The organism is Pseudomonas sp. PAMC 25886 (assembly GCF_000242655.1).
GTDB lineage: Bacteria > Pseudomonadota > Gammaproteobacteria > Pseudomonadales > Pseudomonadaceae > Aquipseudomonas.
In genome coordinates this window covers 280,182-320,708 of sequence record NZ_AHHC01000084.1, presented here as the reverse complement: position 1 = coordinate 320,708, position 40,527 = coordinate 280,182, and the positions used below count along the sequence as shown (strand labels likewise).

General features: G+C 62.0%; 42 protein-coding genes (1 of these 42 cut by a window edge). 25 read left to right on the top strand and 17 right to left on the bottom strand.

Features of this window, described 5'->3' with window-relative positions:
* Positions 1-360: 360 nt before the first annotated feature.
* The 8 genes from MUM_RS0129765 (at position 361) to MUM_RS0129730 (ending at position 8,707) form a co-directional block, all read left to right on the top strand.
* A complete protein-coding gene (locus MUM_RS0129765) occupies positions 361-1,440 on the top strand; it encodes a serine hydrolase domain-containing protein (RefSeq protein ID WP_010176656.1) in 1,080 nt (359 codons plus the stop codon).
* Positions 1,437-1,751 (top strand): hypothetical protein, encoded by a 315-nt coding sequence (locus tag MUM_RS0129760; protein ID WP_010176655.1) that lies wholly within the window; start codon positions 1,437-1,439, stop codon positions 1,749-1,751. Before MUM_RS0129765 ends, MUM_RS0129760 begins: the two co-directional genes overlap by 4 nt.
* Positions 1,752-1,990: 239 nt before the next feature.
* Positions 1,991-3,166 (top strand): M20 aminoacylase family protein, encoded by a 1,176-nt coding sequence (locus MUM_RS0129755; protein ID WP_010176654.1) that lies wholly within the window; start codon positions 1,991-1,993, stop codon positions 3,164-3,166.
* Between the two features lie 56 nt (positions 3,167-3,222).
* Positions 3,223-4,533 (top strand): citrate-proton symporter, encoded by a 1,311-nt coding sequence (locus MUM_RS0129750; RefSeq protein ID WP_010176653.1) that lies wholly within the window; start codon positions 3,223-3,225, stop codon positions 4,531-4,533.
* Positions 4,530-5,972: an amidase gene (locus tag MUM_RS0129745; RefSeq protein ID WP_010176652.1), complete on the top strand. Its 1,443-nt coding sequence runs from the start codon at positions 4,530-4,532 to the stop codon at positions 5,970-5,972. The genes MUM_RS0129750 and MUM_RS0129745 overlap by 4 nt, the downstream gene beginning before the upstream one ends.
* A gap of 64 nt (positions 5,973-6,036) precedes the next feature.
* Entirely contained in the window at positions 6,037-6,807 is a 771-nt protein-coding gene (locus tag MUM_RS0129740) for a helix-turn-helix domain-containing protein (protein WP_010176651.1), read from the top strand.
* 159 nt (positions 6,808-6,966) lie between these two features.
* Positions 6,967-7,548 (top strand): YceI family protein, encoded by a 582-nt coding sequence (locus tag MUM_RS0129735; RefSeq protein WP_010176650.1) that lies wholly within the window; start codon positions 6,967-6,969, stop codon positions 7,546-7,548.
* Position 7,549: 1 nt separating this feature from the next.
* A complete protein-coding gene (locus tag MUM_RS0129730; RefSeq protein ID WP_010176649.1) occupies positions 7,550-8,707 on the top strand; it encodes a phospholipase D-like domain-containing protein in 1,158 nt (385 codons plus the stop codon).
* Between the two features lie 162 nt (positions 8,708-8,869).
* On the opposite strand, the gene bglX is transcribed toward MUM_RS0129730, so the two are convergent.
* Positions 8,870-11,161 (bottom strand): beta-glucosidase BglX, encoded by a 2,292-nt coding sequence (gene bglX / locus MUM_RS0129725; protein ID WP_010176648.1) that lies wholly within the window; start codon positions 11,159-11,161, stop codon positions 8,870-8,872.
* Between the two features lie 214 nt (positions 11,162-11,375).
* On the opposite strand from bglX, the gene MUM_RS0129720 reads away from it, so the two are divergent.
* Genes MUM_RS0129720 through MUM_RS0129705 form a run of 4 tightly spaced genes read left to right on the top strand, consistent with a single transcriptional unit; the run spans position 11,376 to position 14,620 of the window.
* Positions 11,376-11,984, top strand: coding sequence for a LemA family protein (locus MUM_RS0129720; protein ID WP_010176647.1), 609 nt, complete (start codon positions 11,376-11,378; stop codon positions 11,982-11,984).
* A complete protein-coding gene (locus tag MUM_RS0129715; RefSeq protein WP_010176646.1) occupies positions 11,984-12,715 on the top strand; it encodes a TPM domain-containing protein in 732 nt (243 codons plus the stop codon). The genes MUM_RS0129720 and MUM_RS0129715 overlap by 1 nt, the downstream gene beginning before the upstream one ends.
* Before the next feature lie 28 nt (positions 12,716-12,743).
* A complete protein-coding gene (locus MUM_RS0129710) occupies positions 12,744-13,361 on the top strand; it encodes a TPM domain-containing protein (protein ID WP_010176645.1) in 618 nt (205 codons plus the stop codon).
* 41 nt (positions 13,362-13,402) lie between these two features.
* Positions 13,403-14,620, top strand: a complete 1,218-nt coding sequence (locus MUM_RS0129705) for a class I SAM-dependent methyltransferase (RefSeq protein ID WP_010176644.1) — start codon at positions 13,403-13,405, stop codon at positions 14,618-14,620.
* Positions 14,621-14,725: 105 nt separating this feature from the next.
* Here MUM_RS0129705 and MUM_RS0129700 read toward each other — a convergent pair whose 3' ends face one another.
* Positions 14,726-15,625, bottom strand: a complete 900-nt coding sequence (locus tag MUM_RS0129700) for a DMT family transporter (RefSeq protein ID WP_010176643.1) — start codon at positions 15,623-15,625, stop codon at positions 14,726-14,728.
* 188 nt (positions 15,626-15,813) lie between these two features.
* On the opposite strand from MUM_RS0129700, the gene MUM_RS0129695 reads away from it, so the two are divergent.
* Together MUM_RS0129695 and MUM_RS0129690 are read left to right on the top strand one after the other, a co-directional pair.
* Positions 15,814-16,395 (top strand): DJ-1/PfpI family protein, encoded by a 582-nt coding sequence (locus tag MUM_RS0129695; protein WP_010176642.1) that lies wholly within the window; start codon positions 15,814-15,816, stop codon positions 16,393-16,395.
* A 16-nt stretch (positions 16,396-16,411) separates the two neighbouring features.
* Complete coding sequence (locus MUM_RS0129690; protein WP_010176641.1) at positions 16,412-16,729, top strand: ribbon-helix-helix domain-containing protein; 318 nt, start codon at positions 16,412-16,414, stop codon at positions 16,727-16,729.
* Positions 16,730-16,888: 159 nt separating this feature from the next.
* On the opposite strand, the gene MUM_RS0129685 is transcribed toward MUM_RS0129690, so the two are convergent.
* From MUM_RS0129685 to MUM_RS0129665, 5 genes are all read right to left on the bottom strand, one after another.
* Positions 16,889-19,447 carry a TonB-dependent receptor gene (locus tag MUM_RS0129685; RefSeq protein WP_010176640.1) on the bottom strand — a complete coding sequence of 853 codons (2,559 nt, stop codon included), beginning with the start codon at positions 19,445-19,447 and terminating at the stop codon, positions 16,889-16,891.
* A gap of 128 nt (positions 19,448-19,575) precedes the next feature.
* Entirely contained in the window at positions 19,576-20,544 is a 969-nt protein-coding gene (locus MUM_RS0129680) for a FecR family protein (RefSeq protein WP_010176639.1), read from the bottom strand.
* Positions 20,541-21,080 carry an RNA polymerase sigma factor gene (locus tag MUM_RS0129675; protein ID WP_010176638.1) on the bottom strand — a complete coding sequence of 180 codons (540 nt, stop codon included), beginning with the start codon at positions 21,078-21,080 and terminating at the stop codon, positions 20,541-20,543. The genes MUM_RS0129680 and MUM_RS0129675 overlap by 4 nt, the downstream gene beginning before the upstream one ends.
* Positions 21,081-21,264: 184 nt before the next feature.
* Positions 21,265-22,152 carry a dihydrodipicolinate synthase family protein gene (locus tag MUM_RS0129670; protein ID WP_010176637.1) on the bottom strand — a complete coding sequence of 296 codons (888 nt, stop codon included), beginning with the start codon at positions 22,150-22,152 and terminating at the stop codon, positions 21,265-21,267.
* Between the two features lie 27 nt (positions 22,153-22,179).
* Positions 22,180-22,962, bottom strand: a complete 783-nt coding sequence (locus tag MUM_RS0129665) for an aldolase (protein ID WP_010176636.1) — start codon at positions 22,960-22,962, stop codon at positions 22,180-22,182.
* A gap of 104 nt (positions 22,963-23,066) precedes the next feature.
* Here MUM_RS0129665 and MUM_RS0129660 point away from each other — a divergent pair, with 104 nt between their 5' ends.
* Positions 23,067-23,609, top strand: a complete 543-nt coding sequence (locus tag MUM_RS0129660) for a helix-turn-helix domain-containing protein (RefSeq protein WP_010176635.1) — start codon at positions 23,067-23,069, stop codon at positions 23,607-23,609.
* Positions 23,610-24,472: 863 nt separating this feature from the next.
* On the opposite strand, the gene MUM_RS0129655 is transcribed toward MUM_RS0129660, so the two are convergent.
* On the bottom strand, positions 24,473-25,489 hold the full coding sequence (locus tag MUM_RS0129655) for a DUF4917 family protein (protein WP_010176634.1): 1,017 nt from the start codon (positions 25,487-25,489) through the stop codon (positions 24,473-24,475).
* 127 nt (positions 25,490-25,616) lie between these two features.
* Between MUM_RS0129655 and yiaY the strand changes: the two genes are divergently transcribed.
* Positions 25,617-26,765 carry an L-threonine dehydrogenase gene (gene yiaY, locus MUM_RS0129650; protein ID WP_010176633.1) on the top strand — a complete coding sequence of 383 codons (1,149 nt, stop codon included), beginning with the start codon at positions 25,617-25,619 and terminating at the stop codon, positions 26,763-26,765.
* Here the strand turns inward: yiaY and MUM_RS0129645 are convergent.
* A complete protein-coding gene (locus MUM_RS0129645; protein WP_010176632.1) occupies positions 26,732-27,919 on the bottom strand; it encodes an MFS transporter in 1,188 nt (395 codons plus the stop codon). The genes yiaY and MUM_RS0129645 overlap by 34 nt on opposite strands.
* A gap of 115 nt (positions 27,920-28,034) precedes the next feature.
* On the opposite strand from MUM_RS0129645, the gene MUM_RS0129640 reads away from it, so the two are divergent.
* The 5 genes from MUM_RS0129640 (at position 28,035) to MUM_RS0129620 (ending at position 33,377) form a co-directional block, all read left to right on the top strand.
* Positions 28,035-28,709 carry an NAD(P)H-binding protein gene (locus MUM_RS0129640; RefSeq protein ID WP_029616152.1) on the top strand — a complete coding sequence of 225 codons (675 nt, stop codon included), beginning with the start codon at positions 28,035-28,037 and terminating at the stop codon, positions 28,707-28,709.
* Entirely contained in the window at positions 28,710-29,621 is a 912-nt protein-coding gene (locus MUM_RS0129635) for a LysR substrate-binding domain-containing protein (RefSeq protein WP_010176630.1), read from the top strand.
* A gap of 236 nt (positions 29,622-29,857) precedes the next feature.
* The gene (locus tag MUM_RS0129630) at positions 29,858-31,051 is read left to right on the top strand and encodes a CaiB/BaiF CoA transferase family protein (RefSeq protein WP_010176629.1); all 1,194 of its coding nucleotides are present in this window, start codon (positions 29,858-29,860) and stop codon (positions 31,049-31,051) included.
* Positions 31,048-31,986, top strand: a complete 939-nt coding sequence (locus tag MUM_RS0129625; protein WP_010176628.1) for a hydroxymethylglutaryl-CoA lyase — start codon at positions 31,048-31,050, stop codon at positions 31,984-31,986. The genes MUM_RS0129630 and MUM_RS0129625 overlap by 4 nt, the downstream gene beginning before the upstream one ends.
* Positions 31,987-32,045: 59 nt before the next feature.
* Entirely contained in the window at positions 32,046-33,377 is a 1,332-nt protein-coding gene (locus tag MUM_RS0129620) for an MFS transporter (RefSeq protein ID WP_010176627.1), read from the top strand.
* Here MUM_RS0129620 and MUM_RS0129615 read toward each other — a convergent pair whose 3' ends face one another.
* On the bottom strand, positions 33,378-33,866 hold the full coding sequence (locus tag MUM_RS0129615; RefSeq protein WP_010176626.1) for a DMT family transporter: 489 nt from the start codon (positions 33,864-33,866) through the stop codon (positions 33,378-33,380).
* Between the two features lie 78 nt (positions 33,867-33,944).
* Here MUM_RS0129615 and MUM_RS0129610 point away from each other — a divergent pair, with 78 nt between their 5' ends.
* Positions 33,945-34,853: a LysR substrate-binding domain-containing protein gene (locus tag MUM_RS0129610; protein WP_010176625.1), complete on the top strand. Its 909-nt coding sequence runs from the start codon at positions 33,945-33,947 to the stop codon at positions 34,851-34,853.
* 6 nt (positions 34,854-34,859) lie between these two features.
* Here MUM_RS0129610 and MUM_RS1000000133685 read toward each other — a convergent pair whose 3' ends face one another.
* Together MUM_RS1000000133685 and MUM_RS0129605 are read right to left on the bottom strand one after the other, a co-directional pair.
* Positions 34,860-35,144 (bottom strand): type II toxin-antitoxin system RelE/ParE family toxin, encoded by a 285-nt coding sequence (locus MUM_RS1000000133685; RefSeq protein ID WP_010176624.1) that lies wholly within the window; start codon positions 35,142-35,144, stop codon positions 34,860-34,862.
* A complete protein-coding gene (locus MUM_RS0129605; protein ID WP_010176623.1) occupies positions 35,134-35,373 on the bottom strand; it encodes a CopG family ribbon-helix-helix protein in 240 nt (79 codons plus the stop codon). The genes MUM_RS1000000133685 and MUM_RS0129605 overlap by 11 nt, the downstream gene beginning before the upstream one ends.
* A gap of 209 nt (positions 35,374-35,582) precedes the next feature.
* Here MUM_RS0129605 and MUM_RS0129600 point away from each other — a divergent pair, with 209 nt between their 5' ends.
* Positions 35,583-36,110: a DUF4142 domain-containing protein gene (locus tag MUM_RS0129600; RefSeq protein ID WP_003212082.1), complete on the top strand. Its 528-nt coding sequence runs from the start codon at positions 35,583-35,585 to the stop codon at positions 36,108-36,110.
* A 55-nt stretch (positions 36,111-36,165) separates the two neighbouring features.
* On the opposite strand, the gene MUM_RS0129595 is transcribed toward MUM_RS0129600, so the two are convergent.
* Positions 36,166-36,579 carry a low affinity iron permease family protein gene (locus MUM_RS0129595; protein WP_010176622.1) on the bottom strand — a complete coding sequence of 138 codons (414 nt, stop codon included), beginning with the start codon at positions 36,577-36,579 and terminating at the stop codon, positions 36,166-36,168.
* 179 nt (positions 36,580-36,758) lie between these two features.
* Between MUM_RS0129595 and MUM_RS0129590 the strand changes: the two genes are divergently transcribed.
* Positions 36,759-37,541 (top strand): GNAT family N-acetyltransferase, encoded by a 783-nt coding sequence (locus tag MUM_RS0129590; RefSeq protein WP_010176621.1) that lies wholly within the window; start codon positions 36,759-36,761, stop codon positions 37,539-37,541.
* Here the strand turns inward: MUM_RS0129590 and MUM_RS0129585 are convergent, their stop codons facing one another.
* The 4 genes from MUM_RS0129585 to MUM_RS0129570 all read right to left on the bottom strand — a co-directional run bounded on the left by MUM_RS0129585 (position 37,542) and on the right by MUM_RS0129570 (position 39,871).
* Entirely contained in the window at positions 37,542-38,042 is a 501-nt protein-coding gene (locus MUM_RS0129585; RefSeq protein ID WP_010176620.1) for a methylated-DNA--[protein]-cysteine S-methyltransferase, read from the bottom strand. It lies immediately after the preceding gene.
* A gap of 132 nt (positions 38,043-38,174) precedes the next feature.
* The gene (locus MUM_RS0129580) at positions 38,175-38,585 is read right to left on the bottom strand and encodes a type II toxin-antitoxin system HicB family antitoxin (RefSeq protein WP_010176619.1); all 411 of its coding nucleotides are present in this window, start codon (positions 38,583-38,585) and stop codon (positions 38,175-38,177) included.
* Positions 38,586-38,608: 23 nt separating this feature from the next.
* Complete coding sequence (locus MUM_RS0129575) at positions 38,609-38,791, bottom strand: type II toxin-antitoxin system HicA family toxin (RefSeq protein ID WP_003189411.1); 183 nt, start codon at positions 38,789-38,791, stop codon at positions 38,609-38,611.
* 171 nt (positions 38,792-38,962) lie between these two features.
* On the bottom strand, positions 38,963-39,871 hold the full coding sequence (locus MUM_RS0129570; RefSeq protein ID WP_010176618.1) for a LysR family transcriptional regulator: 909 nt from the start codon (positions 39,869-39,871) through the stop codon (positions 38,963-38,965).
* Positions 39,872-39,966: 95 nt separating this feature from the next.
* Between MUM_RS0129570 and MUM_RS0129565 the strand changes: the two genes are divergently transcribed.
* Positions 39,967-40,527 carry the 5' end (the start) of an MFS transporter gene (locus MUM_RS0129565; RefSeq protein WP_010176617.1) on the top strand. It continues 603 nt past the right edge of the window, so 561 of the gene's 1,164 nt are visible here — the first part of the coding sequence; its start codon is at positions 39,967-39,969; its stop codon lies beyond the right edge, outside the window.

The following is a 40,527-nucleotide window of genomic DNA, read 5'->3' as shown; positions in this document are numbered from 1 at the left end:
TGATCTGCTTTTGATCTTGATCTTAGGCGCCCCGTTAAACCACGCTGGCCGAACGCAGGTAGTACGGAGCGGGTAAACCGGCAGGACGCCGGTTTAGCCGCGACGGGGCAGGGACGCCCCGTGCGGCGGCCCGCGGAGTAATGCCGGAGTGCGGGCACACCGAGCCCAAGCGAGGTGCCGAGTGGTGGGGCAAGAGCGTTTTGCTTACTTTTGCGCTGTTCAAAAGTGAGCCGCCGTAAGGGCGGAACCCATTTCAGCAACGCCCAAAAAACGGATATGTACTCACCCCCAAGGCCCCGTAACAAAACCGTCATTTCCCTCCGCTAGCCTCGCGGGCTTGAATGCCCGAGTCCCAAGCCCATGTTCAAAGGCCTGCTCTACGCCGCGCTGCTGTTCACCCTGACGGCCCACGCCGAAACCTGGCCGTCCAAAGACTGGACTCAAGGCGAGCAACTCAGCGGTCCCGCCGCCCAGGCCCTGGATGACTACGCTTTCCCGCCCCGCGACGACACCACTCGTAAAGGCATCCGCACCGACGCCTTGGTGGTCATTCGCGACGGCCAAATCATCTACGAACGCTACGCCGCGCCGACCACCGCGAGCACCCCGCACCTGACCTGGTCCATCAGCAAAAGCCTGATGGCCACTGTGCTCGGCGTGGCCTTCGGCGAAAACCGCTTCAAACTCACCGACCCCGCCGCGCGCTTTTACCCGCCGATGAAGCAACACCCCAGCGTAACCATGGCCGACCTGTTGCACTGGGCCTCGGGCCTCGACTGGCAGGAAGACTACGAATACGCCCCGCTGAAATCCTCGGTGGTGGCCATGCTCTACACCCGCGGCCGCCACGACATGGCCGAGTTCACCGCCGACACCGGCACCTTCAGCGCCCCCGGCCAGGCGTTCCGTTATTCCAGCGGCGACAGCAACCTGCTGTCCGCCACCCTAAAGGGCATGCTCGGCCACAAGGCCTACGTCGACTACCCGTGGACCGCCCTGTTCCAGCCTCTGGGCATCCGCAACGCCACTTGGGAAAGCGACGCCGACGAAACCTTCGTTGCCTCCTCATACGCCTATCTCACCGCCCGCGACCTGGCGCGCGTCGGCCTGTTGATGCAGCGCGACGGTCGCTGGGGCGATCAACAGGTGCTGCCCAAGGAGTGGGTCGCGTTCAACCGCCAGCCGTTCGATAAATACAAACCGGGCCAGGACGAAGCCGTTCCGGGCGGCCAATGGTGGCTCAACGGCGAGGTGCAAGGCGCCGTCAGACCCTGGCCGGATGCGCCCGCCGACACCTTCGCGGCCCTGGGTCACTGGGGCCAGGCGCTCTACGTGATGCCCGAGAAACAGCTGGTGATCGTGCGCTACGGCGATGATCGCGACGGCAGCTATCGCCACAATGAACTCCTCAAGCGCGTCCTCGCGGCGGTGCAACCATGATCCGCCGTCGTCCCTTCAGCAGCCTGTTGATTCTGCTGCTGCTCGCGTTGCTCGGCTGGGCCTGGCACGAGCGGGTCAACCTGCAAGCCTTCCCCGACATCATCGCGGCCTACACCGCCAAGGAGTACTGCTCGTGCCGGTACGTGGAGGGCAACCCCGCTGATTATTGCGTGGGGTATGTGAAGCAATACGTGCCCACCAGCGCCTTCGCCGATAACCCGGAAAAACACTCGGTGACCGCCAGCGGCCTGGGCCGCACCCACAGTGCCCAGTGGCTGAGCCAGCGCGAGGGCTGCCGCCTCTTGCCCTAATGCAGTCACACCGAACCTGTGGCGAGGGGGCTTGTCCCCCGTTGGGCTGCGTAGCGGCCCCAAAAAAACGGGAGCGCTACGCACTCCAACGGGGGACAAGCCCCCTCGCCACAAGGATCTCACCGGGCTGAGGTTCCACAGGGTGGAACCACCTTTGATTGTCCTCCTGCGCGCATCGCGGTTATCTGGCGGTGTGCAACGAAAAAGAACGGGAACACCCGCCTGCGAGGAGAATCACCATGAGCCCACACCAGCACATCCTGGATTGGCTGAGCGATGTCGCCAGCGACCTGCACGCCGTGCGTCAGGACATTCACGCCCACCCCGAACTGGGCTTTGAAGAAAACCGCACCTCCGCCCTCGTGGCGCACTCCCTGCGAAACTGGGGCTATGAAGTGCACACCGGCATCGGCCAGACCGGCGTGGTCGGTGTGCTGCGCAATGGCAGCAGTTCACGCAAGCTGGGCATCCGCGCCGACATGGACGCGTTGCCGATCATCGAAAACACTGGCGCCAGCTACAGCAGCCAACACGCCGGCTGTATGCACGCCTGCGGTCACGACGGCCACACCACCATGCTGCTGGGCGCCGCCCGTTACCTGGCCGCGACCCGTCAGTTCGACGGCACCCTGAACCTGATTTTCCAGCCTGCCGAAGAAGGCCAGGGCGGCGCCGAGGCCATGCTCGCCGACGGCCTGCTGGAGCGTTTTCCCTGCGACGCATTGTTCGGCATGCACAATATGCCGGGCCTGCCCGCCGGCCATCTGGGCCTGCGGGTCGGGCCGATGATGGCGTCCCAGGACCTGCTCACCGTGACCCTCGAAGGCGTCGGCGGCCATGGTTCCATGCCGCACCTGACGGTGGACCCGCTGGTGGCTGCCGCCAGTATGGTCATGGCGTTGCAGACCGTGGTGGCGCGCAATATCAATGCCCAGGAAGCCGCCGTAGTCACCGTCGGTGCCCTGCAAGCGGGCCAGGCGGCCAACGTGATTCCCCAGCAGGCGCTGTTGCGCCTGAGCCTGCGCGCCCTGGACGCAAGCGTGCGTGAACTGATGCTGGAGCGGGTCAAGGCGATCATCCTGACCCAGGCCGCGAGTTTCGGGTGCACCGCGCAGATCGAACATCGGCCGGCGTATCCGGTGCTGGTCAACCATCCCGAAGAAACCGAATTCGCCCGCCAGGTCGGTGTCGCCTTGCTCGGTGAAGTTGCCGTCGACGGCAACACCCACAAGCTGATGGGCAGCGAAGACTTCGCCTGGATGCTGCAACGCTGCCCCGGCAGTTACCTGTTTATCGGCAACGGCGTTTCGCGGCCGATGGTCCACAACCCCGCCTATGACTTCAACGACGACATCCTGTTGACCGGCGCCGCCTACTGGGGCGCGCTGGCCGAGAGCTGGCTCAAGCCCGCCTGACGACCTCTTTTTTCTGCCGCTGGACCCTTTCCCAACAGGTTGAATGGAGTGTTCCCATGCAGGCTACAAAACAAGGTGTATCGCGCACCCGCCAGGTGGTGGCGGCCGTGATCGGCAATGCGCTCGAATGGTATGACTTTATCGTCTACGGCTTTCTCGCCAGTATCATCGCCCGGCAGTTTTTCCCCTCTGAGGACGAATATGCCTCGCTGCTGATGGCCTTGGCGACCTTTGGCGTCGGCTTCTTCATGCGCCCGGTGGGCGGGATTCTGCTGGGCATGTATTCGGACCGCAAAGGTCGCAAGGCCGCGATGCAGTTGATCATCCGGCTGATGACCATTTCCATCGCGCTGATCGCGTTTGCTCCCAGCTACGCCGCCATCGGCATGGGCGCGCCGATGCTGATCGTGGTGGCGCGCATGCTCCAGGGCTTTGCCACCGGCGGCGAATATGCCAGCGCCACGGCGTTCCTGGTGGAAAGCGCGCCGGCCCATCGCAAGGGCCTGTACGGTTCCTGGCAGCTGGTGGGGCAGTGCCTGGCGGTGTTTGGCGGCGCGGCGATGGTGGCGTTGGTGACGCACTTCTTCGAACCGCAAACCCTTGAAGTGTGGGGCTGGCGCCTGCCGTTCATCTTCGGCTTGCTGATCGGCCCGGTGGGCTTGTGGATTCGTCGGCACATGGAGGATCCCGAAGAATTTATCGAGGCGCGCAAACAGGCCAAAGGTGCGGCGCCGAGCTTGATGGAGGTGATCCGCGATCACCGCCGCAGCATCCTGGTATCGATGGGCCTGGCCTGCGGGGCGACGGTGTCGTTCTACGTGGTGCTGGTGAACATGCCGACCTTCGCCCACAAGAATCTTGGCCTGCCGCTGGACCAGGTGCTGATGGTGCAGATGTTCGCCGTGGCGCTGATGACCGTGGTGATTCCGCTGTCCGGCCTGCTGTCGGATCGGCTGGGGCGGCGCCCGGTATTGATGGCGTTCACCCTGGCGTTTTTTGTGATGGTGTACCCGCTGTACGTGTGGGTCGCGGCGGCGCCGTCCATCGAGCGTTTGCTGGTGATGCAGGTGATGCTGTGCACCGCTATCGGCGGGTTTTTCGGCCCGGCGCCGACGGCCCTGGCCGAGCAGTTTCCCATCGAAGTACGCTCCACCGGGGTGTCGGTGGCCTACAACGTGGCGGTGATGGTGTTCGGCGGTTTTGCGCCGCTGATCGTCACCTGGCTCAGCAAGGTGCTGGGCACACCGGTGGCACCGGCGTTTTATGTGCTGTTCGCTTGCGTCCTGACGCTGCTGGGCACTTACTGCATGCATGAGGCGCCACGGGCGAAACGACCGGCGCCGTTTTCCAGCGAGGTGCAACCTTGAGTATTGTTGAACTGGATGCCATCGAACTGTCCCGGGCGATCCATGCGCGGCAGGTGTCCTGCCATGAAGTGATGCAGGCGTATCTGGCCCAGGTCGAACGCTTCAACCCGGCGGTGAATGCGCTGGTCTCGTTGCGCTCCGAGGAAGACGTGTTGGCCGAAGCGGTGCAGCGCGACCGGGAGCTGGACCAGGGCCAATCCCGTGGCTGGATGCACGGCATGCCCCAGGCGATCAAGGACCTGGCGGCCACCAAGGGGTTGCGCACCACCCTCGGTTCGCCGTTGTTTGCCGAGCACATGCCTCAATACGATGCGATCAGCGTGGCACGGGTTCGGGACAGCGGCGCGATCATCATCGGCAAGAGCAACGTGCCGGAGTTCGGCCTGGGTTCGCAGACCTATAACAGCGTGTTCGGCACGACTGGCAACGCCTATGACCCGAGCCTGGTGGCCGGTGGCAGCAGCGGCGGGGCGGCAGTCGCGTTGGCTCTGCGCATGCTGCCGGTGGCCGATGGCAGCGACATGATGGGCTCGCTGCGTAACCCGGCGGCGTTCAATAACGTGTTTGGCCTGCGTCCGTCACTGGGCCGTGTGCCTTATGGGCCGGCGCCGGAACTGTTTATCCAGCAACTGGGCACCGAAGGCCCGATGGGCCGCAGTGTGGCGGACGTGGCGCGGCTGCTGAGTGTGCAGGCCGGCTACGACGCTCGGGTGCCGCTGTCGCTCAAGGAGGATCCGGCGGTGTTCGGTGAGCCGTTGCAGCGCGATTTCAAGGGCGCACGGCTTGGCTGGTTGGGGGACTACAACGGTTATCTGCCGATGGAAGACGGCGTGATGAGCCTGTGTGAGTCGGCCCTCAAGGACTTTGCGGCGCTGGGCTGCGAGGTGGAAAACTGCCAGCCGGAATTCTCCTTGGAACGTCTGTGGCAGACCTGGCTGACGCACCGCCATTGGCTGATCCAGGGCTCCCTCGGCGCAGCCTACGCCGACCCGCAAAAACGCGCGCTGCTCAAGCCCGAAGCGCAATGGGAAGTGCAGGGCGGTTTGCAACTGAGCGCGGCCGATGTCTACCAGGCTTCGGTCAGCCGCAGTGACTGGTACCGCGCCCTCGGCAAACTGTTCGAACGTTACGATTTCCTGTTGCTGCCCACCGCCCAAGTGTTCCCTTTCGATGCACAACAACCCTGGCCGCGCGTTGTCGCAGGGCGCGAGATGGACACCTATCACCGCTGGATGGAAGTGGTGATCGGTCCCACACTGGCCGGCCTGCCGAGCATGAATGTGCCGGTGGGTTTCAACCCCCAGGGCTTGCCCATGGGCCTGCAAATCATCGGCCCGGCCCAGGCGGACAGGGCGGTGTTGCAGCTGGCGTACGCCCACGAACAACTGACCCGCTGGGTGCAGCGACGACCGCCCGCGTGCCTCGCCCCGACCGGCTGAGCCGCGACGGGCCTGTATCTTGCTGTGAAATCAGATCATCCATTGGCCTCAAGGAGATCGACACATGGGCAGCGACGCCGAGACGGGAACCGTACGCTCAGTGGGGCGGGCACTGGCGATCATCGAATTGCTCGGCGAGCACCAGGCGCTGGGGCTGGAAGAGTTGCATTACCTGACCCGCCTGCCCAAGGCCACCGTCTCGCGGATGCTGCTGACCTTGCAGGAGCAGGGCTGGATCTATCGCGGCCTGAGCGACCGGCGTTACCGCCTGCGGGCCCGACGCCTGTTTGGCGACACCCAGCAACGCTTCAAGCGCCAGTTGGTGGAAAGTGCTGCGCCCTGGTTGCTGGACCTCAGCGAGCGCACCGGCCTGGTGGTGGACCTGTCGAGCTTCGACGGTGAACGCCTGGAGGTGATGGAAAGCGCGATCCCCACGGTGCTGCGCAAGCTCTACCCGAACAACTGCCAGATCGTCGGCCAGCACGCCAGCCTGTTTCACTCGGCCATGGGCAAGGCGTGCCTGTCGCAGTTGTCGGCGGATGAAGTGCAGCGCCTGGCCGGTCGTGAGCGGGTGGCAGAAGACGACCAATACCGGGCGTGTGAACAGTCCCAGCACCAAGGGTTTGGCCAGCGCACCGAGGGCTACTGGGAATACCCGGTGCGCCTGCCGTTCCTGATTCGCGCCGTGGCCTTGCCGGTGCGGGCCAACGGACGATTGGTGGGCAGCATGGCGCTGCACTGGCCGATGGATCAGGCGCCGGTGGAGCGAGTGCTGAGCCTGCACCTGGCCAGCCTGGAGTCGACCATTCGCGATGTGCAGCAGGCGTTGGCCTGAAATACAGCTCATGTGGGAGCGGGCTTGCTCGCGAAGAACTCACAGGCACCGCGTTCATTCAGAATGCCCGCGTCATCGTTGGCAACCTTCGCGAGCAAGCTCGCTCCTACAGGAGGTCTTTGTTACTGTTCGTTCAGGTTTTTTGCCCCACGAGTCTTTATGCCCCTGTTCAAACCCATGGCCTTCCTGCTGCTGGCCGCTGCCACCGTGCCTGCCCACGCCGACTGGTACCTGGACAACGAGTCCTCGCGCCTGTCGTTCGTCACCACCAAAAACACCGACATTGCCGAAGTGCAGCGCTTTCTGGTGCTGCACGGCAAGGTCGACAGCAAGGGCGCGGCGCAGCTGGAAGTCGAACTGGAGTCGATCAACAGCGGCATCCCGCTGCGGGATGAACGCATGCGCAATGACCTGTTCGAGATCAAGTCCTTCCCCGACGCCGTGATCAACGCGCAGATCAACCTGCAACCCATCAACGACCTGGCCCCCGGCGCGCAATACGAGCTGCGCCTGCCGCTGTCGGTGACGTTGCACGGCAAGACCCAAACCTATAGCGCCGAGTTGTTGGCCACGCGCCTGGATGACCGGCGCTTTCAAGTGGTGACCCTGGAGCCGTTGGTGGTGCACGCCGAGGATTTCGATTTGCTGCCGGGCGTGGCCGCGTTGCGCAAGGCCGCCGGGCTGTCGCAGATCAGCCTGTCGGTACCGGTGGGTGCGGTACTGATTTTCACGGCGCGCTGACATGAGCGGCGCAGTGTTCCCGTGGCGCAGCGCCAACCGATTCGAGTTGATGATCGACGGTCCGAGTTTCTTTCCGCGCATGCTGGAAGGCATCGCCCAGGCCGAGCAACAGGTTGCGCTGGAGCTGTATCTGGTGGAAGCGGGGGCGTGTGCCGAGGCGATGGTTCAGGCTCTGGTCGCTGCCGCTGAGCGGGGCGTGCGGGTGCGTTGCCTGTTCGATGACTACGGCAGCCTGGCCTTTACCCTGGGCCTGCGTCGGCGGTTGGTCGAGGCCGGGGTGGACCTGCGTTTCTACAACCGCCTGAGCTGGCGCCGCTGGATGCGCAACCTCTATCGGGACCACCGCAAGCTGTTGCTGATCGACCAGACCATCGCCGTGGTCGGCGGCACGGGTGTGACGGATGAATTCTGGACGCCCGGGGAAGACACCGCCGACTGGCACGAAGTGATGGTGCAAATCCGCGGCCCGCTGGTGCTGGATTGGCAGGCGTTGTTTGATCGCCAATGGCTGGCCAATGATGATCGTCGGGCGTGGAAACCGGCCACGCATTTTGGCCTGCCGCGCTTGCCCAAGGTGCCGGCCACCGGGCCGGGGTTGGGGCGTGTGGCCTACGCCGATGCCCGCCAGCACCGCGATATTTTGCAATCGCTGATCCGCGCGCTGAACAGCGGCCACCGGCGTATCTGGCTGGCCACGCCGTATTTCCTGCCGACCTGGAGCGTTCGCCGGGCCCTGCGCCGGGCGGCGGGGCGCGGGGTGGATGTGCGCTTGCTGCTGACCGGGCCGCGCACCGATCACCCGTCGGTGCGGTATGCCGGGCACCGCTACTACCCGCGCCTGCTCAAGTCGGGGGTGCAGATTTTCGAGTATCAGCCGTGCTTCCTGCACCTGAAGATGGTGTTGGTGGACGATTGGGTGAGCATCGGCTCGTGCAACTTCGACCACTGGAATTTGCGCTTCAACCTGGAGGCAAATCTGGAAGCGTTGGATCCGGAGCTGACGCTGGCGGTGGCGGGGAGTTTTGAGCGGGACTTTGCCCAAAGCCAGGCGGTGAGCCTGGAGGCGTGGAAATCGCGGCCCTTGTGGCGGCGGGTGAAACAGCGGGTGTGGGGGTGGATTGACCGGTTGGTGGTTAACCTGCTGGATCGCCGCGGCTAACCAGACCACTCAGATCAAATGTGGGAGCTGGCTTGTGTGGGAGCTGGCTTGCCTGCGATGCAGACACCTCGGTACTTCAGATGCACCGAGGTGATGCAATCGCGGGCAAGCCCGGCTCCCACACAAACCAGCTCCCACACTGACCGCGTTTACAGCTTTAGATCAAAGCAGTTCGAAGCTCTGCTGCTTCACGTCCTGGGAATCCAACCCAATCTGCACATTGAACTCGCCCGGCTCAGCCGCGAATTTCAGCTGGGTGTTGTAGAACTTCAAGTCTTCCTCGGTGATGGTGAAGTGCACCGCGCGCTCTTCGCCCGCCTTGAGCATGATCTTCTGGAAGTTCTTCAATTCCTTCACCGGGCGGATCATCGAGCCGGCCACGTCCTGGATGTACAGCTGCACCACGGTCTCGCCATCGACCTTGCCGGTGTTTTTCACCACCACGGTGGCGTCGAGCTTGCCGGTCTTGTTCAGGGTGGTGGACGACAGCGCCATGTCCGACAGACTGAAGCTGGTATAGCTCAAGCCATAACCAAACGGAAACAACGGCCCGGTGGTGTCATCGAAGTACTGCGAGGTGTAGTTGCCCGGCTTGCCCGGGGTGAACGGCCGGCCAATGCTCAGGTGGTTGTAGTAGGTCGGAATCTGCCCCACCGAACGCGGGAAGGTGATGGGCAGCTTGCCCGACGGGTTGTAGTCGCCGAACAGCACGTCTGCGATTGCGTTGCCGCCTTCGGTACCGGCGAACCAGGTTTCCAGGATCGCGTCAGCCTGTTCGTTCTCGTCGACAATCGACAGCGGACGACCATTCATCAAGACCAGCACCAGCGGTTTGCCGGTGGCTTTCAGCGCCTTGATCAGGTCGCGCTGGCTTTGCGGGATGTTCAGGTCGGTACGGCTCGATGATTCGTGGGACATGCCACGGGACTCGCCCACGGCCGCCACGACCACGTCGGCGTCTTTGGCGGCTTTCACCGCTTCATCGATCATCGCCTGTGACGAGCGCGTGTCATCCACCACTTCCGGGGCATCGAAGTTCAGGAAGTTGAGGTAATCGACCACTTTCTTGTCGTTGGTGATGTTGGCGCCACGGGCGTAGATCACTTTGCCTTTTTCGCCGATCACGGCGTTCAGGCCGTCCAGCAGAGTCACCGATTGCGCGGGTTTGCCGGCAGCGGCCCAACTGCCCATCATGTCGATCGGCGCCTTGGCCAGCGGGCCGACCAGGGCGATGGTCGCGGTCTTTTTCAGTGGCAGGGTGTTGTTCTGGTTTTTCAGCAACACCAGGCTGCGGCGCGCTACGTCACGGGCATCGCTGCGGTGCAGGCGGCTTTCGGCGTAAGTGTCGGCCGGGTCATCCTCGGCCTTGCCGATGCGCAGGTACGGGTCGGCGAACAGGCCCATGTCGTACTTGGCGCCGAGCACTTCGCGCACGGCGTTGTCGATGTCGCTCTGTTCGATCTCGCCGGATTTCAGCAGGCCGGGCAGTTCCTTGCCGTAGAGCGAGTCGTTCATGCTCATGTCGATGCCGGCCTTGATCGCCAGCTTGGCAGCTTCACGCCCGTCCTTGGCCACGCCGTGCTTGATCAGCTCGAAGATCGCGCCATGGTCGCTGACGGCCAGGCCCTTGAAGCCCCAGTCCTTGCGCAGCAGGTCGTTCATCAGCCAGGTGTTGGCCGTGGCGGGCACGCCGTTGATCGAGTTCAGCGCAACCATCACGCCGCCGGCACCGGCCTTGATCGCGGCGTGGTAGGGCGGCAGGTAGTCCTGGTACATCTTGACCGGGCTCATGTCGACGACGTTGTAGTCGCGACCGCCTTCCACCGCGCCATACAGGGCGAAGTGCTTGACGCTGGCCATGATGCTGTCGGCCTTGGCGGGGCTGCTGCCCTGGAAGGCCTTGACCATCACCTCGGCAATGCGCGAGGTCAGGTAGGTGTCTTCGCCAAACCCTTCGGAGGTACGGCCCCAGCGCGGGTCGCGGGAGATGTCGACCATCGGTGCAAAGGTGATGTCGAGGCTGTCGGCGGCGGCTTCCTGGGCAGCGATGCGCCCGGAGCGGCCAATGGCGTCCATGTCCCAGCTGGAGGCCAGGGCCAGGCTGATCGGGAAAATCGTGCGGTGGCCGTGGATCACGTCATAGGCGAAGAACATCGGGATCTTCAGCCGGCTGCGCATGGCCGCGTCCTGCATCGGACGGTTTTCCGGGCGGGTGATCGAGTTGAAGGTACCGCCGATGCGACCGGCGGCGATTTCCTTGCGGATCAGCTCGCGGGGCATTTCGGGGCCGATGCTGATCAGGCGCAATTGGCCGATCTTTTCATCGAGGGTCATCTGCTTGAGCAGATCGCTGACGAAGGCGTCTTTGTCCTTGAGTACTGCGGGCTTTGTTTCGGCAAATACGGAGTGAGTGGCCAAACTGACAACAAGGCCCAGCAAACACAGCTTCTTCATGAAAATCCTTTCTCGCAGCCTCGGGACCGGAGAGCGTCTATTGTTGTTCGGGGGTTGTTCAGATAAATGCAGCACACTTCTGAACTCTTATTGGCGCTGGGCATCTTTTAGCTGATTGGCTCGATGCAATCCAGTGGGTGGTGGCGGATTATGCCCTAAGCCCGTAGCTAACGCGTCAGTCGGTATATTTCATAGGTTTGGCAGGAGAAACACCATGCAAGCAGCACAAGGTTACCGCTGGGGCTGGAAGGCCGTGGCATTGATACTGGTGAGCACCGTATTGAGCGGTTGCGGCATCAACAAGATCCCGACCCTGGACGAACAGGCCAAGGCCGCCTGGGCCCAGGTGCAGAACCAGTACCAGCGGCGCGCCGACCTGATCCCCAACCTGGTGGAAGTGGTGAAGGGCTACGCCGCCCATGAACAGGACACCCTGACCGCCGTGATCGAAGCGCGGGCCAAGGCCACCTCGATCCAGGTGGACGCCAGCACCCTCGACAACCCGGAAAAACTCAAGCAGTTCCAGCAAGCCCAGGACGGCTTGAGCGGTGCACTCAGCCGCTTGATGGTGGTGTCCGAGCGTTACCCGGACCTGAAGGCCAACCAGAACTTCCTGGCCCTGCAGTCCCAGCTTGAAGGCACCGAAAACCGCATCAGCGTGGCCCGCCGCGACTTTATCCAGGCGGTGCAGGCCTACAACACCGAGATTCGCACCTTCCCTGGCCGCCTGTGGCACAGCGTGATGTACAGCGACTTGCCGATCCGCGCCAACTTCGAGGCCACCAGTGCCGATGCCGATAAAGCGCCGCAAGTGAAATTCTGATGGGCAAGCGCGCTTGGCTGCTGGCGGCGGTACTGCTGGCCTTCAGCCTGACTGCCCAGGCCGCCCTGAATTTCCCGGCCCTGACCGGACGGGTGGTCGACAACGCCCAGATGATCGACCCGGCCGTGCGCGCGCAGCTGACCCAGCAATTGCAGGCGCTGGAGCAGACCAGCGGTGACCAGATCGTGGTGGTCACCGTGCCCGACCTGCAAGGCGTGCCCATTGAAGACTTCGGTTATCAACTGGGCCGCGCCTGGGGCATCGGCCAGAAGGGCAAGGACAACGGCGCACTGCTGATCGTCGCCCGGGATGAGCGCAAGATCCGTATCGAAGTGGGTTACGGCCTTGAGGGCGTACTCACGGACGCGCAGTCCTGGGTGATCATCAACCAGGTGATTGCCCCGGCGTTCAAGGCGGGCAACTACAGCAAGGGCATCAGCGACGGTGTGGCGGCGATGCTGCAGGTGGTGGGCGGCGATCCGCTGGCGGTGCCGGCGCATGTGTCCGAGGCCAACTTCGCCACGCAAAACCCCGGTATTTCCTTCGGCCTGTTTATCCTGCTGCTGGCGGTGTTGTGGCTGTGCAATCGCATGGGCCTGCCCGTTGGCGCTATCCTGCTGGCGATTCTCAGCAGCAGTGGCCGTGGCGGCGGGGGAGGCGGCGGTGGCGGTGGTGGTTTCAGGGGCGGCGGCGGTGGTTTTGGCGGCGGTGGCGCCTCGGGCGGCTGGTAATGACAATAACTAGAGAGCATCAACAACCATGGCCTTACTGAGTCAACACGAGCAACGCCAGGTCGCCGAGGCGATCGCCCGGGTCGAGCAACAGACCGACGCCGAACTGGTGACCGTGCTTGCGGCCCGCGCCGACGACTACGCCTACATCCCGCTGTTGTGGGCCAGCCTGCTGGCGCTGGTGGTGCCGGGGATCATTCACTATGTGTCGGGCTGGTTGAGCATGTACACCTTGCTGCTGGCGCAATGGGGCACGTTTGTCGTGCTGTGCCTGGTGTTCCGGTTGCCTAGGGTCACCACGCGGCTGATCCCGCGTTCTGTGCGGCATTGGCGTGCGTCCAACCTGGCGCGCCGGCAGTTCCTGGAGCAGCACCTGCACCACACGCTGGGCAGTACCGGGGTGCTGATCTTTGTCAGCGAGGCGGAGCGGTATGTGGAAATCCTGGTGGACAAGGGCATTTCCAGTCGCCTGGATGACAGCAGTTGGGATGTGATCGTCAAGGACTTCACCCGCCAGGTGAAGCAAGGCCAGACGTTGGCCGGGTTTATCAGCTGCATTGAAGCCTGTGGGGCGCTGCTCAAGGAGCACGTACCGGTGACCCACGCACGCAATGAGTTGCCGAACCGGTTGGTGGTGTTGGAGTAGTGTAAAATTCCCGGCATTCCCTGCCCGAGGCGTTTTTGTTCATGTCTGCCACCGCTAAACCTGCCAGCCCCGCGCCGGATCATCACGCGCAGTTCCTCGAACTGCTGAGTGCGAGCCTTGAGCAAAACGCCTTTATCAAGCTGGTGCTGGCCAAGTACGTCGGCACCGAGCCTGACCTGCAGAAGCTGATCATCAAGCAACTGACGGTCAAGGATCAGCCTTGCCTGTCCTTCGTTTACCGCTACAAGACCCGCGACATCACCAAGAACTTCTCCCTGGCTGACTGCGTGGCGGCGATTGCCGAGCTGTTGCCGGCGTCGTTCAAGAACGCGCACCTGCTCTCGGTGACCGACGAAGCCCAGTTGGAATACAGCAAGAAGAACAAAAGCTCGCTGTTCAAAAGCAAGCCGCAACAACTGCGGGAGGCGCCGTCTGCGGAGCACAACCGCGAGAAGAATCGCTTCCTGGACCTCACCCGGCCATTTCTTGCTGACCTTGGCGTGACCAACGCCAAGCATGAGCTGATCCCGGCGATGTCGCGCAAGTGGAAGCAGATCAACAAGTTCATCGAAGTGTTCAGCCATGCGCTGACCACGTCACCGTTGAAGCTGGACCAGCCGGTGCGGGTCGCGGACTTTGGCTCGGGCAAGGGCTACCTGACCTTCGCCATCCACGATTACCTGCGCAACACCCTCAATGCCGAGGGCGAAGTGACCGGCGTGGAATTGCGCGAAGACATGGTGACCCTGTGCAACAACGCCGCCGCCCGCCTGGAACACCCGGGGCTGGTGTTCAAGTGCGGGGATGTGCGCAGCGTCGCGCCCAGCGAACTGGACGTGATGATTGCCCTGCATGCCTGCGACATCGCCACCGACTACGCGATTCACACCGGCATCCGTTCCGGCGCGTCGATCATCATGTGCTCGCCGTGCTGCCATAAGCAGATTCGCCTGCAGATCCAGAGCCCGGCGTTGCTCAAGCCGATGCTGCAATACGGCCTGCACCTGGGCCAGCAGGCGGAAATGGTCACCGACAGTTTGCGGGCATTGTTCCTCGAAGCCTGTGGCTACGAGACCAAGGTGTTTGAGTTCATCTCGTTGGAGCACACCAACAAGAACAAGATGATCCTTGCCGTGAAACGCGCGGAGCCGGTGGACCCGGCGCAGTTGCTGGTGAAAATCCAGGAGCTGAAGGCGTTCTACACCATCACCGAGCACTGCCTGGAAACCCTGCTGCGGGCGGACGGTTACCTGGCCTGAGAACGACGCTGACCAAAATGTGGGAGCTGGCTTGCCTGCGATGCAGGCACCTCGGTGTATCAGGTAAAGCGAGGTGATGCTATCGCAGGCAAGCCAGCTCCTACATCAGACCGTGCTGGCCTTGGGAGCTGGGGCAGGTTTCACACTGGTCTTGCGCCCCAACATCACCGTCACAATCACCCCACAGGCAAACAGCCAGGTAATCGGCTCGATGTGCTCACCAAAAAACAGCGCCGAAAACGCGATGGTGAAAAAGATCTGCAGCAGCTGAATCTGGCTGACCCGGGCGATGCCCCCCATGGCCAGCCCGGCGTACCACGCAAAGAACCCCAGGAACTGCGAAAACAGCGAGACATAACCAAACGCCCACCAGGTGTGCATGGAAATCGGTCCTTGGTGTTGCAGCGCCAGGTAGGCCACCGGCCCGATCAACACTGGCGTCGACAGCACCAGCGCCCAGCAGATCACCTGCCAGCCGCCCATCTCCTTGGCCAACCGGCCGCCTTCGGCATAACCCAGCCCGCCCACGGCAATCGCGCCGAGCATCAACAGGTCGCCCGCCTGGATACTGCCGGCCCCGGTGATCAGCGCATAACTGAGCACCAGCGCGCTGCCCAGCGCCGCGCAGGCCCAGAAGGCTTTTGATGGCCGCTCATGGGACAGCCACGCCGCATACAGCGCCACGCACAGCGGCTGCAACCCGTTGACCAGCGCACCATGGGACGCCGGCAAGGTTTGCATGGCCCAGGCCGACAGCACCGGGAAACCCAGGATCACCCCGGCAATCACCAGCGTCAGCCCGCGCACCTGGCGCCAGGTGGGCCAGCGCTCACGGCGCCACAGCAACAACGCCGCCGCCGGCACCGCCGCAAACAACGCCCGGCCCAGGCCATTGAGCAGCGGGTGGATTTCCTGCACCACGATACGGGTGAAGGGCAGGGTGAGGCTGAAGATGATGACGCCCAGCAGGCCGAGGGCCATGCCGGTATTTTCGCGGGAGCTCATGGAAGGAACCAGGATCGAATGGGCCGGAAGTGGACGTTCATCTAGCCACAAAGCCCGAAAAACGCGGGCCTACAGCTGGGTGCGGATTTATCCGTACAGTTGTAGTAGCGGGCCATTACCCGGCCCGGCGGCACAGGTCTATCTTGGCTACTCTTGTCTGCCCAACCGTTCAACCGGAGGAATGCCCCATGGCTGCGAAAAAAATCCTGATGCTGGTCGGCGATTACGTCGAAGACTATGAAGTGATGGTGCCGTTCCAGGCGCTGTTGATGGTGGGGCATACCGTGCACGCCGTGTGCCCGGACAAGACCGCCGGCCAGACCGTGCGCACGGCGATCCACGACTTCGAAGGCGACCAGACCTACAGCGAAAAGCCCGGGCACCTGTTTGCCTTGAATGCCGACTTCGCCAAGGTCGACGCCGCCGACTACGACGCGCTGCTGGTGCCCGGTGGCCGTGCCCCCGAGTACCTGCGCCTGAACGAAAAAGTGCTGCAACTGGTGAAGGCATTCGACCAGGCTGGCAAGCCCATCGCTGCGGTGTGCCACGGCGCGCAACTGCTGGCGGCCGCCGGCATCCTGGAAGGCCGTGAGTGCAGTGCCTATCCTGCGTGCGGGCCTGAAGTGCGATTGGCGGGTGGTACGTTCATCGATATCCCGGTGACCGACAGCCACGTTCAAGGCAATCTGGTAACTGCCCCGGCGTGGCCGGCGCACCCAAGCTGGCTCGCGGGTTTCCTCGGCCTGCTGGGCACCAGAATTACCCTGTAAACCGGAGGTCATCGCCATGTGCGAGCTGTACGTCAAGGCCGACCCGATTCTGTACGAGTCCCGCTCGCGCTCCCTGCGCATCTGTGGCGTGGTGAGCACCGTGCGCCTGGAAAACCAGTTCTGGGACATCCTCAGCGAAATCGCCGAGGTGGATGGCATGACCACCAATCAGCTGATCGCCAAGTTGTATGAGGAAGTGATGGATTATCGCGGCGAAGTGGTGAATTTCGCTTCGTTTTTGCGGGTGAGTTGTACGCGGTATTTGAGTCGGCAGCGGGTTCATGCGCCAGAGCTCAGCCTGGTTAATACACGAGGTGGCGCGCAGAAGATCTAAATGTGGGAGCGGGCTTGCTGTGGTGAGGGGGCTTGTCCCCCGTCGGGTTCACCACAGATTGATGGGGCTGCTTCGCAGCCCAACGCGGGGCAAGCCCGCTCGCCACAGCAAGCCAGCTCCCACACTGATCGGGTTTCCAAGCCGAATGCTGGTGAAGGGTCAGAAGAACCGCGTCACGCTGATCTTCGCATCGCGGCCCTTGGTATAGGCGCGGTCGCCGCTCAGGGCCGGGCGGAAGTTGTTGTTGAACAGGTTGTCCACGGTGAAGTTCACCTCGGTGCCCTTCAGATAAGCCTGTTGCGGCTTCCAGCTGGCGAACAGGCCCTGGGTGTTGTAGCGCTTGTTGCCGTACTGATCGTAGAACAGGTCGCCGATGCTGGTGCCCGGGCCGCCGGAGTACTTGTCGCTCGGCAAACGGCTGGTGGCGCCGATGAACTGCCCTTGCCAGCCCACCTGTGCATCCAGGCTCGGGATCTTGGTGCCGAGCACGATCACCCATTTGGTCGGCGGAATATCCCGCGCCCAGACGTCCGGCCCCCATGGGTTGGTGTAGGCACCTTCGTGTTTGCCGGTGGTGTAGGCGAAGGACACCGAGCCGAACACGTAGGTGGAGTCATAGAAACTCTCGGCCTCGAAACCCTTGATGGTCATGCCGCCGATGTTGCGGTAGTTGGACATCGCTCCCGGTGGGCAGGCGCTGGAAATCGTCCCGCCGTTGACCGCCTGATTCTGGCAGCCCACACCCGTGTTCTTGAAGATCTCGTCCTCGACCTTGTTGTGGAACAACGTGGTACGCAGTTGCAGGTTGTCGCCGTGGGTGAACACGTCGGCGAAGCTCGTGACGTTGCCCAGGGTGATCGAGGTGATGCGCTCCGGGTCCAGGTCGAGGCTGGTGGCGGTGCGGCTGCCCAGGCCCTGCACTTCATACTGCTCGTCGATTACCGGGGCGCGCCAGGTGCGGCTCCAGTTGGCAAACATCGCCACGTTCGGGGTGATGGTCCAGTACGCCGCGAGGCGTGGCGACCAGCCGGTGTAGGTACGGTCGCTGTAGTCGTGGCCGATGGCCGGGTCCGGGCTGCTGTAGTACGGCGCGTCGTTGGCTTCGCCGCGGTTGCGCACATGGTCATAGCGCATCGACGGGGTAATGGTGACATCGCCCAGCGTCACCGCGTCCTGGATAAAGAAACTGTTGGTGTCGACCTTGCCATGGGGCATGAAGCCCGGCTGGAAGTGCCCGTAGTTGTATTTGGGGGTGTTGTAGGTGGCGCCGGGCATCCACATTTCGGTTTCCCGGGTGTGCTTGCGGATCTGCACCCCGGTGGTCACCGCGTGCTGCAACTGGCCGGTTGAAAACAGGCTGACGTTGCGTACGTCGAGGTTCTTGTCGTTGTAGGAGGTGTCCATCTTGCGCCCGCCGGTGGCCAGCTGGAAAAACGCCGTGGCGTCACGCTCGTCGGTCTGGTCGGTGTTGGACTCGGAATACTTGATGGTCAAGTCCACCAGCGGGTTATTCATCGGCTGGTATTCGTACTTGCTGCTCCAGGTGGTGTCGACGGTGTTGCGGTTGGCCAGGAAGCGCTTCAGCGCGGCTTCGTAGCCATAGCGGTCGATGTTGGCCTGGGTGGGCGGCGTCGGGTAGCTGGCGGCGGAGAAGGGCGTCCAGCGCTGGCTGTTGGAGCGTGAATACGACAGGCCCAGGCTGTGCTCGTCGGTGAAGTGGGCGTTCACCTTGAACAGTTTGCCGTCCACATTCTGCGCGCTGTTGGGCAGGCGCTTGGGGTTGATCGGGTACTGGTTGTTGTCGTTGGGCAGGGTGGCGGCCAGCTTCATGTCGCCGCCGTCGCGCTGGGTCAGGTAGGCGAGGGCGTCGAAGCGCCCGTCGTCGGTACGCCCGTAAACTGCGCTGCTGTAGACCTGCTCATGGTCGTTGCTGGAGTAGCCGTACTTGAGCATGGCGCCGCTGTTGCGCCCGTCCTTGAGCAGGTCCGGGGCATCCTTGGTGGTCATGTTGACGGTACCGCCAAAGCCGCCGTTGCCGCTGAAGGGCGAGTTGGGGCCTTTCTCCACTTCGATGCTCTTGATCAGTTCGGGCTCGATAAACACTGTGCCCTGCTGGTAGCGCTCAAACCCGCTTTTGGTGGCGCCATCGACGGTCAGCGGCACGTCTTCGGCGTCGCCGAAACCGCGGATGTTGATGGTCTGGCCGCCGGGCTTCAGCGAGCCGCCCTGGCTGATGCCGGGCAAGGTTTGCAGCAGGCTGGGGATGTTATTGGACTGGTAACGGTCGATGTCTGCCTGGCTCAGGGTGGAGCGGCCTACGGTGGTGGAGTCGACCTCGTTGCCGGTGCCGATCACACTCAGGGCTTCCAGCTGGATCGCGCTGCTGTTGGTGGTCTTGCCTTCTTCGGGCCGTACCACGTAGGTGCTGCCGACCTTGAGCAACACGAACTCGCCGTCCTTGAGCAGGGTGCGAATCGCCACTTCCGGTGTGAAGTCGCCGTTGATGGCCGGCGCCTGGACATTTTTCAGCAGCGTTTCATCGAACAGCAGCTGGATTTTCGCTTGCTGCGCCACCTGGCTCAGGGACGTGGCCAGGGACTGGGCCGGCAGTTGCAGCTTGAACGACTCGGCCTGGGCACTCAGGCTGAAGGCCAGGCAGGCGGCAATGGCGGTGGGTCGAATAAACAGGTGCTGAACGTGGCAAGGCGCGCGAAACATGAAATCCCCCGGAGTAGCCAAATGGCCAAAAAGGTGTGCGTATCAAACGCAGACCCGAGGAAGACGCGGCAGGAAAAATAATCCTCACATGCGAATGAAAAATATTCTCAAACAAGAATTTCGCGAGGTTATTTGCGCGGTTCGATCCTGATATTGCCGTCTGCCAACGCCACGGTTTTCACCGGCAACAGGGCCGGCAGCGCGTTGAGCAGGGCGTCTGGATCATTCACATCCAGGTTGCCCGATACCTTCAACTGCGCCACCGCGCTGTCCACCAGCAACGGCGCCTGGGGCCGGTACAGGCTCAACTCGTCCATCAAACTGGCCAGCTCGCGATTACGAAACGACACATGCCCGCCGCGCCAATCGGCAACCTCGCCGGCGGTGAGGGTTTGTTGCTGCACGGTGCCCTTGGCATAACTGAACGTGGCGCGCTGCTGGGCGCCGAGCAACAGGGCGGGCACCTTGGCATCGGCGTCGAACGCCACTTGGCCGTGGGCCACACTGACCACCAGCTGCTGCTTGCTGCGCCGCACGTCGAAGCCGGTGCCTACCACCCGCACATTGGCTTCGCCGGCCTGCACGAACAGCGGCCGTTCCTTGTCGGCGGCCACCTCGATATACAACTGGCCCTGATCCAGGTGCACGATGCGCTGGTGACTGTTGAAGTCGACCCGCAAGCGCGTGTTGGCGTTGACGTACAGCGTGCTGCCGTCGGGCAGATGCAGGGTGCGCATGCCTTTGGCATGGGCCGCGACCTGGGTGTGGAACAGCTCCCGCGGGGCGCCGATGTTGCTTGCCAGCACGGCACACACCAACGCGGCAGCCACCGCCAGGGCGGGGCGCCACACGGGTGTCTTGCGCACGGGCAGCGGTGTCGGTTTGTTCAGTTGCTGCAACTGGGCAAGGTCGGCCCACAGCTGTTCGAACTCGGCATAGGCGCGGGCATGGGCCGGCTCGGACTGCCAGGCGGCAAACGCCTTGCGGTCGGCGCGCGCCGTGTCATTGCGGTTGCGCGCAAACCAGCTGGCGGCCTGGGCATCGATCGAGTCGCTGGCCTCGATGTCACAGGTGTCGATGTCGCTCAGGCGGTTCATTCTGGCTGCTCCTTGCCGTGTTCTTGTTGAAGTCGCTGCTTGCAATGCAGCAGGGCAAAGGCGATGTGCTTTTCCACCATGCTGACCGAAACTCCCATGCGCTCGGCGATCTGGGCCTGGCTCAGGCCTTCGAAGCGGTGCAGCATAAGGGCTTCTCGCCTTCTGGGCGAGAGTTCAGCGAGGACTTCTTTCAACTGTTCCAGGCGTTGCAGGCGTTGCGCGGCGGCCATGGGATCGTCTCGCGGGTCGCTGACAGACTCGGCATCCAGTTCGGCCTGTTGCTGGTGGACGGTGTGCCGCACCTTCTGTTTGCGCCAGTGATCGCGCAGCAGGTTGCGCGCCATCTGGAACAGAAACGCCCGTGGCTGCTCGACCTGAGCCCGGTCGCGGTAGTCCAGCCATTGGGTGAAGACATCCTGGGTCATGTCTGCCGCGTCGCTGGCGTTGTCCGTGCGTTTGCGCAGGAAATGCAGGATATCTGCATAAAACCCGCGAAAGGCATCGGCCGACAGCGGGTCGGGCTTGGGACGAGACATGGATATCCTTCTTGACGAAGCACGACGTAGAAAAGTCGCGAATGATATCGAGAATTATTGTCATTTGTCTCTATCGAAATACACGCATCAGTGTGGGAGCAGGCTTGCCTGCGATGCAGGCACCTCGGTTTGTCAGAAATACCGAGGTGATGCCATCGCAGGCAAGCCAGCTCCTACAGGGGGTTCACCGCAATGTGGTCAGTAGCTCTTGAAGCTGAACCCGGCCAGCCTCACCCAGCGGGAACACTGGCAGGCGTGGGTCCCCGCACTCCAGCCCCGTGAGCCGCAAACCGGCCTTGATCGTCGCCGGCAAGCCGCCTTTGAGGATGAAGTCCAGCAACGGCAACTGGCGATAAAACAGCTCCCGCGCTTTCTTCAGGTCATTGGCCAAAACGGCTCCATACAGATCCAGATTGAGCTGCGCAATCAGGTTTGGCGCTGCCGTGCACCAGCCCTTCGCGCCCGCCGCAAACGCTTCCAGTGCCAGCGGATTGCAGCCGTTGTAGAACGGCAACTGGCCCTCGCTGCGCCGATACAGCTGGTGCATGCGCTGAATATCCCCGGTGCTTTCCTTGACCATGGTCACATTGTCGACGCTTTCGACGATGCGCATGATCAAGTCCACCGACAGGTCTGTACCGCTGGTGGCCGGGTTGTTGTAGAGCATGATCGGCACGCCGATGCTGTCACCGATGGCCGCATAGTGGGCGAGGATTTCCGCCTCGCTGAGCTTCCAGTACGAGGCCGGCAACACCATCACCACGTCTGCACCGTGGCTTTCGGCAAACCGCGCGCGGCGCACGGCCTTGGCGGTGGTCAGGTCGGAGACGCTGACGATGGTCGGCACGCGCTTGCCGACCTTCTGGAGGCTGTAGGCGGCGACGTCGTCCCACTCCGCATCGCTGAGGTAAGCGCCTTCGCCGGTGCTGCCCAACGGTGCGATGGCGTGCACGCCGCTGTCGATCAAGCGGTCGATGGAGCGCCCGAGGGCGTCCAGGTCAAGGTGCTGGCCGTCTGCACTGAACGGGGTGATGGTGTAGCCGATAATGCCGTGAATAGAAGGGCTGGACATGGAAAAGTCTCCGGTCGAAAAAGGGTTTCAGTTCAGGCAATCGGCGTGTTGACGCAGGTTCTGCCGAGCGTAGTAGTTGAACGCGGCGCCATGGCGCTTGGGCTTGGAAATCCAGTCATGGGCTTCGCGGCCCAGTTCCGGCAGGATCGGCTTGATCGTGCCGGCGGCCATCGCCAGCAGCTGCAATTTCGCCGCGCGCTCAATCAACTGCGCGATGACACAGGCTTCCTCGATGCTCGCCCCGGTGGACAATTGACCGTGGTGGGACAGCAGGATGGCGCGCTTGTCGCCCAGGGCGGCGGTGATGATTTCGCCTTCCTCGTTGCCCACTGGCACACCGGGCCAGGCTTCCAGGAAGGCGCAGTCTTCGTACAGCGGGCACAGGTCCATGTGGGACACCTGCAGCGGCACTTCCAGCATCGACAACGCAGCGATGTGAGTCGGGTGAGTGTGGATGATGCAGTTCACGTCCGGGCGACCGCGGTACACCCAGCTGTGAAAACGGTTGGCCGGGTTGGGCATGCCATGGCCTTCCAACACCTCCAGGTCTTCGTTGACCAGCAACAGGTTGCTGGCGGTGATTTCATCGAAACCCAGGCCCAGTTGCTGGGTGTAATAAGTGCCCGGTGTCGGGCCGCGTGCGGTGATCTGCCCGGCGAGGCCGGAGTCGTGACCGTTTTCGAACAGGATCCGGCAGGTGAGCGCCAGCTTTTGCCGGTCGGTCCACGTATTATCCGCCAGGGTGCTTTGCATCTGGGTCAGTGCTTGCTTGACCAGTTGGTCTTTCGGGAGTGCTAATGTCTTGGCCATATCAGTGTCCTTGTTCGTCGCAAATGACACGAAAGAGACTATATGACACAAAGTGTCATTGGCAAGCATTCATCATCGCCTCTTTAATGGATTAACCGCTGCACATGTCTATCCGTTTGAAAATACTGAGAAAAAAACTTGGAGTGACCCTGGAGTCGCTCGCGGAAAAATCCGGGATGACCAAGAGTTACCTGTCGAAAGTCGAGCGCGGGCTGAATACGCCGTCGATTGCGGCGGCGCTGAAACTGGCCAAGGCGTTGAACGTGAAGGTCGAAGAGCTGTTCAGCGAAGACAACGTCAGCCTGGACAGCTACAGCCTGGTGCGCAGCCATGAGCGGCAGGCCTTGTCGGGCACCGATGCGTCACCGGGGTATGCGGTGCTGGCCCATCAGGTCAGTGAGCGCAGCCTGCTGCCGTTCATCATTTATCCGCCGGCGGAGTTCACTGACAAGACCTTCAAGGAGCATTTGGGGGAAGAGTTTTTGTTTGTGCATGAAGGCCAGGTGGAGGTGGATTTCATGAGTGAGCGGGTGGTGTTGAACCGTGGGGATGCGCTGCATTTCAATGCGCAGAAACCTCACCGGATTCGGTCGGTGGGGGAGGTTCAGGCGCAGCTTTTGGTGGTGGTGCACAGCAGCGACGAGTGATGTTGGGTTTGGGTACATATCCGTTATTTGGGTGATGGCTTCGATGGGTTCCGCTCTTACAGCGGCTCACTTTTGAAAGGAGCCCAAAAGTAACCAAAAGGCTCTTGCCCCACCACTCGGCACCTCGCTCAGGCTCGGTGTGCCCTCACTCCGGCATTACTCCGCGGGCCGCCGCGACGGGGCGTCCCTGCCCCGTCGCGGCTAAACCGGCGTCCTGCCGGTTTACCCGCTCCGTACTACCTGCGTTCGGCCAGCGTGGTTTAACGGGGCGCCTAAGATCAAGATCAAAAGCAGATCAAGAACACAGCGGCCTACAGGCCGGCTTGAGTGGTGTGGAGCAAAAGCAAAATCAAAATCTAAAGCGGGCACGATCCCCTGTAGGAGCTGGCTTGCCTGCGATGGCATCACCTCGGTGCATCTGAAAAACCGAGGTGTCTGCATCGCAGGCAAGCCAGCTCCCACAGAAAAGCAGAGCTGCATCAGTTTCAGTTTCAGATTTGGCTTTCGCTTTGGATTTTGCTCTGGCTTCTACCACTCCAGCCGGCCTGTAGGCCGCTGTGCTCTTGCTTTTGATCTTGATCTGGCTCTGACTGCCCCAATAAGCCCGAGGCCGAACGCAGGGATTGAGGAGCGGGTAAACCGGCAGGACGCCGGTTTAGCCGCGACGGGCCAGGGACGGGCCGTCGCGGCGGCCCGCGGAGCAATGCCGGAGTGAGGGAACACCGAGCCTAGGCGAGGTGCCGACAGGCGGGGCAGAGCCCTTTGCTTACTTTGGGGCTTTTCCAAAGTGAGTCGCTGTAAGAGCGAAACCCTAAGTAGCCATCACCTAAATAACGGATATGTACACAAAACCCCACCACCCATCACCGCTCCACCGGCACCGAAAGCCCCGGTGTGCCAAGCGCATGACTACGCGCATCAAAAAACCGCAACGCCACATCCATCCCCTCAAACAGCTCCGCAAAACGCCGCTTCTGCTGCTGGATAAACCCCGCACTACGACCAAACACCGAAATCGCCAAAGTGCTGACGTTCGCCTGCCGAATCGCCTGCACAAGATGCACATCCTGCGCGCCGAGGTGATGCCCGAAAATGCAAAGCCCACCCTCATGGCTCAACAACTGCTCATAACAGAACGACAAATAGTCAGAACTGCGAATCGTCTTCAGCTTCTCCTCAACCTTCCCCTCGCTGACAAACAACGGCACATCATCCAGCGTCTTGATCGTATTGTTGATCGCAAAACTGCTAAGCAACGTGCTGTCAGTGGTCGGCAATTTACGCGCCGTACCATCAAGGTTACGCACCAAGTGCAAACCACCATGCAAATACAAAATGCGCGTTCTGTCGGTCACGGTATTGCGCAGGTCAAAGCTCGCATCGGCACTGCGAAACAGATCATCGATGCCCGGCGCCTGCAGGATCGCCCAGTAGTTGAGCAAGTCGTAATTGCTGGTAAACACCGTCGGGTAACTCGCCAATTCCTGATGAATCGTCGCCAGCGTCGAAGGCTTCACCAGGCGCCACGGGATGTGCACGCTGTGGATCGTGTTGATCAGCGCCTCCTTGATCGCGTAGTAACGATTACGCGGCGCCGCCGAACTGACGGCCAGGGCCTTGTTGACCCGGCTGGTGGTCTTCAGCGCCCCCAGCACCTGTTCGAAGCTGCGGGTCTGCATCGCGTCAAACACGCTGAGTTCAGACTGGCTCAGGGGTTTTTCTTCCACGGTGCGGGCGTTTTCGAACAGTGAGTCGTAGGCAAAGTCTTCCCACACTGCGCGGCTGGCGCCGTTGCCGATCAGGATCCCGCTGAAGGCGGTACTGCTGCGCAAGGCGTTCCAGTCTTCTAGGTGGGCATCAAAATCCTGGGAATCCTTCATTGCGGCGGGTCTACTCAAAATCGGCTGGGCGGTGACTTTATCACGAGCGGGCGTTGATCCTGGTCAAGATGCCGCAGGCAATCGAGGTCGATGCTGTAGGCATAACGACTTTAAAGGATTAGCCACCATGAGCAGCACCTTCTTCATTCCCGCCGTCAACATCATGGGCATCGACTGCCTCGACGAAGCCATGACCGCCATTCGCAACTACGGTTTCCGCAAGGCGCTGATCGTTACCGACGCCGGGATGGCCAAGGCAGGTGTTGCCAGCATGATCGCCGAAAAACTCGCGATGCAGGACATCGACTCGGTGATCTATGACGGCGCCAAGCCCAACCCGAATGTCGAGAACGTTGAAAAAGGCCTGGCCCTGCTGAAACAGAGCGCCTGTGATTTCGTGGTGTCCCTGGGTGGCGGTTCGCCCCATGACTGCGCCAAGGGCATTGCCCTGTGTGCGACCAACGGTGGGCACATTGGGGATTACGAAGGCGTCGACCAGTCGGCCAAGCCGCAACTGCCGCTGGTGGCGATCAACACCACCGCCGGCACCGCCAGCGAAATGACCCGCTTCTGCATCATCACCGACGAAACCCGTCACGTGAAAATGGCCATCGTCGACCGCAATGTCACGCCGCTGCTGTCGGTCAACGACCCGGCGCTGATGGTCGGCATGCCCAAGGGCCTGACCGCCGCCACTGGCATGGACGCGCTCACCCATGCGATCGAAGCCTACGTCTCCACGGCCGCCAACCCGATCACCGATGCGTGCGCGATCAAGGCCATCGAGCTGATCAGCGCCAACCTGCGCATTGCAGTGCGCGACGGTAAAGACATGGCTGCCCGGGAGAATATGGCCTACGCGCAGTTCCTCGCCGGCATGGCCTTCAACAATGCGTCCCTGGGGTTCGTGCACGCCATGGCTCACCAGTTGGGCGGCCTGTATGACTTGCCACACGGCGTGTGCAATGCGGTGCTGTTGCCCCACGTGCAAAGCTTCAACGCCAGCGTCAGCGCCGAACGCCTCAGCCATGTGGCCCGGGCGTTGGGTGCCGACATCAAGGGTACGTCGGCGGAAGAGGGCGCCCAGGCGGCCATCGCGGCGATTCGCAGCCTGTCCCAGGATGTGGAAATTCCTGCCGGGCTGCGGGAGTTGGGCGCCAAGTTGCAGGACATCCCGCTGCTGGCGAGCAACGCACTGAAGGATGCCTGCGGCCTGACCAATCCACGGCGGGCGGATCAACGTCAGATTGAGGAGATCTTTCGCAGCGCGTTTTGATCGGCTCTGATCAGGGCGACGCTCAGCAGTGCGCCGCCCGCCAGCACCCCGCACAACACCGCCAACGGCCAGGCCTGCTGACTCGCCAACAGGCTGGCCACACCACCGATCGCCGCGGCCATCAACTGATGCATAAAGCCGCTCAAGGCCATGGCGTAGGAGCCGCTCACCGGCGACTCATCATTGGCCAGCGACAGGCTGATGGGATAACTCATCGACTGCCCGAACACCGCCAGGCAGTAAGGCAACCACAATAGAATCGCCAGGCCATTGGCAAACAGGCTGCCCAGCAACATCGTTGCGCTGCCGCACATCACCAACGCCACGCCCCAACTCATCATCGACAGGCGCCCGGTGCGGGCGACCAGGCGATTGACCATCAACGCCCCCGCCAGATACGCCCCGCTGATCGGCCAGCCGAGCCAGCCATATTGCGCCGCGCTCCACTGGAAATGGCCCTGCAAGATCAAGGGTGCGCAGGTGTTGAAGGCGATGATCACCCCGTAACCCAAACCGCCCGCCAATGCAGGACGCAGAAACGCCGGATGGCGCAGGATCGTGCCGTAGATGCGCCAGGCCGAGACGTGCCCGGCGGCTTTTTCCAGTGTCGGAAACTCCACCCGTTGCAGCGCAATCATCAAGCCGGCAGCCGCCATCGCCAGCCCATAAAAGATCGCTTCCCAGCCAAATGCCACCTGCAACAGCGAGCCCACAAACTGCCCGATGCCCAACGCGATCACGAACGTCATGCCCAGCCACGACAGCCCCTTGGCCAACAGCGCACCGCTGAAACTGTCGCGAACCAGCACCCGCGCCATCACCGATACACCGCCCGCGCCGAGGCCTTGAACCAGCCGCAGGCCAAGAAACGATTCGAGGTTGTAGGCGGACGGTATCGCCGCACTGGCCAGGGCATACAGCGCCAACGCTGCCAGCAGCACCGGTTTTCTGCCAACCCGCTCACCGAGGCTGCCCCAGAGCAACATCGGCAACGCCATGCCGATCAAATACACCGCCAGGGCCAGTGCCACCTGGTCCTCGGCGGCAGGCAATGCGTGGGCAATCGCCGGTACGGCGGGTAGGTAACTGCTGATGCCAACCTGGGACAGAAAGGCCGCGCTGCAGGCGATGGCGAGGGTGGTGGTGCTTTTCAAGGGGCAAAAGATCCTGTTGAGCAGTAAGCTGCAAGCCGCAAGCTACAAGCTGCTAGTGTGTTTGTCTCTAACTAGCCGCCTGAAGCTAACCGCTTGTCGCTTAGGAACCAACCTTATGAGAGTTCTATTATTCGGCGCCACCGGCATGGTCGGCCAGGGCGTGTTGCGCGAGTGCCTGCTGGCCAGTGACGTGCAGGAAGTGGTGGCCGTCGGCCGTACCGCGCTGACCCAGGAACACGGCAAGTTGCACCAGGTGCTGCATGCCGACATGTTCGACTTCCAGCCCCTTGAGCATCTGCTGCAAGGTTTCGATGCCTGCTTCTTTTGCTTGGGCGTGTCTTCGGTGGGTATGGATGAGGCCAAGTACACTCACTTGAGCTACGACCTGACCCTGGTGGCCGCCAGCACCCTGGCCCGGCTCAATCCGCAGATGACCTTTATCTACGTGTCCGGCGCCGGTACCGACAGCAGCGAAACCGGTAAAACCATGTGGGCGCGGATCAAGGGCAAGACCGAGAACGCCTTGCTGCGCCTGCCGTTCAAGGCGGTGTACCTGTTCCGTCCCGGGGTGATTCAGCCGCTGCACGGTGTGCGTTCGAAAACCCCGCTCTACCAATCCCTCTACACCGTCACCGGCCCGCTGTTGTCGTTGCTGCGCCATGTGCGGCCGGCCTGGGTGGTGAGCACGGAAACCGTCGGCCGGGCGATGCTCACGGCTGTCCGTCACGGCGCACCTCTGCCGGTGGTGGAGCAGGCCGACATCAATCGCCTGGCCACCGAGCGCGCCTAGATGCTGCACAAAAGCCTGGTTCGCCGCCTGGACCTGATCACCCTGCAACTGTTTGTGGCGGTGCATGAAGAAGGCACGCTGACCCGCGCCGCCGCCCGTGAAGCCATCGCCGTCTCGGCGGCCAGCAAGCGCTTGATGGAGCTGGAACAGGTGCTGGGCGTGAGCCTGTTTGTGCGCCAGGCCAAGGGTATGCAGCTGACGGCTGCCGGCGAGACCTTGCTGCACCATGCGCGGCAGATGCTGTTCAACGTCGAGAAGATGGGCCTGGAGCTGGGCGAACACAGCCATGGCGTGCGTGGTTATGTGCGGATGCTGGCGAATCTCTCGGCGATCATTCAGTTCCTGCCTGAAGACTTGCGCGACTTTTCCGCGCTGCACCCACAGGTGAAAGCCGACCTGGAAGAGCGACCCAGCAATGGCGTGGTCCAGGGCGTGCTCGATGGTGTCGCGGACTTGGGCATCTGTTCCAGCGACACCGATACCAAAGGCCTGCCGGGCGTGACCTATCGGCGGGACAAACTGGTGGTGCTGATGCCGGCGGATCACCCGTTGGCGGCGCGCAAGGCAGTGGGTTTCGTCGAGACCCTGGACAGCGACTACGTGGGCCTGCATTCCGCCAGTTCGATCAACATGCGGACCCACGCAGCCGCGCGGGAGGCGGGCAAGGTGCTGCGCCTGCGGATCCACGTGCCGGGCTTTGACGCGATGTGCCGGATGGTCCAGGCCAACATGGGCATCGGCATCCTGCCGCAAAAAGCCTACGAGCTGTTTGGTCGGGCGTTGGGGTTGCATGCGGTGCCGCTGACCGATGCGTGGTCGGACCGCAGCCTGATTCTGGTGGTGCGTGATGAGGCGCAGTTGTCGCCGGTGAGTCGGTTGTTGTTCGATTATTTGCGTCGGGAGCAGGGCTGAGCGAAACGCTGCAGGCTTCATCGCGAGCAAGCCCGGCTCCCACAGTTGACCGAGATGTTTGGGGAAAAATCGATCCCCTGTGGGAGCCGGGCTTGCCCGCGATAGCGATTTAAAGAACGCCCAAAATCCCCGAGTCTTCGCATTTCGCGAACGCTCGTTGCCAACTGACGGTTGGATTTCTGCTGCCCGTGTCCTCTAGCCTTGGCCTCACATTCCAAGAACAAGAGGTACACCCCATGACGGCTCCCCTGAGCGGTATCAAGGTGATCGAGATCGGCACCCTTATTGCCGCGCCCTTCGCCGCCCGCCTGATGGCCGAGTTTGGCGCCGAGGTGATCAAGATCGAAGCCATGGGCCAGGGCGATCCGCTTCGCAAATGGCGAAAGCTGCACGAAGGCACGTCGCTGTGGTGGTACCTGCAATCGCGCAACAAGAAGTCCCTGGCCCTGGACCTGAAGTCCGCAGAAGGCCTGGACCTGGTCAAGCAACTGCTGGGCGATGCCGACGTGCTGATCGAAAACCTGCGCCCCGGCGGCCTGGAAAAACTCGGCCTGGGCTGGGACGGGTTGCACGCCCTCAACCCCAAGCTGACCCTGGTGCGCATCTCCGGCTACGGCCAGACCGGCCCTTACCGCGACCGCCCGGGCTTTGGTGCCATCGGCGAGGCGATGGGCGGGATTCGCTACACCACCGGCAACCCGGATTCGCCACCGGCGCGGGTCGGCGTGAGCCTCGGCGACTCACTGGCGTCGCTGCACGGGGTGATCGGCGCGCTGATGTCGCTGCTGCGGGTCAAGACGGGCCAGGGCGATGGCCAGATCGTCGACGTGTCCCTGGCCGAAAGCGTGTTCAACCTGATGGAAAGCCTGGTGCCGGAATACGATATGCTCGGCCATGTGCGCGAACGCAGCGGCGGCGCCTTGCCGGGCATCGCGCCGTCCAACACCTACCTGACCGCCGACGGCGCCTACGTGGTGATCGCCGGTAACAGCGACCCGATCTACAAGCGCCTGATGCTCACCATCGGCCGCGCCGACCTGGCCGAAGCGCCGGAGTTTGCCCACAACGACGGCCGCGCCGCCAAGAGCGGCCTGCTCGACGCGGCCATCACTCACTGGACCAGCAGCCTGCCCATCGACCAGGTGCTCAGCGCCCTGGAAGCCGCCGAAGTACCGGCGGGGCGCATCTATTCAGTGGCCGATATCGTCGCCGACCCGCACTACCAGGCCCGCGACATGCTGCTCAGCGCCGACCTGCCCGGTGGCCTGACCGTGAAGATGCCCGGCATTGTGCCCAAACTGTCGGAAACCCCTGGCGCGGTGAACTGGCAGGGCCCGAGTCTGGGCCAGCACACCGACTCGATCCTCGGCGACCTGGGCTTGACCGGCGCAGACATTCAACGCCTGAAAACTTCAGGAGTGGTGCAATGAAAAACTATTCCGATGCCTTGATCGTGCAGGAAGTCTCGCCACGGGACGGCCTGCAAATCGAGCCGACCTGGGTCGAGACCGTCGACAAGATCGCCCTGATCGATCAACTGTCCCTCGCCGGTTTTTCCCGGATCGAAGCCGGCTCGTTCGTGTCGCCCAAGGCCATTCCCGCGTTGCGCGATGGCGAGCAGGTGTTCCAGGGCATTACCCGCCGTCCCGGGGTTATCTACGTGGCGCTGATCCCCAACCTCAAGGGCGCCCAGCGTGCCATCGAGTCCCGGGCCGATGAGTTGAACCTGGTGATGTCCGCCAGCCAGACCCACAACCTGGCCAATATGCGCATGCGCTGCGAAGCGTCGTTGGCAGCGTTTGGCGACATTGTGAGTTTTGCTGCTGACTTTCCGGTGCGCCTCAACGGCAGCATCGCCACCACCTTCGGTTGCCCGTTCGAAGGCAAGATCGACGAAGACCGCGTGCTGCAATTGGTCGACGCCTACCGCGAACTGGGCATCCAGGGCATCAGCCTGGCGGACACCACGGGCATGGCCAATCCACGTCAGGTGGAGCGCTTGGTCAAGCGCGTGCTGGAACGGGTTCCAGCCAGTGATTTGACCCTGCATTTCCACAACACCCGCGGCCTGGGCTTGTGCAACGTGCTGGCCGCCTACGAGGCGGGGGCACGACGTTTTGATGCAGCCTTGGGCGGCCTCGGCGGCTGCCCGTTTGCGCCCGGCGCGTCGGGCAATATCTGCACCGAAGACCTGGTCAACCTGTGCGAAGAAGTCGGGATTCACACTGGCATCGACCTGCCGCATCTGCTGCAGATGTCGCGGCAATTGCCGGCGTTGCTCGGCCATGAACTGCCGGGCCAGGTGGCCAAGGCCGGGCGCAATTGCGACCTGCATCCGCCACCGGCCTACATCGCCACCCTGTAAGCCGCAACCAGACAACAAAAACAATCGGACGCCTGCGAGCAGTCCGCTGGAGAGAAACAATGAGCCTTAATACGTTGGAGGCCGGCGTGCGTCCGGCCGCTGAACACGATGCCGAAAAAGCCCTGGTCAGCAAGGTCGCCTGGCGCCTGATGCCGCTGATCATGGTCTGCTATCTGTTCGCCTTTTTTGACCGCATCAACATCAGCTTCGCCAAGTTCCAGCTGCAGACCGACCTGAGCCTGAGCGACACCGCCTACGGCCTCGGCGCCGGGCTGTTTGTGGTCGGCTATGTGATCTTCGAAGTGCCGAGCAACATGATGCTGTACAAGGTCGGCGCCCGCCGCTGGATCGCCCGCATCATGATGTCGTGGGGGCTGGCGACGGCGGCCATGGTCTTCGTCACGGCCGAATGGCAGTTCTATGGGCTGCGTTTCATCATCGGTGCGATGGAGGCGGGGTTCGCGCCGGGCGTGTTGTATTACCTGACGCTGTGGTTCCCCCAGCACTACCGTGGGCGCATCACCTCGATGCTGTTCCTTGCGTCGGCGTTTGCCGGGCTGGTGGGGGCGCCGTTCTCCGGGCTGGTGCTGGAACACCTCGACGGCGTGCTGCAAATGCGCGGCTGGCACTGGTTGTTTTTGCTCGGCGGTTTGCCTTGCGTGGGCCTGGGGTTCCTGGTGCTCAAGTTGCTCAAGGATCGCATCGAGGACGCCCACTGGCTGACCCCGTCGGAGAAGACTTTGCTGGCCAGCCGCATTGCCGTGCATGAACCCCACAAGAGCGGCGGCTCATTGCTCGCGGCACTGCGTATTCCCGGCTTCCTGATGCTGGGCTTTATCTACTTCCTGATCCAGGTGGCGTCTTACGGCCTGAACTTCTGGGCGCCACAACTGATTCGCAGCGCCGGCACCCAGAGCCCGGTGATGATCGGCCTGCTGACGGCAATTCCCTACGTCTGCGGAGCGATCAGCATGGTGGTGATCGGGCGCTTGTCCGACGCCACCGGCGAGCGCCGCAAGTTCGTCAGCGGCCTGGTGGCGCTGGGGGCGGTGGGGTTCTTCTGTGCGGGGATCTTTGCTGATCACACCACGTTCCTGATCGTCGCCCTTAGCCTGCTGGGGGCCGGGATTATCGCTTCGATTCCGACCTTCTGGACCTTGCCGCCGAAGTTGTTGGCCGGTGCCGGGGCGGGCGCGGCGGGCGGGATTGCGGTGATCAACACCCTGGGCCAGTTCGGCGGCATCGTCAGCCCGGTGATGGTCGGCCGGATCAAGGACTTGACCGGCAGCACTACGCCGGCACTGTACGTCATCGGCGTGTGTGCGCTGCTGGCGGCGGCGCTGTTGCTGTGGGGCTTGCCGCAAAAGCTGCGCACCCTCGACAAGCGCTGATCAGCCCGCAGTCACCAGCGACCGGGTGGGTGTGGTGCTGAATTGAATCAGTGCCACACCACCGATCAACATCAACGCCCCGACCAACCGGGGCGCGTTCAATTGGCGCTCCACCAGCCCGAACAGGCCGAAGTGGTCGAGCATCAACGAGGCGACGATTTGCCCGGCCATCGCCAGGGCGATAAACCCTGAAGCACCGAGCTTGGGCATCAGGATCAACGCCAGCGAAATAAAGCACACCCCGAACGCACCGCCGCTCCACATCCACAGTGGCGCCCGGGTGATAAACCCAAGGTTGGGCAGCGGCAGGCGCAGGGCCAGGATCACCGGCAGCAACACGATGATGCTCACCAGCAGCGAGGCGAGGGTGGCCCATAACGGATGGCCCAGGCCGCGCCCCAGGTTGGCGTTGATCGCACTTTGAAACGGCACCACCGCCCCGGCGAACGCTGCCAGCAGCAACAAACCTACCCAATGCAACGTTGTCATGATCAATCTCCCAGAGGTTTTTTCTGGACTCTAAGTCATTCGTCGCGCAAATTTAAATTCCAAGTTCTTATGCAGAACATGCAGCTGATGAATGATCTTCGACGCATCGACCTTAATCTGCTGGTGATCCTCGACGCCTTGCTCAGCGAGCAGCATGTAACTCGCGCCGCCGAGCGCCTGCACTTGAGCCAGCCGGCGGTGAGCCACGCCCTGGCGCGGTTGCGGGATTTGATTGGGGACCCGCTGTTGGTGCGCCAAGGCAGCGCGTTGTTGCCCACCGCTCGCGCGCTGGAACTGGCCATGCCGCTGGCGGAAGCGCTGGCCCAGGTGCAGGCGTTGCTGGCGCCCAATCGCTTTGATCCGGCCTCGGCCAAACGCACCTTTCGGGTGGCCATGTCGGACTACAGCGCGGCGATTTTTTTGCCGGGGCTGGTCCGTACCTTGCGCCGGGAAGCGCCGGGGATTGATCTGCAGATTATCCAGGCCAGTCGCGAAGGCATGCTGGATGGGGTGCTCAATGGTGATATCGACCTGGCCGCCGGGGTGTTTCCCGACATGCCGGCCGAACTGCGCAGCACGCCGCTATTTGACGAGCATTACGTGTGCCTGGTGGATCGTGACAGCCTGCCGAAAAGCGGCGTGCTCGACCTGCCCACCTACCTGGCGCGGCCCCACGTATTGCTGGAAATGCGCGGCAGCGGCACGCCGGAAATCGAACGGGCGCTGACGGCGATTCGTGAACGCCGGCACGTGGCTATCAGCTTGCCCCACTGGGGTGTTGCGCCGCAGTTGATCCAGGGCACCGACCTGATCCTTACCGTGTCGTCGCGCGGGCTGCTCAACATTGATCATGAGCAACTGTTGGCCGTGCCACCGCCGTTTCACATTCCGTCGTTTGCGTTTGTACTGGCGTGGCCTTCGCGGCGGGGCGGGGACCCGGCGTTGCAGTGGTTGAATGGGCAGGTGCAGGTCGTGATACAGGGTTGATCGGCGTTACCAACTGTTCGGTGGTTGGCGCCGTGTGTGAAATATTCGAAGAACCTGTAACCGTCCCTCGCGAATACGATAGGGCACGAGATAGGGCCAGCGTGGCATCACCCACTCACGTGTACCAGGAAGGCGTCCTTCTCGCCCCATTGCCGGAAACTCCGCAACGTGCTCAAGCCCTGTCCGGACGGCCAGAACAAACTCATAAGCTGCTTTGGGGTTTTCCTCGGCGATGTAAGCCGCTTCGTCATCAAGATTTTTGAGTGCCGTCTTTAGCCACTCAACGCGCATTGGTACGCCATTTGTTTGCCACTGCGTCTACTTCGGCGGCGGTTGCAAAATCACCCGCATCGGCTTCTTTCAACGCCTTTTGGATTTCTTCGATTTGCCATGCTTCACGCGTCAGGTATTCGCGTAATGCGTCGACTGCGAGGAACGATTTGCTGCGCCCGGTGGCCTTGGCGAGACTGGCGAGTGTTTCGGAGATGTCTTCAGGTAGGCGTAATGACATTACCGACATAAGTGCCTCGATGTAGTGATGTGTAATACAACATACTACATTGTCACCGTTGCATCGTTATGGCCCGTTCGTCAGGACTGCACCTCGGTAAGGCCCTACGACCGTTCGTCGCACTAACAAGTTTTTTCTAAACCTTTGCCGCCCTGAAAATTCAGATTCAGAGCGGGGTTCGTTTCCCTGCACCTGTTTATTACCTGGAGGAACCCATCATGAGCCGCATGGCTATCCGGTTACGCACCGCCAGTTTCGCGATGCTGCTGGGCCTCGGCGCCAGCAATGCTTTCGCCCAGTCGCCTGCCGATTTCATTGAGCAGGCTTCGGCCAAGGGCATGGCCGATATCGAGACCAGCCGCATGGCACACGCCAAGACTTCGTCCCAGGAAATCAAGGACTACACCATCGAAGTCATCAATGAACGCACCCTGGCCAATCAGCACTTGGCCGCCATCGCCAAGAAGCTCGATCTGCCGGTGGCCCCTCGGGACAAGATCGTCGACAAGGCTGAATCGCTGATGCCTGAGCTCAAGGATGGCGACTCTTTTGACGCCGCCTATACCGCCCAGCAGATCAAGGCCAATGAAGACGCGATCGCCTTGTTCAAGCAGGAAGGCGCCGAGTCCGATATCCCGGAAATAAAGGCCCTGGTGGACGAGACCCTGCCGAAGCTGGAAGAGCGCCTGGAGAAAGCCCGCGCGCTGGCCTCGACTTATGGGAAAGGTCATCAAGGCGACGGTTGATCACCTGGCGTACCCCATCAAAAACGGCGACTGGATCACTCCAGTCGCCGTTTTTTTATGCCTGGTTCAGGTCGGTTTTGGGCTGTTCACTTTCAGTCGTCAGCGTGGTGACGGTGATGGTTTCGCTGTCGCCCATGGTCTTGTATTCCTTGCGCAATTTCTCAAGCTGCTTGCGATCAAGGCCATCCAGGCTCAGCACGGCATTTTGCGCATCCTTGGTGGCGCGCAGCAGTTCGTCGATCTTGATATGCAAAATGTCGTTGTCGCGGTTCTGTGTGTTCTGGATCAGGAACACCATCAGGAAGGTGATGATGGTGGTCGAGGTGTTGATGATCAATTGCCAGGTGTCGTTGTAGTGGAAGTAGGGGCCACTCAGACTCCACAGAATGATCAATCCCACGGCCGCATAGAACGTGCGGGCACTGCCTGCCCAGCGGGACAGGGACTGTGAGATGGCGGAGAATTTCATGACCGTTTTCCTTTAAAGGTGGGTGATGAAAATACTGACCGCAGGCGCGCTCTGAAATTTCTTTTTACATTTGGGCAGCTGAACAACGTTGTACGTTTTTTGGGTGAGCTTTTCGGAGGGATCCTACGGTGTGCTGAAGCGGCGAGGGGAAGACTGGGTTTTTGCTCGGACGAGCTTCCATGCACGCCACTGCCGCCAGCACCTTGGCCACGCTCTATCACCAGACCGAAGCGCATTTTTTTGCGGCAGTCTGTCCTTTGCATCGTCGTTATAGCGCGGGTGTAAATGCCTATTTTATCGATGCTGATCAGGTCCCGTGGAACCTGTTATTTATCCGGGTAGGCAGCGTCGTGCAGGACGACGCCATGCTGGAGCCCCTGGACTTGATCCGTCGCACCACGATGGGCATACGTGTGGCGATTCATGACGACAGGGTCGAAGGCCTTCAGCCCGTGCTGACGGATTCCGGCTTCGTTGCGTTTGAAAGGTCCACGGCGATGGTCCTTGATTTGTCGAGGTTTACCCCGCTGGCGGCAGACAGCCACGTGCAGATCAACCTGACGCGGCACTTGGGAGACTGGGCCGGGCCGGTAGGCAACGCCTTCGGGCTATCGGAGGGTGGCATTGCCAACTATCAGGCTCAGCATCAGCGGGCCCTGGACAGCGATCAGGCCTTTTACCACTTCACACTCTCAGTCAACACTGTTGTGATGTGTTCGTTGACGTTGTCGATGTGTGAGGGGGAGGCCAGGCTCAACGACCTCGGCACTGAGAGTGCGGCGCGCGGTAAAGGCTACGCCACGCACTTGATTCACGCTGCACTGGCTCACGCCCAGGCCTTGGGCGCCCGGCGCTGCTTTCTTGAGGCCGCGCCGGCGGGTGTCTCGCTTTATCGAAAGTTGGGGTTCGAACGGTTGTTCGGGTACCAGGCTTTCGTGCGCGGCCCTATTGTTCAGGCGTGATTAGAGGGCGACTTTTGCTGCATCACCCTCCTCCAGCGCCAACAGGTACTGCTTGGCCTCAAGCCCGCCGGCGAACCCGGTCAAGCCGCCTGACGCACCAATCACCCGATGGCACGGCGCGACGATCGAAATCGGGTTGCGCCCGTTGGCCGCGCCGACCGCACGCACGGCCTTGGGGTTGCCGATCTGTGCGGCGATCTGGCTGTAACTGCGGGTTTCTCCGAACGGAATGGTCAGCAGCGCCTGCCAGACCTTCTTCTGGAACTCGGTGCCGGCAAAGTCCAGTTCCAGCTCGAAACGGTTGCGGGTACCGGCGAAGTACTCCTTCAACTGCCGCTTGGTTTCCTGCAACACCGGGCTGTTATTGACCTCTTGCAGGGCGCCGAGCCGAACACGGTTGGGGCGCTCTTTTTCCCAGAGGATGGCGGTGAGTTTTCCGTCACGGGCCACTAGGGTCAGTTGGCCGACGGGGGAGGGCATGAGGGTGTATTCACAGGACATGGTCGGGCTCCTTGAGGGGGTATGAAGCTACTGTAAATTCGCCGGTCCATGGGCGAACTACGTTTCTTGCGGTGGAATTCACACCGTGAGTAGACGTTCCAGTAGAGGCACCCGTAGCGTATCTATGTGCTGTTACCGGTCCTGCTGCAACACTTTCAGCGCTGCAGAGGCAAGAAACCCCGAACGGCTTTTTTCTTCCGGGTGATGCAGTACATATTCATCAATACGGTTCAGCAGGTAGCCAGGCAGCGTGATGTTGAGTTTCTGCGCCTTGCCCAGGTACTTGGTGACATCAATGTCCACCACCGCCCAGGTGCAGCCGGCGTACTGCGGATTAGCTGCATGGAGCGTGACTTTCTGCGCAGCAGGAATGGGCGCACCGTCTTCTGCGAGGATCTCGAAATGGCCTTCGATCGCTTCGCGGGCCATGGCCATGGCGTCGTCCAGGTCCTCTCCGGCGGAGAAGCAACCGGGAATGTCCGGGACTTCCACACCCCAGGCGTGGTCCTCGTCACCGGTTGAAATTGCGATTGGGTACAGCATGTCTGTTGTCCTCCACGGACGTGTTAGCTGAGCAGAGCCTGTTTCAAAATGCTCTTTGCGGTCTTGTCCAAAAGGTCCTTTTTAGGATGGGGAATTGTCACCAGCCCCGGCTTGGTCGGGTGTTTGAAATGGTGATGGCTGCCTCTGATTCGCACCAGATACCAGCCGTCCGCGACGATATGACCTATCAAATATCGGCTGTCCACATCACCTCCTTGTGTTGTGTGTTGGTGGTGACTATAACCACTGAAAATAATTTATCAACACTCTACCTACCAGCGGTCGTTGACCGATGTTTCGGCAGGCGATGTATGCAGTGTATGAGGGCGCGGGAACGCTGCCGGACGGAGGTATTGCGAGGTTTTTCGGCTGGATGTTCAGAGTTGCGGGCGAGCCTGCAACAACTCATCAATCACCGTCAGGAATGCCCTGACCATCAAGCTGCGCCCGTCAGTACGCGTAAGCACAAGCAACTGCGCATACGCATCCAGATCCACCAACGGCCGATAGGTCACGCCCTTGTTCATCAAGCTCTGGGTGCACGCCGGCACCAGCGCCACACCTTGCCCCGCTGCCACCAGTGCAATGATCGATGTGATTTGCCGCCCCGATGGCCCGGCACGCAATGGCAACCCATTACGCCGGTAAAGCTGCTCAATGGACTGGTTAAGCCCCGAGCCGTAATCGGCGGGGAACAGAATCAGCGGGTACGCACTCAATTGCGCCAGGCTGACCTCGGGCTGACTGGCCAGCGGGCTGTCGCTGGACACCGCCGCCACCAGCCGCTCTTCACCCAACGACAACGCCCGCACCTCTGTCTGCCCGTCCTGGGGCAGCAAGCGGCTGAGGCCGATATCCAGGCGGCCATCAGCCACCTGCGCGCCGAGGCTGCCGGAGGCGCACTCCACCAGCGTCAATTGCACATCGGGAAAGCGTTGGGCGAAGGCTTGAATCGCCTGGCTGAACAAATCCGACAGGGCGATCGAACTGACGTAACCCAGCGCCAGCTGCCCGGCGGCACCTGCGGCGAGTTTGCCGGCGATGACTTCGGCGAGGTCGACCTGCTCCAACACTGCACGGGCGTAGGGCAGGAACGAACGACCCTGGGCGGTGAGCGAAACCGTGCGGCTTGTTCGGTCGAACAGGCGAAACCCCAGTTCGGCCTCCAGCGCGGAAATCTGCCGGGTTAACGGCGGCTGGGCCAGGTGCAGGCGCAGGGCGGCGCGGCCGAAGTGCAATTCTTCGGCGACGGTCAGAAAGTAGCGCAGCTTGCGTAGGTCGAGCATCCTGGCCCCAGGGTATTGATCGGTCCGAAATCGGTATTGGTCTCGGGTGTGCGGGTCATTCTATAAAGGCCTCTGATAATAAAACGAGAGGTTTCATGAAACCGCGCCTGCATTGTGCCCGTCTTGCCCTGTTCCTGTGTGGCTGCGCGGCGTTCCTCAACCTCTACGCCACCCAGAGCATTTTGCAGACCTTCGCCACCAGCTTTCAGGTGAGTGCCAGGGCGGCGGGCTGGAGCATTACCGTTACCACCTTGGCGGTGGCGCTGACCGCACCCTTTGTCAGCCGCCTGACCGGGCGTTTTGAGCAGCGCACGGTGATCTCGGTGGCCGCGCTGTTGCTGGCCGTGCCGGCGCTGATGACCGCCTATGCCACCAGCTTTGCCGAACTGCTGGTGTGGCGCTTTATCGAAGGCATGCTGATTCCCGTGGTGTTTGCCACCAGCGTGGCCTACATCGGTGATCGCTGGCGTGGCGGCACCGTGACCGAAGTCACCAGCCTCTACGTGGCCGGCACCGTGCTCGGTGGTTTTGCCGGACGCTTCGTCACCGGCGTGATGACCGAGTACGTCGGCTGGCGTGAAGCCTTTGAGCTGTTGGCGGTGCTGAGCCTGATGGTGGGCGGGTTTATCCAGTTTTTGCTGCCGGACAATCCTCCC

Excerpts from the sequence above, each read along its gene's own strand:
- MUM_RS0129570 (WP_010176618.1), bottom strand. The coding sequence starts at position 39,871 with ATGCTCGACCTACGCAAGCTGCGCTACTTTCTGACCGTCGCCGAAGAA.
- MUM_RS0129690 (WP_010176641.1), top strand. The coding sequence starts at position 16,412 with ATGTGCGAGCTGTACGTCAAGGCCGACCCGATTCTGTACGAGTCCCGC.
- MUM_RS0129580 (WP_010176619.1), bottom strand. The coding sequence starts at position 38,585 with ATGCTGTACCCAATCGCAATTTCAACCGGTGACGAGGACCACGCCTGG.
- MUM_RS0129670 (WP_010176637.1), bottom strand. The coding sequence starts at position 22,152 with ATGTCCAGCCCTTCTATTCACGGCATTATCGGCTACACCATCACCCCG.
- MUM_RS0129740 (WP_010176651.1), top strand. The coding sequence starts at position 6,037 with ATGGGCAGCGACGCCGAGACGGGAACCGTACGCTCAGTGGGGCGGGCA.
- MUM_RS0129715 (WP_010176646.1), top strand. The coding sequence starts at position 11,984 with ATGGGCAAGCGCGCTTGGCTGCTGGCGGCGGTACTGCTGGCCTTCAGC.
- MUM_RS0129665 (WP_010176636.1), bottom strand. The coding sequence starts at position 22,962 with ATGGCCAAGACATTAGCACTCCCGAAAGACCAACTGGTCAAGCAAGCA.
- MUM_RS0129620 (WP_010176627.1), top strand. The coding sequence starts at position 32,046 with ATGAGCCTTAATACGTTGGAGGCCGGCGTGCGTCCGGCCGCTGAACAC.
- MUM_RS0129735 (WP_010176650.1), top strand. The coding sequence starts at position 6,967 with ATGCCCCTGTTCAAACCCATGGCCTTCCTGCTGCTGGCCGCTGCCACC.
- MUM_RS0129710 (WP_010176645.1), top strand. The coding sequence starts at position 12,744 with ATGGCCTTACTGAGTCAACACGAGCAACGCCAGGTCGCCGAGGCGATC.
- MUM_RS0129720 (WP_010176647.1), top strand. The coding sequence starts at position 11,376 with ATGCAAGCAGCACAAGGTTACCGCTGGGGCTGGAAGGCCGTGGCATTG.
- MUM_RS0129630 (WP_010176629.1), top strand. The coding sequence starts at position 29,858 with ATGACGGCTCCCCTGAGCGGTATCAAGGTGATCGAGATCGGCACCCTT.
- MUM_RS0129705 (WP_010176644.1), top strand. The coding sequence starts at position 13,403 with ATGTCTGCCACCGCTAAACCTGCCAGCCCCGCGCCGGATCATCACGCG.
- MUM_RS0129640 (WP_029616152.1), top strand. The coding sequence starts at position 28,035 with ATGAGAGTTCTATTATTCGGCGCCACCGGCATGGTCGGCCAGGGCGTG.
- MUM_RS0129760 (WP_010176655.1), top strand. The coding sequence starts at position 1,437 with ATGATCCGCCGTCGTCCCTTCAGCAGCCTGTTGATTCTGCTGCTGCTC.
- MUM_RS0129755 (WP_010176654.1), top strand. The coding sequence starts at position 1,991 with ATGAGCCCACACCAGCACATCCTGGATTGGCTGAGCGATGTCGCCAGC.
- MUM_RS0129595 (WP_010176622.1), bottom strand. The coding sequence starts at position 36,579 with ATGAAATTCTCCGCCATCTCACAGTCCCTGTCCCGCTGGGCAGGCAGT.
- bglX (WP_010176648.1), bottom strand. The coding sequence starts at position 11,161 with ATGAAGAAGCTGTGTTTGCTGGGCCTTGTTGTCAGTTTGGCCACTCAC.
- MUM_RS0129605 (WP_010176623.1), bottom strand. The coding sequence starts at position 35,373 with ATGTCGGTAATGTCATTACGCCTACCTGAAGACATCTCCGAAACACTC.
- MUM_RS0129590 (WP_010176621.1), top strand. The coding sequence starts at position 36,759 with ATGCACGCCACTGCCGCCAGCACCTTGGCCACGCTCTATCACCAGACC.
- MUM_RS0129655 (WP_010176634.1), bottom strand. The coding sequence starts at position 25,489 with ATGAAGGATTCCCAGGATTTTGATGCCCACCTAGAAGACTGGAACGCC.
- MUM_RS0129660 (WP_010176635.1), top strand. The coding sequence starts at position 23,067 with ATGTCTATCCGTTTGAAAATACTGAGAAAAAAACTTGGAGTGACCCTG.
- MUM_RS0129625 (WP_010176628.1), top strand. The coding sequence starts at position 31,048 with ATGAAAAACTATTCCGATGCCTTGATCGTGCAGGAAGTCTCGCCACGG.
- MUM_RS0129730 (WP_010176649.1), top strand. The coding sequence starts at position 7,550 with ATGAGCGGCGCAGTGTTCCCGTGGCGCAGCGCCAACCGATTCGAGTTG.
- MUM_RS0129610 (WP_010176625.1), top strand. The coding sequence starts at position 33,945 with ATGCAGCTGATGAATGATCTTCGACGCATCGACCTTAATCTGCTGGTG.
- MUM_RS0129680 (WP_010176639.1), bottom strand. The coding sequence starts at position 20,544 with ATGAACCGCCTGAGCGACATCGACACCTGTGACATCGAGGCCAGCGAC.
- MUM_RS0129585 (WP_010176620.1), bottom strand. The coding sequence starts at position 38,042 with ATGTCCTGTGAATACACCCTCATGCCCTCCCCCGTCGGCCAACTGACC.
- MUM_RS0129675 (WP_010176638.1), bottom strand. The coding sequence starts at position 21,080 with ATGTCTCGTCCCAAGCCCGACCCGCTGTCGGCCGATGCCTTTCGCGGG.
- MUM_RS0129600 (WP_003212082.1), top strand. The coding sequence starts at position 35,583 with ATGAGCCGCATGGCTATCCGGTTACGCACCGCCAGTTTCGCGATGCTG.
- MUM_RS0129685 (WP_010176640.1), bottom strand. The coding sequence starts at position 19,447 with ATGTTTCGCGCGCCTTGCCACGTTCAGCACCTGTTTATTCGACCCACC.
- MUM_RS0129750 (WP_010176653.1), top strand. The coding sequence starts at position 3,223 with ATGCAGGCTACAAAACAAGGTGTATCGCGCACCCGCCAGGTGGTGGCG.
- MUM_RS0129615 (WP_010176626.1), bottom strand. The coding sequence starts at position 33,866 with ATGACAACGTTGCATTGGGTAGGTTTGTTGCTGCTGGCAGCGTTCGCC.
- yiaY (WP_010176633.1), top strand. The coding sequence starts at position 25,617 with ATGAGCAGCACCTTCTTCATTCCCGCCGTCAACATCATGGGCATCGAC.
- MUM_RS0129700 (WP_010176643.1), bottom strand. The coding sequence starts at position 15,625 with ATGAGCTCCCGCGAAAATACCGGCATGGCCCTCGGCCTGCTGGGCGTC.
- MUM_RS0129695 (WP_010176642.1), top strand. The coding sequence starts at position 15,814 with ATGGCTGCGAAAAAAATCCTGATGCTGGTCGGCGATTACGTCGAAGAC.
- MUM_RS0129635 (WP_010176630.1), top strand. The coding sequence starts at position 28,710 with ATGCTGCACAAAAGCCTGGTTCGCCGCCTGGACCTGATCACCCTGCAA.
- MUM_RS0129765 (WP_010176656.1), top strand. The coding sequence starts at position 361 with ATGTTCAAAGGCCTGCTCTACGCCGCGCTGCTGTTCACCCTGACGGCC.
- MUM_RS1000000133685 (WP_010176624.1), bottom strand. The coding sequence starts at position 35,144 with ATGCGCGTTGAGTGGCTAAAGACGGCACTCAAAAATCTTGATGACGAA.